At 60.7% G+C, this 45,900-nt stretch carries 51 protein-coding genes and 1 pseudogene; 38 read left to right on the top strand and 14 right to left on the bottom strand.

Annotation, left to right across the window (positions count from 1 at the left end):
* Positions 1-319 precede the first annotated feature (319 nt).
* From AC58D2_RS04955 to AC58D2_RS04940, 4 genes are all read left to right on the top strand, one after another.
* Positions 320-592, top strand: coding sequence for a DUF5676 family membrane protein (locus AC58D2_RS04955; protein ID WP_120108471.1), 273 nt, complete (start codon positions 320-322; stop codon positions 590-592).
* Between the two features lie 63 nt (positions 593-655).
* Positions 656-1,489: an RNA-binding domain-containing protein gene (locus tag AC58D2_RS04950; RefSeq protein ID WP_494227897.1), complete on the top strand. Its 834-nt coding sequence runs from the start codon at positions 656-658 to the stop codon at positions 1,487-1,489.
* Positions 1,490-1,638: 149 nt separating this feature from the next.
* Positions 1,639-3,849: a copper-transporting P-type ATPase gene (locus tag AC58D2_RS04945; protein ID WP_179945453.1), complete on the top strand. Its 2,211-nt coding sequence runs from the start codon at positions 1,639-1,641 to the stop codon at positions 3,847-3,849.
* Between the two features lie 120 nt (positions 3,850-3,969).
* On the top strand, positions 3,970-5,343 hold the full coding sequence (locus tag AC58D2_RS04940) for an APC family permease (RefSeq protein ID WP_046904117.1): 1,374 nt from the start codon (positions 3,970-3,972) through the stop codon (positions 5,341-5,343).
* A 24-nt stretch (positions 5,344-5,367) separates the two neighbouring features.
* On the opposite strand, the gene AC58D2_RS04935 is transcribed toward AC58D2_RS04940, so the two are convergent.
* Entirely contained in the window at positions 5,368-5,640 is a 273-nt protein-coding gene (locus tag AC58D2_RS04935; protein ID WP_120108476.1) for a hypothetical protein, read from the bottom strand.
* Here AC58D2_RS04935 and AC58D2_RS04930 point away from each other — a divergent pair.
* The 22 genes and pseudogenes from AC58D2_RS04930 to AC58D2_RS04825 all read left to right on the top strand — a co-directional run bounded on the left by AC58D2_RS04930 (position 5,639) and on the right by AC58D2_RS04825 (position 23,598).
* Positions 5,639-6,382 (top strand): glutaredoxin family protein, encoded by a 744-nt coding sequence (locus AC58D2_RS04930; protein WP_047822768.1) that lies wholly within the window; start codon positions 5,639-5,641, stop codon positions 6,380-6,382. The two genes, AC58D2_RS04935 and AC58D2_RS04930, sit on opposite strands and share 2 nt — an antisense overlap.
* Complete coding sequence (locus AC58D2_RS04925) at positions 6,379-6,792, top strand: ion channel (RefSeq protein WP_494227990.1); 414 nt, start codon at positions 6,379-6,381, stop codon at positions 6,790-6,792. Before AC58D2_RS04930 ends, AC58D2_RS04925 begins: the two co-directional genes overlap by 4 nt.
* The gene (locus AC58D2_RS04920) at positions 6,789-7,316 is read left to right on the top strand and encodes a DUF305 domain-containing protein (protein WP_494227991.1); all 528 of its coding nucleotides are present in this window, start codon (positions 6,789-6,791) and stop codon (positions 7,314-7,316) included. The genes AC58D2_RS04925 and AC58D2_RS04920 overlap by 4 nt, the downstream gene beginning before the upstream one ends.
* A complete protein-coding gene (locus AC58D2_RS04915; RefSeq protein WP_046904121.1) occupies positions 7,313-7,801 on the top strand; it encodes a DUF6692 family protein in 489 nt (162 codons plus the stop codon). The genes AC58D2_RS04920 and AC58D2_RS04915 overlap by 4 nt, the downstream gene beginning before the upstream one ends.
* Before the next feature lie 93 nt (positions 7,802-7,894).
* Positions 7,895-8,599 carry an NAD(P)H-binding protein gene (locus AC58D2_RS04910; protein WP_494227992.1) on the top strand — a complete coding sequence of 235 codons (705 nt, stop codon included), beginning with the start codon at positions 7,895-7,897 and terminating at the stop codon, positions 8,597-8,599.
* 71 nt (positions 8,600-8,670) lie between these two features.
* On the top strand, positions 8,671-10,023 hold the full coding sequence (locus tag AC58D2_RS04905) for an MBL fold metallo-hydrolase (RefSeq protein ID WP_497387857.1): 1,353 nt from the start codon (positions 8,671-8,673) through the stop codon (positions 10,021-10,023).
* Between the two features lie 226 nt (positions 10,024-10,249).
* Entirely contained in the window at positions 10,250-10,678 is a 429-nt protein-coding gene (locus AC58D2_RS04900; RefSeq protein ID WP_497387855.1) for a transposase, read from the top strand.
* The gene (locus AC58D2_RS04895) at positions 10,585-11,076 is read left to right on the top strand and encodes a sterol desaturase family protein (protein ID WP_497387853.1); all 492 of its coding nucleotides are present in this window, start codon (positions 10,585-10,587) and stop codon (positions 11,074-11,076) included. The genes AC58D2_RS04900 and AC58D2_RS04895 overlap by 94 nt, the downstream gene beginning before the upstream one ends.
* A gap of 214 nt (positions 11,077-11,290) precedes the next feature.
* Positions 11,291-11,749, top strand: a complete 459-nt coding sequence (locus AC58D2_RS04890) for a methyltransferase domain-containing protein (protein WP_494227961.1) — start codon at positions 11,291-11,293, stop codon at positions 11,747-11,749.
* 74 nt (positions 11,750-11,823) lie between these two features.
* Positions 11,824-12,186, top strand: a complete 363-nt coding sequence (locus tag AC58D2_RS04885) for a hypothetical protein (RefSeq protein ID WP_156170875.1) — start codon at positions 11,824-11,826, stop codon at positions 12,184-12,186.
* 354 nt (positions 12,187-12,540) lie between these two features.
* On the top strand, positions 12,541-12,927 hold the full coding sequence (locus tag AC58D2_RS04880; protein WP_088713434.1) for a single-stranded DNA-binding protein: 387 nt from the start codon (positions 12,541-12,543) through the stop codon (positions 12,925-12,927).
* 400 nt (positions 12,928-13,327) lie between these two features.
* Positions 13,328-13,549, top strand: a complete 222-nt coding sequence (locus tag AC58D2_RS04875; RefSeq protein WP_010240235.1) for a hypothetical protein — start codon at positions 13,328-13,330, stop codon at positions 13,547-13,549.
* A 511-nt stretch (positions 13,550-14,060) separates the two neighbouring features.
* A pseudogene (locus AC58D2_RS04870) lies at positions 14,061-15,776 on the top strand (conjugal transfer protein TraG); the annotation flags it as partial.
* Positions 15,777-15,987: 211 nt separating this feature from the next.
* Complete coding sequence (gene trbK-alt, locus AC58D2_RS04865) at positions 15,988-16,314, top strand: putative entry exclusion protein TrbK-alt (protein WP_054523337.1); 327 nt, start codon at positions 15,988-15,990, stop codon at positions 16,312-16,314.
* 1 nt (position 16,315) lies between these two features.
* Entirely contained in the window at positions 16,316-17,629 is a 1,314-nt protein-coding gene (gene trbL / locus AC58D2_RS04860; RefSeq protein ID WP_054523338.1) for a P-type conjugative transfer protein TrbL, read from the top strand.
* Between the two features lie 6 nt (positions 17,630-17,635).
* Positions 17,636-18,316: a conjugal transfer protein TrbF gene (trbF, locus tag AC58D2_RS04855; protein WP_010240179.1), complete on the top strand. Its 681-nt coding sequence runs from the start codon at positions 17,636-17,638 to the stop codon at positions 18,314-18,316.
* On the top strand, positions 18,316-19,317 hold the full coding sequence (gene trbG / locus AC58D2_RS04850) for a P-type conjugative transfer protein TrbG (protein ID WP_497387849.1): 1,002 nt from the start codon (positions 18,316-18,318) through the stop codon (positions 19,315-19,317). The genes trbF and trbG overlap by 1 nt, the downstream gene beginning before the upstream one ends.
* Positions 19,314-20,492, top strand: coding sequence for a TraB/TrbI/VirB10 family type IV secretion system protein (locus tag AC58D2_RS04845; RefSeq protein WP_497387847.1), 1,179 nt, complete (start codon positions 19,314-19,316; stop codon positions 20,490-20,492). Before trbG ends, AC58D2_RS04845 begins: the two co-directional genes overlap by 4 nt.
* Positions 20,489-20,725 carry a DUF2274 domain-containing protein gene (locus AC58D2_RS04840; RefSeq protein WP_497387845.1) on the top strand — a complete coding sequence of 79 codons (237 nt, stop codon included), beginning with the start codon at positions 20,489-20,491 and terminating at the stop codon, positions 20,723-20,725. Before AC58D2_RS04845 ends, AC58D2_RS04840 begins: the two co-directional genes overlap by 4 nt.
* A gap of 338 nt (positions 20,726-21,063) precedes the next feature.
* Complete coding sequence (locus AC58D2_RS04835; RefSeq protein WP_291180864.1) at positions 21,064-21,201, top strand: benenodin family lasso peptide; 138 nt, start codon at positions 21,064-21,066, stop codon at positions 21,199-21,201.
* 55 nt (positions 21,202-21,256) lie between these two features.
* Positions 21,257-21,874: a lasso peptide biosynthesis B2 protein gene (locus AC58D2_RS04830; RefSeq protein ID WP_497387844.1), complete on the top strand. Its 618-nt coding sequence runs from the start codon at positions 21,257-21,259 to the stop codon at positions 21,872-21,874.
* 128 nt (positions 21,875-22,002) lie between these two features.
* Positions 22,003-23,598, top strand: a complete 1,596-nt coding sequence (locus AC58D2_RS04825; protein ID WP_497387842.1) for an asparagine synthase-related protein — start codon at positions 22,003-22,005, stop codon at positions 23,596-23,598.
* On the opposite strand, the gene AC58D2_RS04820 is transcribed toward AC58D2_RS04825, so the two are convergent.
* The 3 genes from AC58D2_RS04820 to AC58D2_RS04810 all read right to left on the bottom strand — a co-directional run bounded on the left by AC58D2_RS04820 (position 23,563) and on the right by AC58D2_RS04810 (position 28,750).
* Positions 23,563-25,701: an Atxe2 family lasso peptide isopeptidase gene (locus AC58D2_RS04820; RefSeq protein WP_494227772.1), complete on the bottom strand. Its 2,139-nt coding sequence runs from the start codon at positions 25,699-25,701 to the stop codon at positions 23,563-23,565. The two genes, AC58D2_RS04825 and AC58D2_RS04820, sit on opposite strands and share 36 nt — an antisense overlap.
* A 5-nt stretch (positions 25,702-25,706) precedes the next feature.
* Positions 25,707-28,007, bottom strand: a complete 2,301-nt coding sequence (locus AC58D2_RS04815) for a TonB-dependent receptor plug domain-containing protein (RefSeq protein WP_494227768.1) — start codon at positions 28,005-28,007, stop codon at positions 25,707-25,709.
* A gap of 167 nt (positions 28,008-28,174) precedes the next feature.
* Positions 28,175-28,750, bottom strand: coding sequence for an RNA polymerase sigma factor (locus AC58D2_RS04810; protein WP_497387841.1), 576 nt, complete (start codon positions 28,748-28,750; stop codon positions 28,175-28,177).
* A 212-nt stretch (positions 28,751-28,962) separates the two neighbouring features.
* Here AC58D2_RS04810 and AC58D2_RS04805 point away from each other — a divergent pair, with 212 nt between their 5' ends.
* The 7 genes from AC58D2_RS04805 (at position 28,963) to arsB (ending at position 33,271) form a co-directional block, all read left to right on the top strand.
* Positions 28,963-29,373, top strand: coding sequence for a transcriptional regulator domain-containing protein (locus AC58D2_RS04805; RefSeq protein ID WP_497387839.1), 411 nt, complete (start codon positions 28,963-28,965; stop codon positions 29,371-29,373).
* Entirely contained in the window at positions 29,288-29,881 is a 594-nt protein-coding gene (locus tag AC58D2_RS04800; protein WP_497387886.1) for a DNA -binding domain-containing protein, read from the top strand. The genes AC58D2_RS04805 and AC58D2_RS04800 overlap by 86 nt, the downstream gene beginning before the upstream one ends.
* Before the next feature lie 178 nt (positions 29,882-30,059).
* Positions 30,060-30,812 carry a LuxR family transcriptional regulator gene (locus AC58D2_RS04795; protein WP_494227852.1) on the top strand — a complete coding sequence of 251 codons (753 nt, stop codon included), beginning with the start codon at positions 30,060-30,062 and terminating at the stop codon, positions 30,810-30,812.
* A gap of 53 nt (positions 30,813-30,865) precedes the next feature.
* A complete protein-coding gene (locus AC58D2_RS04790) occupies positions 30,866-31,222 on the top strand; it encodes a metalloregulator ArsR/SmtB family transcription factor (protein WP_494227853.1) in 357 nt (118 codons plus the stop codon).
* On the top strand, positions 31,222-31,692 hold the full coding sequence (locus tag AC58D2_RS04785) for an ArsI/CadI family heavy metal resistance metalloenzyme (protein WP_494227854.1): 471 nt from the start codon (positions 31,222-31,224) through the stop codon (positions 31,690-31,692). Before AC58D2_RS04790 ends, AC58D2_RS04785 begins: the two co-directional genes overlap by 1 nt.
* A gap of 29 nt (positions 31,693-31,721) precedes the next feature.
* Positions 31,722-32,201, top strand: a complete 480-nt coding sequence (locus AC58D2_RS04780; protein WP_497387884.1) for an arsenate reductase ArsC — start codon at positions 31,722-31,724, stop codon at positions 32,199-32,201.
* Positions 32,198-33,271 carry an ACR3 family arsenite efflux transporter gene (arsB, locus tag AC58D2_RS04775; RefSeq protein ID WP_494227856.1) on the top strand — a complete coding sequence of 358 codons (1,074 nt, stop codon included), beginning with the start codon at positions 32,198-32,200 and terminating at the stop codon, positions 33,269-33,271. The genes AC58D2_RS04780 and arsB overlap by 4 nt, the downstream gene beginning before the upstream one ends.
* A gap of 9 nt (positions 33,272-33,280) precedes the next feature.
* Here the strand turns inward: arsB and AC58D2_RS04770 are convergent, their stop codons facing one another.
* From AC58D2_RS04770 to AC58D2_RS04750, 5 genes are all read right to left on the bottom strand, one after another.
* Positions 33,281-33,607 carry a YnfA family protein gene (locus AC58D2_RS04770; RefSeq protein ID WP_054522830.1) on the bottom strand — a complete coding sequence of 109 codons (327 nt, stop codon included), beginning with the start codon at positions 33,605-33,607 and terminating at the stop codon, positions 33,281-33,283.
* 80 nt (positions 33,608-33,687) lie between these two features.
* On the bottom strand, positions 33,688-35,049 hold the full coding sequence (locus tag AC58D2_RS04765; RefSeq protein ID WP_497387835.1) for a dihydrolipoyl dehydrogenase family protein: 1,362 nt from the start codon (positions 35,047-35,049) through the stop codon (positions 33,688-33,690).
* 1 nt (position 35,050) lies between these two features.
* Positions 35,051-35,281 (bottom strand): GDCCVxC domain-containing (seleno)protein, encoded by a 231-nt coding sequence (locus AC58D2_RS04760; RefSeq protein ID WP_497387833.1) that lies wholly within the window; start codon positions 35,279-35,281, stop codon positions 35,051-35,053.
* Entirely contained in the window at positions 35,278-35,619 is a 342-nt protein-coding gene (locus AC58D2_RS04755; RefSeq protein WP_284054793.1) for a heavy-metal-associated domain-containing protein, read from the bottom strand. The genes AC58D2_RS04760 and AC58D2_RS04755 overlap by 4 nt, the downstream gene beginning before the upstream one ends.
* Positions 35,620-35,630: 11 nt before the next feature.
* Positions 35,631-35,993 (bottom strand): mercuric transporter MerT family protein, encoded by a 363-nt coding sequence (locus AC58D2_RS04750; protein ID WP_010240364.1) that lies wholly within the window; start codon positions 35,991-35,993, stop codon positions 35,631-35,633.
* Between the two features lie 59 nt (positions 35,994-36,052).
* Between AC58D2_RS04750 and AC58D2_RS04745 the strand changes: the two genes are divergently transcribed.
* Together AC58D2_RS04745 and AC58D2_RS04740 are read left to right on the top strand one after the other, a co-directional pair.
* Complete coding sequence (locus AC58D2_RS04745; RefSeq protein WP_010240361.1) at positions 36,053-36,475, top strand: MerR family transcriptional regulator; 423 nt, start codon at positions 36,053-36,055, stop codon at positions 36,473-36,475.
* Between the two features lie 139 nt (positions 36,476-36,614).
* Positions 36,615-37,019 carry a response regulator gene (locus AC58D2_RS04740; protein WP_010240358.1) on the top strand — a complete coding sequence of 135 codons (405 nt, stop codon included), beginning with the start codon at positions 36,615-36,617 and terminating at the stop codon, positions 37,017-37,019.
* Here AC58D2_RS04740 and AC58D2_RS04735 read toward each other — a convergent pair.
* Positions 37,012-38,091 carry a sensor histidine kinase gene (locus AC58D2_RS04735; protein WP_497387829.1) on the bottom strand — a complete coding sequence of 360 codons (1,080 nt, stop codon included), beginning with the start codon at positions 38,089-38,091 and terminating at the stop codon, positions 37,012-37,014. The genes AC58D2_RS04740 and AC58D2_RS04735 overlap by 8 nt on opposite strands.
* Before the next feature lie 23 nt (positions 38,092-38,114).
* On the opposite strand from AC58D2_RS04735, the gene AC58D2_RS04730 reads away from it, so the two are divergent.
* The 3 genes from AC58D2_RS04730 to AC58D2_RS04720 are packed head-to-tail and all read left to right on the top strand — an operon-like array spanning position 38,115 to position 40,416.
* Positions 38,115-38,951 carry an acyl-homoserine-lactone synthase gene (locus AC58D2_RS04730; RefSeq protein WP_497387827.1) on the top strand — a complete coding sequence of 279 codons (837 nt, stop codon included), beginning with the start codon at positions 38,115-38,117 and terminating at the stop codon, positions 38,949-38,951.
* The gene (locus tag AC58D2_RS04725) at positions 38,948-39,814 is read left to right on the top strand and encodes a phytanoyl-CoA dioxygenase family protein (protein WP_497387825.1); all 867 of its coding nucleotides are present in this window, start codon (positions 38,948-38,950) and stop codon (positions 39,812-39,814) included. Before AC58D2_RS04730 ends, AC58D2_RS04725 begins: the two co-directional genes overlap by 4 nt.
* Positions 39,811-40,416 carry a GntR family transcriptional regulator gene (locus AC58D2_RS04720; RefSeq protein WP_497387823.1) on the top strand — a complete coding sequence of 202 codons (606 nt, stop codon included), beginning with the start codon at positions 39,811-39,813 and terminating at the stop codon, positions 40,414-40,416. Before AC58D2_RS04725 ends, AC58D2_RS04720 begins: the two co-directional genes overlap by 4 nt.
* A gap of 14 nt (positions 40,417-40,430) precedes the next feature.
* Here AC58D2_RS04720 and AC58D2_RS04715 read toward each other — a convergent pair whose 3' ends face one another.
* The 4 genes from AC58D2_RS04715 to lnt form a co-directional block, all read right to left on the bottom strand.
* Complete coding sequence (locus AC58D2_RS04715) at positions 40,431-41,645, bottom strand: tyrosine-type recombinase/integrase (protein WP_497387821.1); 1,215 nt, start codon at positions 41,643-41,645, stop codon at positions 40,431-40,433.
* Positions 41,646-41,771: 126 nt separating this feature from the next.
* On the bottom strand, positions 41,772-42,485 hold the full coding sequence (trmB, locus tag AC58D2_RS04710; RefSeq protein WP_497387819.1) for a tRNA (guanine(46)-N(7))-methyltransferase TrmB: 714 nt from the start codon (positions 42,483-42,485) through the stop codon (positions 41,772-41,774).
* Positions 42,486-42,538: 53 nt separating this feature from the next.
* Positions 42,539-43,765 carry a methionine adenosyltransferase gene (gene metK, locus AC58D2_RS04705; RefSeq protein ID WP_497387817.1) on the bottom strand — a complete coding sequence of 409 codons (1,227 nt, stop codon included), beginning with the start codon at positions 43,763-43,765 and terminating at the stop codon, positions 42,539-42,541.
* Between the two features lie 50 nt (positions 43,766-43,815).
* A complete protein-coding gene (gene lnt / locus AC58D2_RS04700) occupies positions 43,816-45,546 on the bottom strand; it encodes an apolipoprotein N-acyltransferase (RefSeq protein ID WP_497387815.1) in 1,731 nt (576 codons plus the stop codon).
* Positions 45,547-45,900 lie beyond the last annotated feature (354 nt).

Raw genomic sequence — 45,900 nt, 5'->3', positions numbered from 1 at the left:
GTTCGGCGGGCTTTTTGGAGCTTGAGGATTTGGGCTTCATCTTCGTTCCTTCGTCACTACGACGAAGCCCAAATCCTCCTTAAATCACAACCTCAAATCTGTGCCATTGGCGCTGACGGGGGACACATCATTCTCGATATTCCTCGCGCCTGCCCCTCGATCTTGCGCATTCGGGTCAAGACATCACGGAACTTGGGGTTTTGATCATCGCTCATGCCGTTCTCTCCAGACGCCGAGTTCATTCCTGACTGCTTTTGACACAGTTGCAAAGCAGTTCGCAATACACTATACCCCCCTATAGTATACGACGGAGAGAAAGATGACCAATGCGACGACGAAAGGTTCAATCCTTGCCTGGGGCTGGGCTTTCAGCGTCTTACTGCTGATTACCTATCTGCTCTGCGTGGCCTTTGGCCTGATCGCGCCCGATACTTTCCATATGCATGAAGCATGGGCGCCTTTGCTGCCAGGCTTCGATTGGTTGACATGGCCTGGCTTCTTCGCCGGGGCTATCGACAGCTTTCTCTATGGCTGGTATATCGCGATCCTAGGGGTCCCGCTCGTCCGCTATTTCAGAAAAAGGATCGGGTGAAGAACCGGCAATGTGGATTTATCCGCTGCCGCGAATTCCGCACAGGTCGCAAAGCCTATGACAATGCACAGCTTACCCTTTTCCGGTTCGTCTTTCAGCAAAAAGACGGAATTGTTCCTGCATACGGTTATCGGGCCAGTGCTGGGCATCTTAATCCTTCATCCGCTCACCGCGCTCGTTTATGGGTCTGGAGGGGCAGCAGCGGCGAGCGTGCCATTTGCTGAGCAGTTGGGCTCGGCGGTCGATCGACTGAGCGCGGCATTTGAAATCGAAATGCTGCCCATGAGCCTGGCTTTCGCGGTGATCGGCGGCGCAATCGGCCTGACGTTTGGTCTTTATCATCTGCGGCTCATGGCAGATCGCCAGATAATCCGCTCTCTGGAGCATCAATTGGCCGAAGAGCTGCCGCTGCTCATCGCCCGAGGCGAGGGCGCACAGCTGGAATTCAAATCGTCGCTGCGTTGGGATACGCGTGAACAGCGCGCAAATCGAAGCCTTCAACAGGTCGTGTTCAAAACGATTGCCGGATTTCTCAACAATGATGGCGGCACGCTGCTCATCGGCGTCGACGATAGCGGGGGCATCGTAGGAATCGAGGCCGATCTGAAGACTCTCAAGCACCCCAATAAGGACGGGTTCGAGCGCGTGCTGATGGACGCGATACGATCAGCACTCGGCGGTAACGCCTGCGCCCTGATCCATTGTTACTTTCACGATCTCGATGGCCGAACTGTTTGCCGCGTGATCGCACAAAAGAGCCTCGAACCGATCTATTTTCTCGACAATGGAGTGGCGCGCTTCTTGCTCCGCGCCGGCAGCAGTACACGGGAATTGGATGCGCGCGAAGCGCACACTCACCTTTCGCAGCGCGGAAAAGAATATGCACGGCAGGCATGAGATGATCCTCTGCCATAAATCGGCAAGTCGGGTTGATCTCGTTTCCCGTTTCACGCTGTCACTTTCAGCGGGGTACGCCGCCTGTCAGCTCGGTTCGGCCTTGTCGGCGGAACACTGGCACACCTTTGGCCAGATCCAGGGAGACTATGATGGACCATTCTAATTGCAGCCATAGCGGCCACGGCGAAGCCGTTGCTGGCGATGATGGCCGCTACGATCTCGTTCCCGCTGGTTATGACGGACCGGTTTATACCTGCCCCATGCACCCGCAGGTCCGGCAGCCAAAGATGGGGTCGTGCCCGATCTGCGGCATGGGTCTCGAACTCGAATCCGCGGCCATGGTCGATGACGGACCGAACCCGGAGCTCGTCGACTTTACAAGGCGTTTCTGGGTCGGCGCCATCCTCACCTTGCCGCTGCTTGTTCTCACGATGGGCCCCTATGTGGGCTGGCCGGGCGTGCGCGAAATATTTGGCGAGCGGGCCACCCTATGGATTGAACTGGTGCTCGGTACACCGGTCGTGTTGTGGAGCGGATGGCCGTTTCTCGAACGGGGCTGGAATTCGTTCCGCACCTGGAACCTCAACATGTTCTCGCTCATCGGCATGGGCGTTCTCGCCGCATGGATTTTCAGTGTCGTCGCCGTCCTGGCACCGGACATCTTCCCGGATGGCTTTCGCGATCCAGAGGGACATGTCGGCGTCTATTTCGAAGCCGCGGCCGTTATCGTTACGCTTGTGCTCCTCGGCCAAGTCATGGAGCTGCGCGCGCGTGAAGGCACCGGTAAGGCCATTCGCGCTCTCCTTGATCTTGCAGCCAAAACCGCCCGCGTCATCAGGGCAGACGGCACTGAAGAAGAAATCCCCCTTGAGCACGTGGCTGTTGGCGACCAATTGCGGGTCCGCCCAGGCGACAAGGTGCCCGTTGACGGTGTAGTGCTCAAAGGCCGCTCGTCTATCGACGAAAGCATGATCACCGGTGAACCAGTCCCGGTCGAAAAGGTCGAGGGCGACGCCGTGACCGGGGCAACGATCAACGGAACAGGCAGCCTGGTGATCGAAGCGAAACGTGTCGGATCAGACACCATGCTCGCGCAGATCGTGGAAATGGTTGCGGCCGCACAGCGCTCGCGCGCGCCGATCCAGAAGTACGCCGACAAGGTGGCCGGCATGTTCGTCCCCGCGGTTATCGGTATAGCCGTGCTCGCCTTCATCGCCTGGGCGATCTGGGGCCCCGCACCAGCGCTTGCCTATGCCCTCATTGCTGCAGTTGCGGTACTGATCATCGCCTGCCCCTGCGCTCTCGGCCTGGCGACGCCGATGTCGATCATGACCGCGACAGGAAGAGGGGCGCAGGCGGGCGTTCTGATCAAGAACGCCGAAGCGCTCGAGCGCTTCGAGAAAATCGATACGCTGATCGTCGACAAGACGGGTACGCTGACCGAGGGGCGCCCAAGGCTCGTCGCGGTTATGCCCGAAGAGGGCCACGATGAAATCGAGGTGTTGAGCCTGGCGGCGTCGCTCGAGCGCGGGTCGGAGCACCCGCTCGCAGAAGCGATCGTGCGCGGCGCCGAAGAACGCGGCGTCGCGATGGAAACCGCCAGCGAGTTCGAGGCCGTAACCGGTAAAGGCGTCATGGGCACGGTTTCCGGTAAACGCGTCGCGCTGGGTAACCTTGCGCTCCTGTCAGACCTCGGTTTGGAAGGTGCCACGCTCAGCGAAAAGGCCAATGCGCGCCGCGACGAAGGCGAAACCGTCATGTTCGTGATCGTGGCAGGCAAGATTGCTGGCCTCATCAGCGTTGCCGACCCGGTCAAGGAAACCACTCCTGCGGCGATCAAGGACCTGCACAAGCTCGGCCTTACGATCATTATGGCGACCGGCGACAATGAGCGGACGGCGCAGGCGGTTGCCGCCCGCCTTGGTATCGACGACATTCGCGCAGGCGTTCTTCCCGCGGACAAGGCGCGGCTCATCCGTGAATTGCAGGAAGGCGGTGCCAAGGTGGCCATGGCCGGCGACGGGGTTAACGACGCTCCGGCGCTTGCCCAGGCAGATGTCGGCATTGCGATGGGAACCGGCGCGGATGTCGCGATCGAAAGTGCGGGGATTACGCTCGTTAGAGGCAATCTCGACGGGATCGTCCGGGCCCGCAAGCTTGCCCGGGCTACGATGCGCAATATTCGGCAAAATCTGTTTTTTGCGCTGATTTACAACGCCTCGGGCGTGCCCGTCGCGGCCGGTGTTCTTTATCCTTTCTTCGGCATCCTGATTGGCCCAATGTTCGCAGCCTTTGCGATGAGTGCGTCCTCCATATCGGTAGTCCTGAACTCGCTCAGACTTCGTAGTGCGAAGCTGTGAACATTCGACAATCGAACAAATCGCCATCCCTGATCCATGCCTCAATGCCTCCGCATTGCGGCAGGGCCGGTCGCCTGTGGAAGATGGCAGCGCGACGCAAGCCATAGAAAGGTAAACCGCATGGATAACCATTCGGCGCACGAAGATAATCTGAACAAGAGCAGCATCACCCTGCTTGGCGGCGTTGCCATGGGGACTGGCGTCATGATCGGTGCGGGCATTTTTGCGCTCACCGGTCAGATCGCGGAGCTTGCCGGCCCTCTCTTCCCCCTCTCCTTCGTCGCAGGCGCGCTCATCACCGCGCTCGCATCATACAGCTACATCAAGATGTCGAATGCCTGGCCATCGTCGGGTGGCATCGCGATGATCCTGCAAAAGGCCTATGGTCCGGGTGTCGTCGCGGCCTCCGCATCAGTGCTGATGGCCATGTCGATGGTTATCAATGAGAGCCTGGTGGCGCGAACCTTCGCGACCTATGCGCTGCGTCCGTTTGGGCTCGAAGAAAACGCATTGCTGATATCGGGCTTGGCACTGGGACTCATCGTTTTCGCCTATCTGGTCAACGCCGCGGGCAATAGATCGGTAAGCGGGTTTTCGCTCGTTATGTCGGCGATAAAGGTTGGCGGGATAGCGGTGTTCGCAGTTGCGGCGATCTGGGCCAGCGGACTGTTCGCAGGCGCCTTTACCGAGCCTGCTTCCTTGTCGAACGGCGAAGCATTGCTCGCTTCGGTGGCCTTCTCGATCCTTGCATTCAAGGGGTTTACAACCATCACCAACAGTGGCGGAGAAATCGTCGATCCGCACAAGAATGTCGGTCGCACAATCATGATCTCGATTGCCGTGTGCATCGTGGTTTATCTGCTCGTCGCCTTGGCTGTTGGCTCCAGTCTCAGCATCGGCGAGATCGTTCAGGCGCGTGACTATTCCCTGGCCGCGGCAGCGCGCCCCGCATTGGGAGATCTCGGGTTCTATTTCACCGTAGCGATTGCCATCTCGGCGACTACGTCGGGGGTCATTGCGAGCGTGTTCGCCGTCTCGCGGATGCTGACAATGCTGACCGAGATGAAGATGATCCCCCACAGCCATTTCGGAATGAAGGGCGGCATCCGTAGCCACATGCTGGTCTATACGGTCGTCATAGCCGGCACACTGGCGGTCCTGTTCGACCTTTCCCGCATCGCCTCGCTCGGCGCCTTCTTCTACCTTGTCATGGACATGCTCGTCCATTGGGGCGTGTTTCGCAGTCTTCGCAAAGAGATCGGCGCCCGCGCTTCCGTCCTGCTCACCGCGCTGGCGGCCGACGCCGTTGTGCTCGCCGCATTTACGGCCGCCAAACTCAAGAGCGATCCGGCCGTGGTTTCCTATGCGGTGATCGGAATCGCGGCCGTGTTCGTGGCGGAATGGATATTTCTGTCCGGCCAGCGCAGGGAGACGAACACAGATTCTATTGAAAACAAGGTCGAGAGCGGAAGCGGCGATCACGACCGTCCTTGAGCGCAACATTGGCTGTTTGGCAGCTCAGATAAATATTTTTGAGGCGGCGCCGTAATTTCGCGCCGCCCCGCCCGTCTTTATTCCTTCGGCTGCAATCGGAATACCGGAAGTTTGTCCATCTTGTCCGTACCAGGCCGCGCGATCGACCGGCAGAAAGAGATTCGCGGGAGGAATGTCGGCGATTGCGACAAACATCGTTTCTCTTTCGAAGAACGATGAAATGAAAACGCGAAACGAACATTGGAATTGAACAAGCAGCCCCAGGCTGTGCGTGTGAACAAGGGGCTGTAAAGGCATGAAAACTGCGAGTGTTTACCGGATGGTGATGGAGGATCATGTCTGTCCCTATGGCATCAAAACGGTCGATCTTCTCAAGCGGCAAGGCTTCGAGGTCGACGATCATCACCTGACCAGCAGGGAGGAAACCGACGCGTTCAAGGACAAGCACGACGTCGAGACCACGCCGCAGACCTTTATGGAAGGCAAGCGCATTGGCGGCTATGACGATGTCCGCGAGTTCTTCGGCAAAAGCCGCTCGCAGCCCGAGGAAGGCGAAACCAGCTATCAGCCGGTCATTGCGATTTTCGCGGTCGCGCTGCTGCTCGCGCTCGGGCTGAGCTGGGCGTTTTTTGACGACCTCTTCACCGTTCGGGCCGCGGAGTGGTTCGTCAGCCTCTCGATGACCTTGCTCGCCGTCCAGAAGCTTCAGGACGTGCGCAGTTTCTCGACCATGTTCCTCAACTACGATCTACTCGCACGGCGCTGGGTGCCCTATGGCTTCGTCTATCCGTTCGGCGAAGCCGCTGCCGGCATTCTCATGACCGCGGGCGCACTGACCTGGCTTTCTGCCCCGCTGGCATTATTCATCGGCACCGTCGGCGCTGTCAGCGTCTTCAAGGCTGTCTACATCGACAAGCGTGAGCTCAAATGCGCTTGCGTCGGAGGTAGCAGCAACGTCCCGCTCGGTTTCGTCTCGCTGACAGAGAACCTGTTCATGATGGGGATGGGGCTCTGGATGGGTCTCAAGGTCTTTACATGATCCTCGGTTTAATCCTGGCGACCTCGCTGTTCCTGATATCGGTGGGCTCGCACCTCGTCATACTGAATGCGGGCCATACGCTGCTCGAGCAAAACTGCAGCCTTCTGCACAAGCTGGGCATCGCGCTGCTCGTTCTTTTCTCGCATCTGACCGTAGCGGCGTTCTTCGCCGCCGGCTTCTGGATCGGCGAGGAGATGGGTCTGGGCGGCTTCCGGCAGGCCGGCGCGATGACCGCGATGGACTATTTCTATTTTTCTCTGATCAACGTGACGACGCTTGGTTTGGCGGACATTTTCCCAACAGAGCACCTGCGGGTTCTCGCCGGCGTCGAGGCCCTCACCGGCTTCGCTCTCATCAGCTGCTCGGCGCAGCTATTCTGGACCATGATGCATAAAGGAGAAGAAGCATGACCGAAAAGACGACCCACTCGGACAAGGGAGGGGGCGGCAGCTACTGGCGGTTCATGGCCATGGTGTCGACCTCGACCGTGATCATGTTCTTCTTGATGTATGCCAACACCTTCACGATTGACGATGTTTTCTGGAGCGAAACGCGCTTCTGGATGATGTTCGTCATGGGCGCGATGATGATGATCGTCATGCTGCTCTTCATGTGGGGCATGTACAAGGACCCGACCAAGAACTTCATCATTCTGGGCGTCGGCGCCTTTGTGTTCGCGCTCACACTATGGCTGGTGCGCAGCCAGACCACCGTCGACGATACCGAATATATGGCAGCGATGATCCCGCACCACTCAATCGCGATCATGACCAGCGAACGCGCGAGCCTGAAAGATCCTCGCGTGCGCGAACTCGCGCAGGCCATCATCGTCGCGCAGCGCCGCGAAATCGCCGAGATGAAATATCTCATAGACGATATCGAGCAGAACGGTCCGCGGACCGAAGAACGCCTCCCCGAGGAGATGCAGCAATGAAAAAGATAGCTTTCACGGCGCTCATCGCGCTTCCGCTCGCCGCCTGCAATTCGAACACCGCTCCGGGCAACGACCGCGAAGCCCAGCTCGACCCGCCCGCTACTGCCGCGCCGATCGAGGCCGCGGCCAGTGCTTTGGCTAATGTCAGCCCGGGCCTGATGCTTCCCGAGACAATGAATGACGCCGATATCGCGGCACTAGGTGCCGGGCAGGCCTGCCAGTTCCGCCTGACCGAAGTGGCCTTTCCCTCGTTTGTCTATGACGGCGACGGGGGCGGTGCGATCAAGATCAATGGCAAATTGATCCCCGTCACCGCCGATGGCCCCGGCAGCTATTCGAATGGCGAGCTTCGGATCAGGACCCGTGTACTGGATGATGAAGGCGATGCGGGTCTGCAAATGCAGGAGATGATCGTCGTCGGACCCCGGATGAAGGACGAGTTCGGGTTCTGGGGATATACCACCTGTCCGGCAGGCGGAGCCTGATACTGGCAGGGCGCATGGGCGGGCCGTTGGCTACCCCGTGCGCCCGCAGCTCCTCCGTTCGTCGCCCTCACCAGTCTTAACAGGAACAAGCAGATGACCGATACGAGGCCCATCGCTGTCTTCGGTGCAGGCGGGAAGACCGGCACCGAGCTATTGCGGCGTGCCCTTGCGCGGGACATACCGATCCGCGCCTTCGAACACACCGTGCCCGGGCCAGACGAGCGGGTGGGCGACTTCGAATATATCGAATGCGATGTGCTGTCGGATGATTTCGCGGGCGATCTCGATGGCTGCCGCGCGGTTATCTCGACGCTCGGTGTCGCTTTCGGTCCGGGCAATGCGATCGATCCACCGCCGCTCTATTCCGATGGCACGCGCAACCTGCTCGGGGCGATGGCACAAGCGAAGATCGACCGCATTGCCGTGATCTCCGCTGCCTTCGTCGAACATCAGTCGAGCGTTCCGGCGTGGTTTGAGCTCACCGCCAAGCCTGCATTGTTCAATATACTCGAGCAGATGCGCGCCATGGAAGCGATGCTCAGCGACGACCAAGGCATCAAATGGACGGCCGCACGACCGGGCTGGCTCCTGGATGAGCCTTACACCGGCGATGCCGTCATTTCGGACGAACGCTTGGCAGAAGGCTGTTTCCGATGCCGTCATGCAGATCTCGCGGCAAGCCTCCTCGACTTCGTGTGCGAAGACATCTGGATCAACGCAAAACCTGCCATCGGCAGGCCCGAAGCCGAACAGTTCGAAAGTCCTGCCGCCATCAAGGCCGAACTCGGTATCGATTAAACGTCGTATCATTTTTCGACTTGTGACGGACCCGCACGTTACAAGTTTTGAGCAACAGACAAGGAAGTCGTATGTTTCTGGAGAAGATCAAAACCCCCGGTCTCTCGCACCTCTCGTATATCATCGGCTCGGGCGGGCAGGCGGCGGTCATCGATCCGCGCCGGGACTGCGAGGTCTATGTCGAAAAGGCCCGGGCCGAAGGGCTGGAGATCACGCATATCTTCGAAACCCATCGCAATGAGGATCTGCTCAGCGGCTCGCCGATTTTGGCCGATTTGACAGGAGCCACGGTCTATCACGGGCCCAACGCGGCAGGCGAGATCGTTTTTGCCAATACCGCACGCGAGGGCGATTGTTTCGAGCTGGGTCAATTGCGGATCGAGGTGCTTGAAACACCTGGACACACCGACGATCATCTCGCTTTCGTCATCCATGACAGCGAATATTGCGAGGGACCGGTCGGCGTCTTTACCGGCGATGCGCTGTTCGTCGGCGATGTCGGGCGCACCGACTTCTATCCCGAGCGCAAGGAAGAAGTCGCGGGCCTTTTGTTCGATTCCCTGCAGAAACTTTGCGGCCTCGGCGATCAGGCGATTATCTACCCGGCGCATGGTGCGGGCTCGGTCTGCGGGTCGGGAATGGCGGACCGGGAATTCTCGACAATCGGCCACGAGCGACGCAACAACCCGCGACTGCGCATCTCCGACCGCGACGAGTTCATCAAGGCGAAGGTGGCAGAACACCACTACCAGCCGCCCTATTTCCGGCTGATGGAGCGGCTCAACCTCGAAGGGTCCGATGCCGCGCCGCGGATTATGCGGCCAAGGCGTCTGGGGCTGGAAGACCTTAGCAAGAGCGGCGCTGATCACCTGGTCGATGTGCGCGAGCCGCTCGCCTACGCTGCCGGCCATCTGCCGGGTGCCATGTGCCTTCCGGTGGGAATGATACCGGCCTTTGCCGGATGGTTCCTCGGTGAAGGCGACAGGATCGCGCTCGTCGCTTCCCAGGAAGACCAGCTAGCCCACGCCACGGCCCATCTGGTGCGCATCGGTCTCGATAATGTTGTCGGCGGCTATGTCGGCGTGGTTCCGGCCGCTGCTCAGGGCAAAGCGATGCGCAACATTCCCATGATCGGCACCGAGGAAATCGCGCGCAGGCTCAATCAGGACAGCCGTGAATGGACTTTGCTCGACGTGCGCGACGCGGACGAACGACAGGAAGCAAGCATCGACGGCTCAGAACATATCTATGTTGGCGAGCTCAACACGCGATGGAAAGAGCTCGACCGCAACCGACACTACACGCTGATGTGCGCGAGCGGCATGCGGGCGAGCGTTGCCGCAGGCTGGCTGGCGAGCCAGGGCTTCAAGCGCCTCGACATCTATCTCGGCTCCATGGGCGCTTGGAAGCAGCAAAGCTCGTAGACGATCACCGCGTTCATGTTTCTTTCAATCCCATATTTCCCCGAAGCTCCGCTGCCGGCGAGCCGTGATCTTCCAAAGTCTCAGGCTTGGCACGCACAGGGTGCATTGGTCGTAATACAGTCGATTGTCGGCCGAGACCGGCTCAGGCTAGGGTCCGGACCCATAAACGGGATTCACAGCAGCATCGAGATGTGATTCACCTGCCTCCAGCGAGGAGGTGTGGTGGATGGCGGATTTCTTCTGGTTTTCGGATGATCAGTGGGCGCGGATCGAGCCGCTCTTGCCGAACGATACGCGCGGGATGCCAAGGGTCGATGACCGGCGCGTGCTTTCCGGGATTGTTCAGGCTCTGAAGAGCGGTGGTCGCTGGGGCGATTGCCCGGAACATGTCTACGGTCCGAAGAAGACGCTCTACAACCGCTTCCGGCGCTGGGCCGAACGCGGCGTGTGGGAACGGATCTTCGCCCAGCTCGCCGGGGTCGATGGCGTCCCTGAAAGGCTCTTCATCGACAGCAGCTGCATCAAGGTCCACCGCACCGCCGGCGGCGCAAAAGGGGGGCCTTGGCTCATGGTATCGGCATCACCAAAGGCGGACGCAACACCAAGCTCCATGCCGTCTGCGACGAGAAGGGCCGCCCGCACATCCTCCTGCTGACGCCGGGCAACACGCACGATGCCAAGGTCGCTATCCCCACCGACGTCGCCGTTGTCGGGACGTTTGCGGTCGTGATCCAGCTGCAACTTCAGCACTCCAATGTCGATATGCGGATCGGGCTGCTCAGATATCTCTGGGCCGTTGCACCGGTGCACCGCCACCATCACCTCGCCTCCGAAACCGAGGGCAATGTCAATTTCGGCCTCTTTTTCACCATTTGGGACCTGCTTCTTGGCACGGGCAAGTTTGTCTCGAGCGCGCATATAAGATCCGGAACCGTCGGCCTCGCTGGTGTGGAATCTTATCCCGAGACGTATCTGGCTCAGCTAACCGAACCGTTTAGAACGCGGCAGCCCTCACCCGAGACTGGCCCGGTACGAAACGAAGGGCAAGCGTGATGGCCGAGCAGACAAACTACACGCCGCCTGCGGGTTACAGCTTCCTGACGCCACTTTACGACATTGGTGTCCGGCTCACGACCCGCGAGGCCAAATGGCGCAAGACACTTGTCGGGCTCATCGCGCCGAACGACAACGATGTTCTACTCGATGTCGGAGCCGGAACGGGCAGTCTCTCGCTGCTCATAGCGCCGGCGATGCGGCGATCACCTATTTGGGGATCGATCCGGACGGCGATGCTATCGAGATCGCTCGCGCGAAAGCGCGGCGCGCGGGCATAGACGTCGAATTCAGGCGCGCGATGATGTCCGCAGATGCGGTCGCGGACTGGCCTACACCGAGTATCGCAACGCTTTGCCTTGTTCTCCATCAGGTGCGCCTCGACGAGAAGATGCGGCTTCTAAGCGAGATCCATTCCGTGCTCGAACCGGGCGGTCGCCTGTTCGTTGCGGACTATGGAGAGCAAACCTCGTGGATCATGCGTAAGCTTTTCAGGGCAACGATTCAGCAGCTGGATGGAATTGCAGATACGCAGCCGAATGCGGATGGGGTGCTCATCCCGTTGATGTCCAGAGCCGGTTTCGTCGAGGTCCGGGAGCTCAGAAAATTCAACACAGTCACCGGTTCGATATCGATAATCAGCGCGATGAAGCGAGCGGAAGAACCTTGTTAATCAAACAGGATTTTGGGCGCAGCAATGCGCGGTGACGGCAAGATGGGGCCTGCGCCCGCTTTCATTGCGCCGGCGTGACCGGAAGTGAAATGGGCAAGAAATTGAGATTGTTTTTGATTTTGCTGGCTTGGTCTGGCGCCATTGGCGGCATGATCGATGGATTGATTACGCTATATGCAGCGTGGGAGATCGCAAAGGATGCAAATATTGGCATCGGGGTTACCGTTGAAACCCACATCTCCATGCATTTGCCAATTCTGTATTTCCTCAAGGAGGTTGGCTACGCGCTTGCACCGAATGCGCTCATCGATTGGATCTTTGCCCTTCCGGCTCTCCTGTATTTCCCCTTTCGCGTGCTTGTGAATTTGCTCTTCGGTTGGATCATGTTGACATGGGCGAACCGTCTGGAGGTTGCCGAAGGGGATCTTGCGGCGTGACTCTTCGAGCTCTGCGAGTACCTCTGTTGATGGAAACATGCCTGTGTCTCGAAGATCGCCCCGCGTAGACGAAAGGGCCGAAGGATAGACCGGCTCATCAACCGCCCTTCATGCCCGACCGTAAGCCAATCCGGCTTTCCTGAGCGAACCTGTCTGAACCAGGTCAGCTGAGGAACCGCAACCCGTTCCTTTCCGGCCGTGTTGCCCGCCTTGCGGGCGGCCCGCACCACCCGTCATGAACCGGTTTCCCTTGGCCCTGCCGGGCCCGCGGTGCAGTCCTCCCATGCCCTGCTTCTCATCGACGTTCGCAAGCCGGAAATGGTTTCCGGTTCGCAAGCTGAAGGAGAATTTATCATGACCAATCTCGTTATCCTCACCGGCCGCATTGCCCGCGATCCGGAAACCCGCGAAACCAAGGGCGGAACCAGCGTTACCGGGATCACTGTCGTCACCGATCGTCCTGCACGCGACAAGGACGGCAAGACCTACAAGGACGAGAACGGCTACACCGCCAAGGACAGCGAATTCCACCGTGTGACCTGCTTCAACGGCCTCGCCAAGACCGTCGGTCAGTACTGCTCGAAAGGCCAGCTGGTCTCAGTTCAGGGCCGCATCCATTATACCCAGTGGGAAGACCAGGACGGTGTGACGCGGTATGGTTCGGAGATCCTTGCCGACAAGGTCGATTTCCTCTCGCGGGCCAATGGCGGCGACAACCAGGACGCTCCTCCGATCGACTGATCCGGCGCCATCGAACCAGCCAAAGGAGGCTCTGCCGGAAACGGCAGGGCCTCTTTCGCTGTACACACGTCCTTTCGCTCGGTCTTTTCTCCGGGGAATAGCCAGGCGCTGCCCGGAGGGCCCGACCCCTTATGGCAGCGATCATCTGAAACGGTCGTTTGAGGTGGACTGGATTGGCCTGGCTTACCGCATTTCCAGCATGATGGTCCCGCGCCGCCCGCATCAAGGACGGCAGGGGGCCCACCATTTTGCCCGCCGCCGGATTGCATCCGGCACCGGACAAAACCGTTTCCCCCTGCGCCGCTTCGCGGTCGCCCTGTCAGGCGATCCTGTGACCCGGTCTGCCCGGGCCCATCGGCCAACCTCCTGTCGTCTCGCGACAGATTTCAGGAGGATTATCATGACCTATTTCACGAAATGCACACTGCCTTCGCGCAATTATTTCGAGGCTCTGGAAACAGCTGAGCAACGGGCCTTGCACAGCTTCTTCGACCAGCATGTTATCGAGGATGACGAACTCGGATATCGCGCGGTCGACGAAGGCGACTACAACGCGTTGCCCCCGCATCTTGCGATCCGGGTCGTTCATACCGTCCATGGCGGAATGCTCGACGAATTCTGAGACATTCGGCAGGGCAGGGGCCAGCAGCGGTTCCTGCCCTTTTCTCGTGTTTCCGTAGCTGAGCGCTAGGGTCAAGATGTCGATCCAGAAGAAACCGGCGTTTCTCCGAATATCAGCCTGGCCCACGGGCCTTCGGGATATGTCGAGCGGGGCTGGGGACGCACTCTGTCCCGCGCATCTGGCGATGCGCTCCTGAGGGTGCGGCATTATGCGTTCCGGGGCCCCGCACGCACTTGCGAACCGGCAGCGGGTCGGGCGAGCGGGAAGCTACGGCCGCGACAGGCCCCGCTTGCCTTGCTTCCCACAGGCCCTTGGCCGCTGCCTCTATCGCAGGTGCGGCATCTTTTTCGGACCTTTCGGCATTGCAGCCGAAAGCCTGCCGGGCGGCGCAGGAGCGTCGGGCCCTGCACGGATGCCGCCCTTCCTCGATCCTGCCGAGCTCATGATCGGTAGGGGCGACAAATCCGAACGCAGCATCGTGTCGCTCCCCCCATTGCCAGGGCATGCGCCATCACCCTGGCGCGCCCGAGAGATCAGGAACAGCGCGACCTATGGCTCGGCGCGCTGGGCGACCCGTTCCGAAATTTCACGCGCTGGCCTTCTGTCGGGCAAGGGCGTCATTATCGGCCAGCACGCCAATCTCTATCTTCGCCACGACGGGCCCGAACATGTGCTCTGCTTCGCGCCGACGCGCAGCGGCAAAGGTGTCGGGCTTGTCGTCCCGACGCTCCTGACCTGGCCGCATTCGGCGATCGTGCACGATATTAAGGGCGAGAACTGGGAGCTGACCGCTGGTTTCCGCTCCAGCTTCAGCCGCACGCTTCTGTTCGATCCGACCAATGAGGCATCGGCAGCCTACAACCCGCTGATGGAAGTGCGGCGCGGCATCAACGAGGTGCGCGACGTGCAGAACATTGCCGACGTGCTGGTCGACCCGGAAGGCTCGCTCGAACGGCGCAACCACTGGGAAAAGACCAGCCATGCGCTTCTCGTCGGGGCCATTCTGCATGTGCTTTATGCCGAGCCTGACAAGACGCTCGCCGGGGTGGCGAACTTCCTCTCCGATCCGCGCCGATCGATCGAGGCGACATTGACCGCCATGATGCACACGCCGCATCTGGGGGAAGACGGCATCCATCCGGTTGTCGCGAGCGCGGCGAGAGAATTGCTCAACAAGTCGGAGAACGAACGCTCGGGCGTGCTCTCGACCGCCATGTCGTTCCTTGGGCTGTACCGCGATCCGGTGATCGCCAGGGTCACCCGGCATTGCGAATGGCGTATCGCGGACCTGGTGGCACAGGGCCGACCGGTCACACTCTATCTCGTCGTCCCGCCCTCCGACATCAGCCGCACCAAGCCGCTCATCCGGCTCATCCTCAACCAGCTCGGAAGACGCCTGACCGAGGACCTGCAGGAGGGTGCCGATCGCGAGCGGCTTCTCCTTATGCTCGACGAGTTTCCGGCCTTGGGCCGACTCGACTTTTTCGAAAGCGCGCTCGCCTTCATGGCGGGCTACGGCATCAAAGCCTTTCTGATCGCGCAGTCGTTGAACCAGATCGAGAAAGCCTACGGGCAGAACAATGCCATCCTCGACAATTGCCATGTGCGGGTGTGCTTCGCGACCAATGACGAGCGCACTGCCAAGCGCGTTTCGGAATCACTCGGGACCGCGACCGAAACCCGGGCGATGCGCAATTATGCCGGACACCGCCTCTCGCCCTGGCTTGGTCACCTGATGGTCTCGCGCTCGGAGACGGCGCGCGCTCTTCTGACCCAGGGCGAAATCATGCAGCTTCCCGATACCGACGAAATCGTGATGCTCGCAGGCGTGCATCCGATCCGTGCCAGGAAAGCGCGCTACTACCACGACCCCCGGCTCAGCAAACGGGTAGAGCGTCCACCAACGGTCCAAAAGGGCGAGTTTGCGGCGGATGAGAGCGAATGGCACGGGAGACTTGTGACCGCGCCTGCGCAATCCGCGAAATTGCTGACCGGGTCTGAAGAGTACGAGGTCGATGATCGCCAGTCCGATGGCGGGATCCGCCAATCGCCTGAATTGCCGGAATACGAGAATGGGGCGCCGCCGCCCATGGCAATTCCCAACGAATTTGAGTTTGACGACCGTACCGACGAGGATCAGGCAAACCGCAATCGCAGAATGGCCGAGCGGATGCAGGCCAATGCGCGGCGCGCTGCGCTCGATCCTGGCGACGGTATCGAGCTATGAGCAAGAGCAACCGTATCAAGCATACCTTCCGCCTGCCGCCAGCCCTTTCCCGGCAGCTTGCAGACTATGCGGGTCGCAAGCGCGTTTCCCAGGCTTCGGTGGTAGAGGCGGCCATCGGCTCTTTTCTCTCTCCCGATGGATCGGAACGCATGGAAGCGGCCTTCTCGCTATTCGTCCGCGCTATCTGCCCGGCGGATCGGACTGATCCGCGATGGACACCAAGCTCCTCGCGCGCATCGGTGCCGTTGTGTTCGTCGGTCTCGCCATCGCGACGACGATCGTCCAGCTGCGCGAGGAGCCCGCGCCGGTGCGGCAAGCCGACCGGCGCATATGGGTGCCCGACGGCGATCCGCTCCCGGCACAGCTGAGGGTTTGCGCTGAAATGGGCGAACTGGCGCTGTCCTCGCCCGATTGCCGCGCCGCCTGGGCCGAGAAGCGCCGCCGCTTCTTCGCCGTCGATCACCCCGAGGCTTATTCCGGGATCGGCGACAGGGCGCTGCCTGAGTCCTTTTCCCGCGAAGCGAGAGGAGAGAACTGACATGGGCGGCACCGGTGTTGTCGATCGCTTCCTCGCGATCTTCTCGCAATATATCGACAGCGGCTTCGGGCTGCTTTCGGGCGAGGTCGCCTTCATCGCGACCACGCTGATCGTGATCGATGTCACGCTCGCCGCCCTTTTCTGGAGCTGGGGCGCGAACGACGACATCATCGCCCGGCTCGTCAAGAAGACGCTCTTCGTCGGCATCTTTGCCTACATCATCGGCAACTGGAGCGCGCTCGCCAACATCGTGTTCAACAGCTTTGCCGGGCTAGGCCTGAAGGCGAGCGGCTCGGGGCTCGGCGCGAGCGATCTGTTGCAGCCGGGAAGGGTAGCGCAGGTCGGCATCGATGCCGCCTGGCCGCTCCTCGAATCGATTGCCGATTTGATGGGCTATGTCGGCTTCTTCGAGAATTTTCTGCAGATCACTATCCTGCTGGTCGCCTGGGCGATTGTCATCATCGCCTTCTTCATTCTCTCCATCCAACTGTTCGTTACCCTCATCGAGTTCAAGCTGACGACCTTGGCGGGGTTCGTCCTCATTCCCTTTGGCCTGTTCGGCAAGACAGCTTTCCTCGCCGAACGCGTGCTCGGCAATGTGGTCTCGTCGGGGATCAAGGTGCTCGTTCTCGCCGTCATCATCGGCATCGGCTCGACGCTCTTCGCCGAGTTCACCGGCGCCATCCCCGGCGAGCCCACAATCGAGGATGCGCTGGCCATCGTGCTCGCCAGCCTCACCCTGCTTGGTCTGGGCATTTTCGGGCCGGGGATCGCCAATGGCATTGTCGCGGGCGGTCCGCAGCTCGGTGCCGGCGCTGCGGCAGGCACCGCGCTTCTTGCAGGCGGTGCTGCGGTTGGCGGCGTGGCCGGTGCCAAACTTGCAGGCGGCGCGGTCGCCAGTGCTGCCTCTTCCGTCGCGCGAGGCACCTCTCGCGCTGCCGGAGGTGCGACCATGGCCTATGCAACCGGTTCGGCGGGCAAGAGCGGCGGCGCCGCGGTTGCAAGCGGAATGGCGGGTGTTGGCCGCGCAGCAGGCGGTGCCGCCATGTCGCCGCTGCGCAAGGCGGCAGATAGCGCCAGGAGCAATTTCCGCGACGGTGCGCGTGCGTCGGTCGGGAATATGGGTGGCCGCATCGTGCCCGCTCCCGGTGCTTCGTCACCGGATCCGGAACAGACGAACGGCCCCCCGGCCTGGGCGCGGTCCATGAAGCACAGGCAGAGCCTGGGGCACTCGGCCTCGCTTGCCGCGCACACCGTGCGCTCCGGTGATGGCCACGGTGCAGGCGCTTCCATCGACACCAAAGAGAAGGATTAGCCTCCAATGTTCAAACGGCCTTCGATCCGGTACGCAAAAACGCCTCAAGCAGAGACGCCCTACCAGCGCGCGGCGCAGGTCTGGGACGAACGCATCGGTTCCGCGCGCGTCCAGGCAAAGAGCTGGCGCTACGCCTTTTTCGGCGCCCTCGGCCTGTCGGCAGCGCTGACGGGCGGGCTCGTGTGGCAGAATGCGCGCGGCACCATCGTGCCCTGGGTGGTCGAGGTCGACAGGCTGGGCGAGGCCCGCACCGTAGCTCCCGCCGCTGCGGATTACGAGCCGACCGATCCGCAGATCGCCTTTCACCTCGCCCGGTTTATCGAGCATGTCCGCGCTATCCCCGACGATCCAATTGTGGTGCGCGAGAACTGGCTCAGAGCCTACCAGTTCGCCAGCGACAAGGGTGCCTTGGCGCTCAACGATTATGCGCGGGCCAACGACCCGTTCGCGGCAATCGGCCGCGAACAGGTGGCGGTCGATGTCACCAGCGTGATTCGTGCCTCCCCGCGCAGCTTCCGCGTGGCCTGGGTCGAGCGGCGCTACCGTGACGGCGCGCTCGCCGAAACCACTCGCTGGACCGCTATCCTCGGCGTTGCCGTCCAGCCTCCCAGAACGCCCGACGCGCTCACCAGCAATCCGCTCGGGATCTTCGTCACCTCGATCAACTGGTCAAAGGAGCTTGGCTGATGACCCATTTACTTCAACTCTCCCGTCCGCCGCTGCTCGCAGCCGGCGTTCTGCTCCTTGCCGGATCGCCGGCAGCAGCGACGCCTGCGCCGCAGGCCCAGGCCGCATCGCGTGCGATCACCGCCTCCGACCTCGCCGATGCTTCCCGCCTTGTTCAGGCCATTGCATATGCCACCACCCCCTCGCGGCAGGCCTCCCCCACTGCCGCGCGCCGCTCCCCTGCCTCTGACCCCGCCCCTGATCCTCAGAGCCATGTGGGAGCGGCGAACGAGGCCGCCAGGATCGAACCGGACAATGCAGGGTTCGACAATGCCATCCAGCGCTTTGCCTATCGCGAAGGTGCATTGTTCCAGGTCTACGCCAAGCCCGGGCAGGTGACCGACATCGCCTTGCAAGAGGGCGAAACACTGGTCGGCCCCGGGCCGGTTGCTGCAGGTGATACCGTGCGCTGGATGATCGGCGACACGCTGAGCGGCTCGGGAGCGACGCAGCGGGTTCATATCCTCATCAAACCGACACGGCCCGATATCGCCACCAATCTGGTCATCAACACCGACCGCCGCACCTATCATATCGAACTGCGCGCCAACCCGAACATCTATATGGCCTCGGTCAGCTGGTCCTATCCGGTGGACGAACTGATCGCGTTGCGCCGCGAAGAAGAGCGAGCGGCGCGAGCCGTACCAGTCGCCGACGGGTTCACGCTTGAGGCGCTCAATTTCGATTACCGCATTTCCGGCGACAAGCCCGACTGGCGACCCGTCCGCGTCTTCGACGACGGACAGCGGACCCTGGTCGAGTTTCCACCCGATATCGCCCGGGGCGAAATGCCGCCATTCTTTGTGGTGGGCGCGGATGGCGCAGCCGAGCTGGTCAACTACCGGGTCACCGGGCGCTTTCTCATCGTCGACCGCCTCTTCCACAAGGCCGAACTGCGCCTCGGTGCCGGTCGCAGACAGGTCCGCGTGAAGATTGAAAACCGCAAGCGGGGGCGGTCGTGAAGGAGGAAGGCAAGACCGAGCCGCCACCCGATGCCGAAAGCATCGTTCAATTGCGCGGAGAAGGACCGCGCGTGGTAAGGCTGTCGCGCAAGGCTATCGGCATTGCCAGCGCCGCGGGTCTGACCGTGCTTGGCGGTATATTGCTCTACGCCCTGCAGCCGCCTTCGCAGGACGGCGGCGAAGAGCTGGTCAACACCGAGGGGATTGCTGTGGCAGACGGACTTGCCACTGCCCCGGCAGACTATTCCCAGGTTCCGAGGTTGGGGCCGCCGCTGCCGGGCGATCTCGGTCAACCGATCCTCGAGGCGCAGGATCGCGGGGCAGTTGTCGCGCTTCCACCGGTCGGCGCCCCGCCCCCGACACCGTCACAGCGGGCGGCGCCGAGCCCCGAGGATATAGCGCGCGAACGCTTAGAACAGGAACGCGAGGCGGCGCGCGGCAGTCGCCTGTTTTTCGGCGGCGGGACACCCGCCGCCAATTCCGGCCCGGCAGCTTCGAGTGCTGAGCCGCAACCCCCAGCACCAGTTCAGCCATCCGTCTCGACCGCGCGGCCGAGTTTTCTTCAGCGGCCTGCCGACACGCGGACAGCGTCTTTGCAGCGGCTTGAGGCGGTGCCATCTGGCGCGCTGCTTCAGGCCGGGTCGATCATTCCGGCAGCGCTGATTACCGGTATCCGATCGGACCAGCCCGGCCTGGTGACTGCGCAGGTGACCGAGAACGTCTATGACAGCCTGACCGGGCGGCACCTTCTGATCCCGCAAGGTGCGCGCCTGATCGGTGAATACGAGTCCGATGTCGGATTCGGCCAACGTCGGTTGCTGCTGGCCTGGACCAGGCTCATCCTGCCCGATGGTCGCTCGATCGTGCTCGATCGCCAGCCAGCTGCCGATCCCTCGGGCTATGCCGGGCTGGAGGACGGCGTCGATTACCATTGGGGCGGTGTCGTCAAGGCGGCGCTCGTTTCCACTTTGCTCGGGATTGGCGGCGAACTCGGCGCAGGCGGAGATGATGATCTGCTGCGCGCTGTTCGCCGCGGTACCCAGGACAGCATCAATCGCGCGGGCGAGCAGGTCGTTGCACGCGAGCTCGACATCCGCCCGACGCTGACGATCCGTCCCGGCTTTCCCGTACGCGTTCTGGTGACGCGCGATATTGTGCTGGAGGGTGGTGCATGACCCGACTCAAGCTCTCCGATGTCACCGATGGCAAGCCCGTCAAGTTGACGGTCGAGATTCCTGCGCGGCTCCATCGCCGACTCGTCGAAAATGGGGTCGTGCTCAATGGCGGCGTTTCAGAGGGTGCACCCGAGCCCGCAGCTCTGATCCCACCAATGATCGAGCGCTTCGTCGCTAGTGACCGGGATTTTGCCAAGGCACGTAGAAGGACGCCCACAATATCCAACCAATAATTGCCGACAGTGTCCGGACTTTCTCTGATTCTTCTCGGCAACAACTTAATGCAAATAGTGCCAATAGGTAGAACTGCGCTGTATCATCAGGCATGATTGGCCTTATCGTGAAGTAGGGAACTCAGGTTCCTCGCGACCGGGTTGCGATGCGCATGTCCAGGCGCTCCAGCTAAAGGCATCGCTGCACTTGCCAACGGGTGCTTCCATCGCCCGGTCGTACTTCGCGATCCCCGGCTCTATGTGTTTATAAATACATTATAAGCTGGCCGGCTCTGTTGGCTTACTTCAAATTCGATGTTGCGACCTTTGGAGTCGCAGTCGAACCAGAGGAGTGACCAATGAAGAATCTCGAAACACGTGAAAGCGAGATGATCGATCTCGGAAAGGCGTCGGTCGAAACAAAGGGAGCGGGCATCGTCTTCGCAGACGATAGCGGTGGTCAGCGCAATGCGGTGGCCGGAACGCTCGAAGACTGACCTGGATCGGGGCGCGCGTCGGTGACCCGCGCCCCGATACCCTCGGCTGCGCCCGATGATCGATCCCGACAATGCGACAATCGCCTGGTGTAACACTGGCGACCATTTCGTCTTTCTCGATCTGCAGCGAGACCGATATTTTCGTCTTCCTCTCGAGGCCGAAAAAGCTTGGCCGCAGGAATGGACCGCGAGCAAAGCACTCGATTGGTATCAGCCGCCAGACTTCCCTCGCCCGAATAATTGGCGCTTTCCAAAATTATCATCTCCGGCGCGCCACACAGGCGAGTTCCGTCTGTCGAAAGTGGCCAAGGCGATATGGGTGCAGAAGCGCGTCGAGCGACGGCTTTCCCACTCCCCTTTTCTCTCCGTTCTGCATGATGTCCGACGAGCACAAATCCGCGTCGAAAACGACATCGAAGAGTTGAGCGACACGGGCAAAGATATGGTCAGGGCCTTCGAGTATTCAAAGCTCTTGCGCACCGCGGCGGATCGATGCCTCGCCCGTTCGATCGCCCTCGCAGGTTGTCTCGCGGCAACGGGCGATCATTGCCAGGTCGTTCTCGGCGTAACATCTTTGCCGTTCAGTGCGCATTGCTGGGCCCAAAAAGGCGATGTCGTGCTCAACGACACGCACGAGGAGGTCCTGCGCTACACGCCGATCCTCGTCATATAATGCGCGTGCGTTTCGCCCTCGCGCTGCCTCGAACCCAAAGCACTGCAGGAGTGTTTGCGGATGCGGCGTCTCCCGAAGCGATCCTGACAAATCGCCCAACACTTTGGATAGACGAGTGCACACCCACAGTGACGCTGGCTAACCATGGCCGCGTGCTCGGCGCGCTGTTCGACAAATCAACCGGATGCACAAGCCTCGAACCCCGGCTGCGCGTGCCGCAGCAATCCAGTGCCCAGGATGTCGCGGAGTTTCTGATCAAGCAATATTGGGGAGCTTATGTGGCTATCCTCCATGAGCCAGGTGATGGAGCTGCGGCAATCTTTGTCGATCCGTCGGGGTTTTTACCGGTCTATCGTTACGAGGGTCGTGACCAAGTCATTCTCACGACCGATCCAGCATTGTTTTCGCTGCACCCTTCCTACACCGATATTGGTGCTCATTTACTGCGTCCCGAACTTCGCCAGGCGAGTACATGCCTTATCGATGTGGACGAAATTCCCCCGGGTTCGATAAGTCCGTTGCGGCCGACGGGGGCTGCGCCGCTCCGGCTCTGGAAGGCTGCCGACCACTTCCCAGTTTCGGTTCCGCATTTCGAAGACGCTGCCGCGGCGCTGCGCGAAGTATCTCGAGGTGTCATGAAAAGCTGGTCGGGCGTTTTCGGTCAGACGGTTGTGGCAGCGTCAGGTGGGGTCGATTCCTCGCTGATTTGCGCAGCGCTGTCCGAAGCCGATGCGACCTTCGATTGTGTCACGGTGGGGACTGTAGATCGCAGCGGGGATGAGCGGCCCTACGCCAGAGCAGTTGCGGAAAAACTGGGCGTGCAATGTCTCTTCCGTACGTTCGATCCCGCTCGCTTTGATCCTGACGGTTCCGCTTCGGAAAACATGCCCAGGCCAGCGCGTCGGGCATTTCCCAAAACGCTCGATCAAGCGCTCGAAAGCGCGCGGGAGGAAACCCGCGCGGCGGTGGTGATGGACGGCAATTTCGGAGACAACCTCTTCTGTCTCCTCCATTCTGCTGCGCCTGTGGCCGACCATGTGCGCACAGAAGGTTTGAAGGCCGGTTCGTTTGCAACATTACTTGATATGTGCCGCGTCACCGATTGCAGCATCGCTACCATGGTCGCAGCGACGGTCGGCCGCCTTCGCAATCGCGAGGGCGGCGATCCCTGGCCGCCCGATATCCGGCTTCTAAATCCTGATCTGGTGCCTGCCGACCCGAAGCCCCTGGCGGTTTGGCCTCAATGCGGATCTGGCCGCCGGTCGGGAAGCCACGATCATCTACGGCTCTTGATGCATGCACAGAACCATGTGCACGGTGTCACGGGAGGCCTGCACCGGTTCTCCCCACTCGCCAGTCAGCCGCTTGTCGAATTCTGTCTCTCTGTTCCCACCTGGCTCTGGGCCACGGGCGGTCGGAATCGTGCAGTCGCCAGAGCGGCGTACTCGGACATTCTGCCTCCCGCTATCGTTGCTCGGACCTCCAAGGCCGGTCCTGACAGCTATATCCGGAGCGCCTTTGTAGCTCACCGTAGCCGAATCCGCGGCCGGTTGCTCGATGGTCTGCTTGCCGCGCACGATCTTCTCGATAGGCCCGCATTGGAAGTCGCCTTGCAGGTCGACGAGTCCAAAGACGACTTCCTGATAGATCGCGTCTTCGACCTTCTCGAGGCCGAAAACTGGGCACGCCTATGGCACGAGCGTGGGAGTATCAGAACAGCGTAGCTCGCTTCGCATCGGTGCCCCTTCCATGGCTAGCCAGCGCTCATACTGAGCATCCTTTCCCGGCGTACAGTTCCGCTCGTTGTTGAGCCAGAATCCGAACCATTCGAGATTACGTTCGTAAATCGCACGCCGATGCGCAGGCTGCCATTTGTAATGCGTTTCGTCCGGGAAGACCCTCAGCTCTATCGCCTTGTCGCGGTTCGTGAAGGCTTCAACGACATCGAGCGCGCCTTCGTATTCGCTGTCTGCCGCTTGGATCAGGATTGGAGTGTCTATTGCGCGGGCGTTTTCCAGCAGCGAGATCGGTTGCCAGAATCCTTCGTCGTCGCTTTCGAAATAGCGATAGCCCATAGCGCGAAAATAGTCCGCGAAACGTGGTCCCGCAGCGAGTGGCTGAGCGGTCATGTCCTGGCAGCAGGTTCCGAACGTAGCGACCTTGAACAGGTCGGAATTGATGAGCGCGAACTGGACGGTCGCACCGGCATCGCTGAAACCGTCGATCCCCAGGCGGTCGGGATCGACGGCGCCGGTAGCGATTGCCATGTCGATCGCCTCTTCGAGGGTGGCAAAGACATGCCGTCGATCTTCCCACGGATCGGCAAGAAGCGTGCGTGTCTCGATCTCGTTGCGCGCCTTGGAGGCCGCCGGGAGAAGGCCGGGGCGCTGGAAGCTCAGTACTGCGAAGCCGTGCGCGGCTAGGGGATATATCGGGACCTCGTCGCCCGTACCTCCCCGAAGGAAACCATGACTGGAATATTGCACCACAACCATGGGGTGCTGTTGCCCTTCTTCTCGCCCGGGCGGAAGGACGAGGTCGGCAAAGCTCTCGATTCCATAGGCATTGCGGAAGCGTAACCTTCGCACTTCTCCAAAGTCCTTGTTTCGCAGTCTGGCGTTGGGATCATAAATCACCCGTTCGGTTCCGCTGCGCGTGTCGATAGCGACGAGGCGGCGGGGTTGAGTGGATGCTTCCTGGCCACAGACCAGTTCATGTCTCAGGGTCACGCAGCCAATCAGCAAACCCTCGAAACCGAATATGCGGCGGGGAGCGCGGTCGTCCGCCTCCCACCGCAGCAAAGCAGTTTCGCCACGTGCCCACCCGGTTCTTTGCTGCAAGATCAATGCGCCGCCGTCACTCGACCACCACATATCCTGAACGCCGTTACACACTGAGCTTTCGCAGATCCTGCGTTGCCCGTCTGGACCGACCACCACCACGTGGGTCGGGCTGACAATGCGGTCGGAGAAATCGGGTTCGAGCCACGCAGAGCGGCCTCCGGGCCCCGGTCGGTAAGCCCGTGCATTGGCAGGCGCCTGAGGAGGCAGGTCGGGTGCCAGCAGGTCTCTTTCAGTTTTGCTCGCGGACCTGCGCGATCCATCAAGCAGGCTGACGAACGTATACGCATAAGCGAGCGGCCCGGTCGCGATCGGATGGTCCGCGAACTGCGGCGAAAACCGCCCGTCGAAGAGATAGCCGCTTCGACCTTCTTCGCCGATATCGCTCATCGCTTCCCGCAGGCCTGGACGAGTGGTGACGACCAAGCCGTGTCCGTCCTCGGTCCAAGCAAAGTCGTCGACGTCGTCGGCCATTGCCGTGACCTGGGTGGGAAGTTTTTCACCAGAGGGATCGACGATCCAAACCTGGTTTGTCGGGCCTTCGCGGCGGAGATAGGCGATGCGATTTCCCGAAGGCGACCACCGAGGCGGATTGGCTACATCCCACCCTGCGCGCACCACCGAAAAATCACGCAGTGCGAAATCCGCGTGCAGGTAGGCGCCGCCGCGAGCAACCTCCAGCACCTCCCCGGAATCCGAGGCGGAAACGACAAGCAGCTGCTGGCAATAGGCATTGGTTCGCGGATTGGCCCGCTTGACCACGAATGCAATTCGGTCTCCGCCTGGCGAGATACCCACTGAGCGCGCATTGTTTTCAGCGATCGCCGGTCCAATGTCCGCTACCGAGGCCAAATCATCGATGCCGACTCGTCGATCTGTCCCATCGAGACTGCCTAGTTGCGTAAAGTCTGCGCATGGATCCGTGTCTGTTGTTTCTAGAATCGGGGAGGGTACAATCGGTTGAACCGCCGCTGCCAAAGCAAGCACTACTGTCACCAATGCCTCCGGATACCGAATGCGATGAAACGACCGATCGGCGAATAATTGGTTGAATCATACGGCGTATCGTAGGGGCCGAGCTGACCGATCTCTCGAGGCTCTTCATTGAAAAGATTCTGCGCAGTCAGCGATATTTCGAGACCAGGGTCCCGGCCTTCTCCACGAACGAGGGTATACGATACGCCGATATCGACAGTTGCAGTTGCTGCGAGTCGGCGGATTTCATCGAAGCGGCGGTCTTCGAGCCCCCCGGTGTAGTTGATGGCAAGGTTGGCGGTCAGCGGGCCTGTTACGAACCGCGCTGTGCTGCGCATCCGCAGTTTGGCGGGGTTGAAGATTGTCCCTGCAAGCTGAGTTGCCGGAAGCTCTGCGGTGATCCGCTGTTCACTGTCGATCCAGCTGCCGGCGATCTCGAGACCGAGCGACCGTCCCTGCCCTAGAGCCTGATCCCAACTTAGCCGAGCGTCGATACCCTTGAGCGCCCACGCCGCCACATTGGTATTCCGGTTGTCTGCCACAGCGACAACTCTGGCAGGATCGTAGGGTGCTCCGGTAAAATTGGCGAGGCCGAACTGCGCACCTCCAATAAGTGCCGCCAAACTCGCAGGATCCGGCATAAAGTCGATCAGGCTGGCATATCCCGGGTCGCTGAATGCAGCCAGGATGGACCCTGAAATCGGGCCGGTTACGCGATCGGTATACCGGATATCGTACCAAGATGCTGAGAAAGTGAGTTCTGGCAGCGCGGGGGGACGCAGCTCGAGGCCTGCGGTCCAGCTGCGGGCGCGCTCGGGGCCGACATCGGGATTGCCCCCCGCAACCAATAGTATTGTATCCGATCCATTGCCCGCCCCGACTATCGAAGCAGGGAGCAGGACTGTCTCATAAAAGATATACTGCTGATACAGGGTCGGTGCCTTGAACGAGCGCGACCAGCTGCCGCTCAGTGTCAAACCATCGACTGGCGAATAGATGACGCCAACTCGGGGAGTGGCGAGCTGGTCGAGTCCCGGATAATCCTCGTACCTTACAGCAGCGGAAATTGTGAATTCGTCCAGACCGGGACGCGCGTTTCGCCGGGCTACGAACGGAAGATATAGTTCCGCATACCCGAAGCGCGCTCGGCGCGTGATATCGAAGGCGGAATCGTAATTCGCGTCTTTACGAGCATAGTCGAGCCGGTTGTTTCGGAAGCCGGCTCCAATTGCGAGGCGGGCATCCCCTCCCGGCAGGTCGAACAGCGGACCTTCGGCCCCCGCCTCCAGCGTCGCGATTTCATTGAAGTATCGGCCTTGCGCAAGATTGGGTTCTGCGCCTTGCCTGACGATTGTCGTTCTGAAACGGCTCTGGTCACGCCCGTACACTCCCGAAATCTTGACCTGCCAGTCCCCCGCCAGATCGATCTCCATGGACGGTGAGATCGCGTAGCCCTCGAGGCGAGGATCACGCGAGATGCGGAAGACGGGTGCCCCGTTCGTGTCGCTCGAGTTCCGCCGCGAGTAGAAGCCGTCGACGGCGATGCGGACAGCGGGCGATATCTCCTGATGGGCCGCAAGGGTCACGGCATGACGCTGCATCTTCGGATAGAGACTTACCTGGGGATCCAGCGATTGCGTGTAACTTCGCTGATCAGCCGTAATATCGGAATTGTTCGCGAAGTCGTAGGCGAGCATGACACCGCCTCCATCCCAGATCCTGCCACCGACCAGATCGAATTGCTGACGGAAATAGCCACCATCGGTGCTGGCGCCGAGCTGACCGGAGGTCGTCAATCCCTCGAAATCACGACGCAGAACCACGTTGATTACACCCCCGACGGCGTCCGAACCGTACAGGGCCGACGCACCATCAGGCAAAACTTCGACCCGGTCCACGGCAGCGAGCGGGATGGCGGAAATGTCGACTCCCTGGTAGGCCGAATTATAGGGAACACGGTGTCCGTTGATTAGCGTCAGGGTCGCATCGGGTCCCAGGCCGCGCAGGTCCGGGCTTGACGCAGAATTCACATTATCGTTCCCGAGGCCGGCTCCCGAACCCACGCCAGGATTCTGTCCTCCCGCAAAATTCTGGGGCAATGTTCGGATAGCTTCGCCGAGGTCGATCTGACCGGCCTCGACGATGGCCTCGCGGTCAAGGGCAATTACTTCTCCTACGACGCGCGCTCCCCGAATACGCGTGCCGGTCACGACGATCGCATTCTCCTCGTCTTCGTCTTCTACAACTTCTGTTTGAGCCGGACTTGCGTCGGCCTCGCCCGTCGTTTGAGCACAAAGCGGCTGCGCGGTCGAAGCCATTGCGGTTCCTGCGAACAAAGCCGCAGCAACTCTCGATTTTCTCATTTTAATCGCCTCCCAATTCGAATCCGGCGGGCCTTTTTGGCTTCGCCCCTGGGAGTTTGACGCACGAGAAAGCTGACACCTTAGTTTCAAAAGAAATCAGACTGAAGTGAAGGTTCGGTGCCTCAATCACGCCCGCGTGCCAAAGCGAGCCGAAGATGAGCTAGTGCCTTCATCATGTGATAATCGACGGTTGGCAGTGCAATGCCGAGTTCGCGATGAATTTGCCGATAGGACTTCTTCTCGAAGCGGTTCATGGTAAAGATGCGGGCGGTCTTTGTCGGCAATTCACCAAGCGCCGCTTCGAACGCTGCCATGGTCTCCTGAGTGTGCAGAGCGTCCTCTTGCGAGGCCCTCGCGGGAACGACTATATCATCGAGCAGGGGTTGCGTCCGAACCCGGCATTTCTTCCGCCGCGCTTCGTCGACAACAAGATGGTAGGCTATTCTCCTCAGAAATCCCGCGGGATTTTCGAGACACGGTAGTTGCGGACTGGTTGCCGCGCGCAGGAAAACCTCTTGCGCAAGGTCGACCGCACGCTGCGGACCTGTTCGGCGCGCAAGATAGGCGACCAGTCCAGCACATTGCTCGCGATAAAGAGTTTCCAATATTCGAGCGGTAAGAGTGGGATCGTGCTGCGGGCAACAACAGCCGGATCCTCGAACAGGATGTGGCCGGTTTTCGGCATTCGGATGGGACATGCAGCGATCTAGGAGGCGTCCGAGACCCTGTGACCGCTATCGCGACCAGGGCACGGGTTCCAGGTCTGTGCCGCCGTCTGGAGCAAGCCTTGCCCCTTGACCGGTTGCGGCCGCCGGGCCTTCCATGGACCGGCGTGCATGATGTCTGGCGGAGCTTGTCCACGCGGATGGTGCCAGCATTTCTTTCCGCGCAAGCATGATCCTGCCGAATTATGATTCCGGTGGCAACCCGCTTGTTTTGTGCAATTTTCCTACCTCCTGCCCAGAAATGGGGAGGTGCCTTCCCATCTCTTGGAATGTCGGATAGCGCGCGAGGGCCATACCACCACCCTCCTGAAGGGAGGTGCTCCATGGCTCGACCATCCGGCGGCGAGACCCTGTTCGGCGCACTCGATCTTTGCGATTTCGCGCAGGAATTCCTGCGCCGAAACAACGCATATCGACGCGCATTCGATCGGACTTCGCAAAGCGGCATTAGCAATACGCGAACTGCAGCTTCTCGCCGCATGGCGAGGACATGGGGCCTCGAATTTCCCGATCGATCCCAAGCTCTCGTCGAAAGAGGCCCCTGCTATCTGGCGCGCCGAAGACAACCCACAGGTCGTCGTACTGGCTGCCGCTGACTGCGATGCTATTCTCGGCAGTGCGACTGTCGTTGCCGAGGAAGCAGATGACCAAGAGCGCCATCTTGTCCTGAACGAGCGATTCCAACGCTACCGGCTAAAGGTCGTCAAACCCCTTCGAGGAGAAAGGGCCTCCTACCTTCTTTCAGCCGATGAGGCGCTTGAGATACGATTGACCGCATTGCAGTTCTTCAACTCGCGACCATCCGGCCAGACACTCAACACTGTTGCTTCGCCGCTACGGCCGACACCCTATCAATCGCACCGGTTCCTTCTGATGCTGAAGCTACTCGATGCTCTTGACGAAGCAGCAGGCAAAGCCCCAACCACTCGTGAACTCGCGAGTATCCTCGGATTGTCTCAGACCGATCTGCGTGCGATCGACTGGAAGACTTCATCCGCGCGCCGCCAAACGCAGCGTCTCGTCGTAGAAGCTCGCCGGATGGTGGCCTCAGGATATCGTGATCTACTTAACGCGCGAGGACGGCGCGCTTCCCAAACGCCTTGAATGCACTATGGTTTTAATCGACCGCTGGGGCGTTTGCCGGGGTGGTCCTGTAAACTGACCCACAGGGTCGCAACTGCAACAGCGAGAGCGGATGGAATGGAACCCTCCGGTCCCGCATCGGGCAGGCGATCGGACTGCGGCGTGTTGGATGGCGCCCTGCCGATCGGATGGCGGGTCTATGCATTCTCACCTAGCCGAGCAATTCGCATCGGAACTCATCAACGTGCGCTCGGATGCCGAGCTCGACGGAGCGCTGGGGCAAGTTTCCCGGCGTCTGGGCTTTGATCACTTTGCGCTCAGCCTGGAGACGAGGACGGTATCTCGGGACAATCCGGGTTTGCTCCTGCATGATTATCCCGACGAATGGGCCAAGGTTTACGTCGCCTTCGATCTCGCTGGCCAAGATCCGGTGCGCAGAGCCTGCGACAAAACTGTAATCGGGTTCGCCTGGGACTGGATCGACGACCTTGTTCCACTGACACGCGGCGATCGGCAGATGCTGGCAGTGGGTCGCGAGTGCGGCATCGGGAACGGTTATACCGTTCCCCGGCATCTCCCGGGTGTTGGACGCGGTACCTGCACTTTCGCCGTGAGGCCCGAGAAGAAATTACCGCGGAGGCTTTTCGCCTTGGCTGAAATGGTCGGAACGCTAGCCCTGAGCTGTGCTATAGGTTTGAGTGGCCAGTGTCCACAAAAGCCGGTGCCTGCTTTGAGCGACCGGCAGCGTGAATGTCTCTTGTGGGTCGCGCGGGGCAAAACGGCGGCCGAGGTCGCACTGATCTTAGGGATCAGCTCGGAGACAGTTCTCCAGCATCTCAAGATGGCCCGCGAGCGCTATCAGGTACATTGCAAGCAATCGCTCGTGGTTTCGGCACTGTTCGATGGACTGATAGGTTTCGGCGATATCATCCGTTGGCGCGATACGGCTTGACCAGGCTTGCTTCATTCCATATTTCGATATTTATCGAATCATTGGAGTGAGCGATGGAAGCCGGCCGCGTCATTCGTGCCCTTTCTGCCCTGGCACAGGAGCATCGCCTCGCTGCGTTCCGCCTGCTGGTGCAGGCAGGGGAGCAGGGAGTTGCCGCCGGCGTGCTGGCCGAAAAGCTCGACGTTCCGCCCTCTTCAATGAGCTTTCACCTTGCCCAGCTTTCCAATGCGGGGTTGGTGACGCAGCGACGCGAAAGCCGCTCGATCATCTATTCGGCGGACTATACCGCGATGAATGGCCTGATGGGCTACCTCACCGAAAACTGCTGCGACGGCCTATCCTGCTCTGACGACACGCCTTGTTCCGAGGCCGCTGCCTACCTTCCTTCTCCTCAACGAAAGAGCGCCTGATGAAACGCTTCCATGTGCATGTCGGCGTGACCGACATCGACAAGTCCGTTGCCTTTTATTCGAGCCTGTTCGGTGCCGAGCCATCCGTGGTTAAAGCCGACTATGCCAAGTGGATGCTCGATGACCCACGCATCAACTTCGCGATCTCGATGCGCGAGGAGGCGGTCAAGGGGATCGAGCATGTCGGCTTGCAGGTCGAAGACAAGGCGGAACTCGAAGAGGTCTATGGCCGCCTCAAGGCTGCTGACCGTCCGGTCCTGGAAGAAGGCGCGACGACCTGCTGCTACGCGCAATCGGAAAAGAGCTGGATCGCCGATCCCGATGGCGTGGTGTGGGAAGCCTTCCTGACAGAAGGCGAGAGCACGACCTACGGCGGTAGTCCTGACCTCCACCAGCTCGCTTCCGCCAATGCCGCATCGAGCGCCTGCTGCACACCGCAGCTGGCTCCTGCCAAGACTTCCTGCTGCTGAGGCAATCCATGTCAGGCGAATCATTGAACGTGCTGTTCCTGTGTACGGGCAATTCCGCTCGCTCGATCCTGGGCGAAGCCATCCTCAACCATGACGGCGAAGGCCGGTTCAAGGCCTACAGTGCCGGAAGCAATCCGACCGGCAAGGTAAACCCCTGGGCGATCCATACACTCAAGAGACTGGGTTATCCGGCAGAGGGCTATTCCTCGAAGAGCTGGAGCGAGTTTGCCGATGGACCGGAGTTCGACCTGATCTTTACCGTGTGCGACAGCGCGGCGGCGGAATCCTGCCCAGTCTGGCCCGGTCGTCCGACGTCGGCGCACTGGGGTATTCCCGATCCGGCGGCGGCTGGGGGTAGTGATGCGGAGAAAGCAGCGGCCTTCCTCGATGCCTTCCGCATGCTCAAGCGTTGTATCGACCTGATGCTGGCGCTCCCGATTGCGAGCCTTGAACAGCTCGCCTTGCGCGAAAAGCTCCAAGCCATTGGGCATCAGGAAGACGGTCAATGACCGCCGCCACAGCTGACATGGACGCCAGCGCGGCGGGCCTAGGCCTGTTCGAGAAATGGCTCTCGGTCTGGGTCGGAGCGGCAATCCTCGCCGGGATAGCGCTTGGAAATATCGCGCCAGAGCTGTTCGCCTCGCTTGCTGCCATCGAATATGCCTCGGTCAATCTCGTCGTCGCAGTGCTGATCTGGGCGATGATCTTCCCGATGATGGTCGCGGTCGATTTCGGCGCGGTGCGCCGTGTTGGCGACCAGCCAAAGGGCCTCATCATCACGCTGGTGGTCAACTGGCTAATCAAGCCCTTCACGATGGCTGCACTCGGCGTGCTGTTCTTCGAGGTCGTCTTTGCGGACCTGATCGCACCTGCCGATGCACAGCAGTATATCGCCGGGCTTATCCTGCTGGGTGCGGCTCCTTGCACCGCGATGGTGTTCGTGTGGTCGCAGCTCACCAAGGGCGACCCGGCCTATACGCTGGTGCAGGTCGCGGCGAACGATCTGATCATGATCGTTGCCTTCGCGCCCATTGTTGCGCTGCTGCTCGGCGTTACCGACATTGCGGTACCCTGGGAGACGCTGCTGCTCTCGGTCGCGCTCTATGTGGTCGTGCCGCTGGCAGCGGGAGCCTTTGTACGGCATCGACTGCTGGGGACGCATGGCGGCAGTGAAGCGGCGGTATCCGAGTTCACCGGACGCATAAAACCGCTCTCCATTCTTGGTCTTCTGCTAACGGTGGTCCTTTTGTTCGGATTCCAGGCGGAAACTATCGTTGCCCGCCCACTGCTGATCGCACTCATCGCCGCGCCAATCATTGTACAGAGTTACGGAATCTTTTTCATCGCGTATGGTGCCGCCAAGGCCTGGAAAGTTCCGCATACAGTTGCCGCGCCCTGTGCGCTGATCGGAACGTCCAACTTTTTCGAGCTGGCCGTCGCTGTAGCCATCGGTCTGTTTGGCATTGGCAGCGGTGCGGCATTGACGACGGTTGTGGGCGTACTTGTAGAAGTGCCTGTCATGTTGTCGCTGGTAGCGATTGCCAATCGCACGCGTGGGATATTTCCTTCGGCCCCATAAGGATCTGCCTCATACCGGTCTGGGGGCGAGCAAGATAACGCCGGCGCCTACGAGGCAGATCGCCACGCCCAGAGTGTCCCACCGATCGGGCTTCACGCCTTCTGCGATCCAAAGCCACAATAACGCGGATAGGATGTAGACCCCGCCGTAGGCAGCGTAGGTCCGACCTGCATGCTCCGCATCGACGAGCGTAAGCAAATAGGCAAAAAGGACAAGTGAGGCCACGCCCGGAACAAGCCACCAAGCCGACTTGTCCATACGCAACCACGCCCAGAAAGCGAAACAGCCCGCAATTTCAGCAATTGCGGCACCGAGATATGCGAGGAAGGTCATCATCTGACCTCTATCGAGATTTCGACTGTCGATCGCAATCCGGATTACCCGGTGATGGCTTTACTGGACCAAGCGAGGCGCATCTATGATAGCATGGAGCCAAGATCGGAGCCAACGCTCGGATATACCGACACCATTTTCTTGAGATCGCTTGTTGTCAGTCCAAGTCGAATGGCCAAACCGAAGAAATTGATGATCTCGCCATACTCCGGTCCGAGCAAATGAGCTCCCAGGATAGTGTCGCTTTCGTTATCGATTATAACCTTGGTTGCAGCGCAGCTTTCGCCAACGCGAAGGTTGGAATACCAGTCGCCGGTGTCATTTTCGACGACGCGGATATCATGTCCGGCCTCTCGTGCTTCCTCTTCGAGCATGCCAACACGGGTTAGCTCTGGTACAGTAAACACAGCGCTCGGTACGCCTGCATAATCCGGCTTGGTGCGATTGCCCTTGAGCATATTGGACGCAGCTACCTTACCCTCGAAAACCGCGACAGGCGTAAGCGGGGCGCCCCGCGTATCTGCAGCATCTCCGGCAGCGTAGATTTTCGGGTTGGACGTGCTTTGCAGGTAGGCGTTGACCTCAACGCCCTTGTCACCTGCCTCGACATTGGCTGCGGCCAGGTCAAGCCGGTCAATTGCCGGGACGCGGCCCGCGCCGTGGACGACGAGATCGGCCCGCAAATCTCTCGTTTTGTTGTCAGTTTCTACCGTGACAAGAAAACCCGTCCCGTCCTTCTCGATCGCTTTGAGTGACGTGCGCCGTCGCAGTTGGACGCCGACTTCCTCGCCCCGCGCAACGAGTCTTTCGACAAGATCGGCATCGAAACCCTTGAGCGGTCTCTCGCCACGGTCGATGATGCACACCTTGCTGCCCGCGCGTGCAGCGATATGGCCAAACTCGAACGAGATGAAGCCGCCGCCGATGAACAGGATGCGTTCGGGCAGCGCATCGAGCCGCATGAACTCGGTGCTGTCGGTAAGGTGTTCGGAACCGGGAACATCTATCGTCCGCGGCTTGGCACCCGTTGCGATCAGGAAATGGTTTGCCTGAAACTGCCCCAGGCCGTCGATTTCGACGGTATCTTCGCCGACGAAGCGCGCTTTCCCGTGAAGGGTAGTGACGCCGTTGCTCTCCAGACCGTTTTCGATCCGACCGGGCATTTTGTCGGTGAACGTCTGCGTGAAGGCGACCAGATCGGGCCAGTTGATGGCGATGTCGTTCGGTTCGATGCCCTTGCCGTGCATGAGCCGCGCTGCGTCGATGATTTCCGCCCCGCGGCGGAGCATTTTCTTCGGATCGCAGCCGCGCAGGGCGCAGGTGCCGCCATAAGGCAGTTCGTCGACCACCGCGACCGACCAACCGGCTGAGGCGCATTTGTTGGCGGCATTTACGGCCGCCATACCAACACCCAGCACTATAAGATCGAAGTTTCGCGTACTCATCTCACCGCCCTCCGCAACATGTGGCGCCCTTGCGATCGGCACGCGTTTCCTGGATCGGCGGGCAGGGGATGGTGCCGAATGAGCAGAAGACACAGCAATCGCCCGCATTGGGGCGGAGTTTCACACCGCAACCATGGCAATCGTAGAAAAACCAGCAGGCATCCGTCGGCATCGTTTCGATCCTTTTATGCCCGCAAGTAGGGCATGTGATCTCGGACTTCAGTTCGATCATAGCGCGCTCGCCGCAAGGGTCGCCGGATAACCGGCGTCGGTCGACGCCGCTGCGATGGCAGTGGTGGTCGTTTGTGCAGGGTCAAACCGGGCGATGGCGGTTTTCGCCTCGTAATCGATCGTGACGTCTTCCACGCCCGCAACGCCCTCCATTGCGCGCCGCACTGTGATCGGGCAGGTCGCGCAGGTCATATTCTCGACCGCAAAGCTCGCCGTTTGCAGAATGGCCGGATTTTGTTGAACCCGTTCGTCGGAGTTTTGCGGCAACAGGGTCGCTGCTCCGATTCCCGCTCCGGCCAGCCCCAATACCGCAACTGCGGCGATCATCGTCTTCTTCATCTTTCGAACTCCTAGTAGAATTGCGGCGCCCACCACTCGACCGTGGACGAGGCAGCGACCAATACGGTCGCCAGCCACAGGGAGCTTTTGACGAGCAGGTTTGCTCCGGGCCGCGCGCAATATGTTCCGTCTTCGCAAGGTTCGGCTTGCCGAAAATAGACGTGCCGGAATCCAAGGGCCAAAAAGACAACCGCAATGGCGATAAATACCCATTTGTACGGTTCGAGCGCAGTGAGATTGCCGATCCACGCGCCGCTGATGCCAAGGCTCAGCAATAACAGCGGGGCAATACAGCAGGACGAGGCGAGTATCGCGCCGAGCGTCCCGCCGCTCGCCCATAAGCGCTGCGCGTTCTTGTGCATTTGATCGACCATGGAAACCAATGTACTCCCTGTAGTAACTACAGGTTCAAGCACTAATTGGCATATGGCTCATGACAGCATCGCAAGTGATCAAACGGGGAGAACTGGCCAGACGGTCGGGCTGCAACCTTGAGACAATCCGCTACTACGAGAACATCGGTCTGCTTCAGCCTCCCGAGCGTACGGCAAGCGGGCACAGGCTCTATCCACCCGGCGACCAGGCGCGGCTCGGCTTTATCTTGCGCGGCCGCGATCTGGGTTTTTCGATCGAGGAGCTCAAAAGCCTGCTCAGCCTCGTTGATTCGCACCCCTACAGCTGCGGCGAGGTTCGGGATCTGACCAATAACCATCTGGCCAGCGTGCGAGCTAAAATTGCTGATTTGACTAGGTTGGAGCGCACGCTAGCCGATGTATCAGCCCGCTGCGAAGGCGGTGATGTTCCGGAATGCCCCATCATAGATACGCTCTTTGGTCGTGGTCCTGGCGCCCGATAGTGACGCAATGCCGTCGGAACGGGTGCGCGTCTTGAAGCTATTTCGATCGAAGCCGGATGCGACGAGGCGAGGGAACGAATATGCGCCCTGTCCGTCCCCTCACTACAGAGCCTTGTCATTTAACTTTTGATAGCCTTCCATGCCGACCACCATTCTGATTGTCGAAGACGAATTCCTCATAGCTGTCGAAATGGAGGCGGTGGTTCACGATCTCGGTCATGAATCCGCAGGCATAGCCGACGACATGCAATCGGCATTGGCAAAGGCTTCAGACGCGATCGATGTGGCGCTCGTCGATGTCAATCTGGCCGATGGAGCCACTGGTCCGAGGATCGGCGAGAAGCTTGCTGCGGATTTCGGGATCGAGGTTATTTTCGTAACCGCCAATCCCGCACAACTCGGCGAAGGGGTGAGCGGAACGCTGGGCGCGCTGGAAAAACCGGTCGATCTTAGCATTCTCAAGCAGGTTCTCGACTATGTCATTGCGGTCCGGAAGGGCGAAAAAATCGATCCGCCAGCCCGTCTTAGGCTCTTCTTTAACTAGGCTCCTGCAACCTGCTTTTTCGGACATCCATGACGAGTTCAACGCCATCGTCATGCCAGGTTCTCTCGTAATTGCCTCCTAGCTGTTGCTTCACGGCCAACTCGATGAGGCGACTTCCGAAACCCGTTTGAGGCTCACTCGCCTTGTCGATGTGAGCTCCGTGTTCCCTCCAGCGGAAGCGGACTATCTCGTCCTCGGTTGAAAGGTCCAGCGAAATCCTTCCCTCGGGATTGGACAGAGCTCCGTACTTCATCGCGTTGGTGGCCAGCTCGTGGAACACCAATGCGACCGGCGTGGCGGCGCGGCTTTCGACCGCGATATCGGGGCCGGAAATAGCAATCCTTCCTTCGGAAAAGGCAGGATAGGTCTCGAAGATCGTCGCAAGCAGCGTGGCGAGGGTCACTTCCTTGCCCTCGGGCTGGGACTTTTCGCTGTGCGGCCGGACGAATTCGTGCGCGCGCCCCAGCGCGGAAATCCGGCCTAGCAAGTCGCGCGACGCTTCACCGAACGCTTCATTTGCGCGCGCTGTCAGGCTGATCAAACCGGAAACAATCGCGAAGATGTTCTTGATGCGATGGCTGAGCTCCTGGCTCAGGATTTCGTTTTGGAGGGCGGTGCGCTTCTGCTCGTCGGTATCCGTGCAAGTGCCGATCCAGCGCTGGATCTCACCCTGCTCGTTGAGGATCGGCAGCGCACGACCGATCATCCAGCGATAATCACCGCTGTGATGCCGCAGGCGATATTCAACCTCGTACGGTTCGCCGGTAGCGAGGCTGTGGTTCCATTTCTTCCATGCGTCGGCCTGGTCATCCTCATGGAACATCCCGGCCCATCCTTCGCCGTCGGTTGATCCGACAGGGACACCCGTGAATTCATACCAGCGCGCATTGTAATAATCGTGGGAGCCGTCGGGAAGAGTCGACCAAACCACCTGCGGCATGGTGTCGGCGAGCGCATGGAAAGCAGCTCCGGCGGATTGCAGCGCATGCTCTGTAGCCAGGGGCAAGACATCCGGCGCCGAGGAGGATTCGCGGCTGCCAAGCTGGAAATTCGTGATGACTTTTGCATTCATAGCCAGCTTGTGACCTTCTCGGGATGAACAGAATCGGACCGATAGGATACCTGTCGTATCTTGTTGATTTTCAAACGCTGAAGCTCATCGCACAGGTGGGGCGGTCAGTAAACTCGCCCTGTAGAGCACCAGACGGGTCCCTCCCCAGTTCTTGGTATGTCGCTGCCTATCCGGATTTGATGAGATGCAAGCAGTCATCAAAATCACAGGTAATCTTCATGCAGCAAAGCAGCGGTATAAAAAGCACCGGTATAAATGGCGCTAGCCTGGTCGATCCGGCACTTCGCGCCATGTTCGAGGCGCGCAAGCGCGTGTTCGTGGATCTTCTTGGCTGGGACGTTCCGGTGCTCGACGGGACCTTTGAAATCGACCAGTTCGATACGCCCTCGGCCGCCTATCTCGTCCTTACCGGCGAAAATTGCGAGCATCGCGCATCGGCCCGGCTCCTGCGTTCTGACGGACCTCATATCTTGCGCGATCTTTTTCCGCAGCTGTGCACCGGACCTGTTCCGCAGGATGAGGCATTTCGCGAGATTACCCGTTTCTGTATCGATCCGACGTTGCCGCGCGCTGATCGCCGGGGTGTCCGCAATCAGCTCGTCTCCGCACTCGCCGATTTCGCAATATCGGAAGGGATCTCTGGTTATTCGGCGGTCGCCCCGGTGCCCTGGTTCCGGCAGATCGCCCAGTTCGGCTGGCGCTGCCAGCAGCTGGGACCGTGCGTTCCTATCGATGGCCAGCAGCTTGTCGCTCTTCGCATCGACATCGATCAGGATACACGCGCGCAACTCGCCAACGCAGGGATCTACTGCCGCAATCCTCAGCCGGAAGCCTATGGTGGTATGGAGCTGGCAGCATGACTGCGCCGAGCGAGGCGTATTGGCTCGATCAGCTGCAAGAGGATGGCTATTGCATCATTCCGCAGCTTGTCGCCGAGCAACAGATCGCCGCACTCGATGCCGACCTGGAAGGCGCATTTGCGCAGGCGCCACTCGGCAAGGGAGACTTCTATGGGCATCGGACCAAACGGTTTGGAAGCCTCCTTCGCCGCTCGCAGGTCGCGGGCGATCTGGTCCTGCAGCCGCTAGTCCTATCGCTCGCCCGCGCAATTCTCGGCAGCGCCTGCGACCGGATACAGCTCAATGTCGCCCAGGCGATCGCGATCCATCCCGGCGAGATAGAACAGTTTCCGCATTGCGATCAGGATATGTGGGCAGGCCGCAAGGGCGATCACGAATATCTTCTCAACGTCATCTGGCCGCTGACCGAGTTCACCGAAGAAAACGGCGCAACGCGCATATATCCCGGTACGCACAAGCAAGCGATCGAAAGCCTTGATCAGCTCAATGATCCGATAGTGGCCGAGTGCGGACCCGGAGATGCGATCTGCTTTCTCGGCTCGACCGTCCATGGAGCGGGACCAAACCAGACCGAGGATGTCCGCCGCGGTGTCGTGATCGGCTACAGCCTCGGCTGGCTCAAACCGTACGAGAATCTCTGGCTCGCATACCCGCCCGCAGTAGCAAAAGAGTTCTCGCCTGAACTCGCCGAGCTCGCCGGTTATGTCCAGCACCGCCCGAACCTCGGTAATTTTGAGGGGCAATGCCCGTCGGTTTTGCTGAGCGACAAGGTGCCCGAATTCCCCCAAGCAACCGATAGTCTGCGCCCCGACCAGAAAGAAGCGGTTCGTGAGTTCGCCGAGACGCGCCGCGCTCGGCTATGAGTCCCGCTCACGTCCTCGAGCCTACGTACAGGCGGCTGAAAAATGCATTGTTGGAAGGGCGCTTCCGGGCCGGTATGAAGCTTGAGGCTATGCGACTGGCTGACGATTTCGGAGTGAGCATGACGCCGGTCAGAGACAGCCTGAACCAGCTTGTCGGTGAAGGGCTGGTCGACCTCACGCCCGGCGAAGGATTTCGCGTACCGCTGCTTACCGAACAGGCCTTGCGCGACATCCTGCAAGTCAACGCGCTGCTTTTGGAGCACACTTCCGACACCGACCGCAAATCACTGGAAATCGACGAAGGATCCAACGTCACTCAGGGTGCTTATGCCGACCGATTGGCGCACGTCTTCAGAGACATCGCGGCAAACTCAGGCAATCGGTTTCGCGTACATTTGGTCGAACGCATTAGCGACAGACTCCACCCGATACGTGAACTCGAGCCGGAGATTTGGCCTGGGGCGTCGCATGCCCTTGAGCAAATTGAGCGAACAGCTCAGCAGGGGTTCGATGGCTCAAACCGAGCGGTACGCGCATATCATCAACACATTGAGGCTCTGGTACCCGCTCTGGTCGGACGTTTGAACCAGCAGACCGCCTAGCCCTCGCCAATGAGTTAGGTCGTCTCTCCACTCTCGGACAGAACCGTCGCGAGGTGGTCATTCCAGGCATCGAGTGCCTCGCGCTTCTCATCCTTCCAGTCGTGGCGCTGGTAGATGCCGGCGACTCCGGCGCGAGATCCGCCCACATGGTTGAGAACGGCTTCGGTGACTTCAAACCGAACGCCAAGCCGCTGGAAGTTCGTTGCGAGGGTTCGTCGTAGATCATGAAGGCGCCAGGCTTCGAGCGGCTCTTCGCAACGTTCCTCGATCAGGCTGTCGAGCTTCACCTTCCCTTTGGCGTATCCCGTAAAGCCCGCCCCGCTAGCTGTCGCGAAAACACGGCCCTTACGCGGCCACCTCTCGCCGCGAGCCTCCCGGTCGAGCTCGGCGATTGCAAGATCGTTGAGGGGAATGGAGTTAGGTTCTCCGTTCTTGGTTCGAGATCCGGGCAGGGTCCATAATCTTTCGCTGCGACTGAGCTCCTGCCAGTGCATCCCGGAGACTTCTTCACGGCGCTGTCCGGTTACGATCAGAAGCCTGACAATTGGACCAAAGCAGCGATGACATTCCGGCGCCGCATTCCAGATATGGCGGAGTTCGCCATCCTTGAGCCAGCGCTCTCGTGGCTTGACCGGAGGCGGCGTTTCCATGCCCTCCATCGGATTGCGATCGATATCTCCGCGACTGACGGCCCAGCGAAACAGGCGGCGCATAACGGCAAAGACATTTCGCCGGTTTGCCACCTGCTTGGGCGGCATCTGATCGAGAACCGAAACGACGTCGATCTTCGTAATCGCTGGCAGCGCCTTCATTCCGAATGTGGGCTTGAGGTAGAGGCGAATGGATCGCTCCACGAGGCGACGCCATCCCTCGCGTTTGCAGGAGCGAGTGAAGAGGTCAGCGTAATTCGAGAAGGCGAGGTCGACAGCTTCCCGGCGGCGCTGCTTTTCCGCATCAACCGGATCAATGCCCTGCGCAACAATCACCAACAATCGCTCAGCTTCCAAGCGTGCAGTAGTCGGTGTCCAAGGCGATCCATGTGATCCGATCGTGAAACGACGGGTCTTCGCTTCTCGTCCGCCCATTCGGAACTGGATTATGTAACTGATTGATCCAGCAGTTGTAATCTTGACGCCAAAGCCCTTGAGATCGGTGTCCCAAAGATAGTTTTCCTTTGGTCCAACCGGGAGCGAATCGACCGTGCGCTTGCTGATTTTTCCTGTTGCCATGCGATACCTCGTGGCCTTTTCTGGCAATCACCGGGTAATCACGCAAGCGGAAAAAGGGGCGAATTGGAGGCAATTCTGGCGTAAGTGTTTTGCGCTAAGTCGTTGTTTTTACAACATCAGCGTAGTCTAGCGTCGCCTGAATCGAAAGTACCACACCTCGTGACCCTGCGCGCGCGCCTTCGCTTCGTAGCGCGTTTCGGGCCAGCCGCCCGGGCGGACGAGGAAATCGCGCGCGCTGCCGGCGAGCCATTCAAACTGGTGGCGGTGGCGGCGCATCATCATCAGCGCGTGGGCCAGATAGACCGGATGGTCGGTGCCAAAGCGAAACTCGCCGCCGGGTTTCAGCTTGGTCGCGATCAGGTCGAGCGGCCCGTCGTTCATCATCCGCCGCTTGGCATGGCGCGCCTTCGGCCACGGGTCGGGGTGGAGCAGATAGGCGAAGGACAGCGCGCCGTCGGGGATGCGCCGCAGCACCTCCAGCGCGTCGCCGTGATGGATGCGAACATTGCCGATCGGCGGGTGCTCCCCGTGATCGCCGGCGACATGAACGAGCGCCTGCGCGACGCCGTTGACGAAGGGCTCGGCGCCGATGAAGCCGTGATCGGGCAGCATGTCGGCGCGCGCCGCCATATGCTCGCCGCCGCCGAAGCCGATCTCGAAATGCAGCGCACAGGGCTGTCCGAACAATCGTTCCGCCGTCACCGGCCCGTCGGCGGGCACGGCGATCCGCGGCAGCAGCGTGTCGATCAACTCCTGCTGGCCGGCGCGCAGCGGTTTGCCCTTGGCGCGGCCATAGAGGCGGTTGAGAGTGGTCGGATCGCCCGACTTGAAAGCGGTCATGCCGCGCGCCCTAGCGACGATGCACCGGGGCGGCAAGCGCCCCGGTCATCCCGTCATTTTCCGAATGCGGCCTTCAGCTTGTCGGTGAGGTCGGTGCGCTCCCACGGAAAGGCCTCTCCCGTCGCCTGACGTCCGAAGTGGCCATAGGCCGCGGTCTGGCGATAGATCGGCTTGTTGAGGCCGAGATGGGTGCGGATGCCCTTGGGCGTCAGGCGGACGAGCTGCGGCAGCAGCTGCTCGAGCGCGGCCTCGGTCACGCCTTCGGCGGCGGTGCCGTGCAGGTCGACATAGACCGACAGCGGTTCGGCGACGCCGATCGCATAGGACAGCTGGATCGTGCAGCGGCGCGCCAGGCCGGCGGCGACGATATTCTTGGCAAGGTAGCGGGTCACATAGGCCGCCGAACGGTCGACCTTGGTCGGGTCCTTGCCGCTGAATGCGCCGCCGCCGTGCGGGCTGGCGCCGCCATAGGTGTCGACGATGATCTTGCGGCCCGTAAGCCCGGCATCGCCGTCGGGGCCGCCGATCTCGAATCGCCCCGTCGGGTTGATGTGATAGACCGTGTTGTCGGACAGCAGTTCGGCGGGCAGGATGTCGGCGATCACGCCCTTCACATAGCTGCGCAGCTCTTCATATTTCGCCTGATCGCCTTCGCCGCCGTGGAAATAATAGCCCGGCGCATGCTGGGTCGACACGACGATCGCGGTCGCCTCGACCGGGCGTTCGTTGGCGTAGCGCAGCGTGACCTGGCTCTTTGCGTCGGGTTCGAGGAAGGGCGCCTTGCCCGATTTGCGATCCTCGGCCATGCGCTGGAGGATCTTGTGGCTGTAATCGAGCGTCGCGGGCATCAGGTCGGGGGTCTCGTCGGCGGCATAGCCGAACATGATCCCCTGGTCGCCCGCGCCTTCGTCCTTCCCCTCATTCTCGTCCACGCCCTGGGCGATATGCGCCGACTGGGCATGAAGGTTGTTTTCAAGGCGCAGCGTTTCCCAATGGAAGCCGTCCTGTTCGTATCCGATTTCCTTCACCGTCCGGCGCACGACCCGTTCGATTTCCTCGAGCGCCCCGTCGGCCCACTCGCCATTTTCATAGACGCCCTTGCAGCGGATCTCGCCCGCCAGCACGACGAGCTGGGTGGTGGTCAGCGTTTCACAGGCGACGCGCGCTTCGGGGTCTTTCGACAGGAACAGGTCGACGATCGCGTCGGAAATCTGGTCCGACACCTTGTCGGGATGCCCTTCGGACACGCTCTCGGAGGTGAAGAGGAAGCTGTTGCGCATGGGAGGCCTTCTGAATCGAATATAAAGGAAACTTTATGTGCGTGCCGCTGTTACCGCCCGCGACGCCGAAACGCAATGGCGACCAGGAGCAACAGCAGCGCAAAGCCGACGGGAAGCACATTGCCGTACCGCGCGAACGGCGTCGGGGCGTGCGCGCGCGGCAACACCGTGTCGATGCGTCCGGCGCGGTGCATCGGGATCGATTCGAGCACGCGTCCGTCGGCGTCGATCACCGCGCTGATCCCGGTCGGGGTCGCACGCACGATCGGCAGCCCTTCCTCGATCGCGCGCAGTCGCGCCTGCGCCAGATGCTGCGGCGGCCCCCACGCGCCGAACCACGCATCGTTCGACGGGTTGAAGATGAAGTCGGGGCGGTGTGCGCGGTCGACGACCTGGCCCGAAAAGATGATTTCGTAGCAGACTTGCAGGCCCGCCTTGCCAAAGGCGCCGAGATCGATCGTGCGCGGCCCCGGTCCCGGCCAGAAGTCGATATCGCCGGGCGCCAGCCGCGACAGGCCAAGCACCGAGAGCAGCGGCCGCATCGGAAGATATTCGCCATAGGGAACCAGGTGCGACTTGTCGTAGCGCGGGCCGAGCGAGCCGTCGGAATGCACCGTCATCACCGCGTTGCGCGCGCCGACCGCTTCGCCCGCCCGGTCGATCTCCAGCTTCAGCGCGCCGAGCAGCATCACGTCGCCGGGGTTCATCAGGCTGGTCAGCCGCCCGCGCGCCTCGGCGGGCGAGCGGTCGTAATAATAAGCGGGATAGCCGGTTTCGAGATAATCGGGGATCGCCGCCTCGGGCCACAGGATCAGGCGAGGGGTATCGTCCTTCGGTGCGGTCAGCCGCGCGAGCTTGGCGAAATTGGCGTCGGCCTTGCCGCCCTCCCACTTGTCCTCCTGCCCGATATTGGGCTGGACGAGGGTGATGGGGGTCGTTCGCGCATGGGCAGGCTGGGCAGGAGCGATAGCGCCGCCAATCATATTGAGTTGCAGCAATGGAAAAGCGACGAGCATGATCACTGCTATCATCCCGCCAAGGATGACGGTCGGAAACGTCCCATCTTTGAACGACGGCCCGAGCGCACCGTGCCACGCGGGCAACCGCCGGAGCACTGCTGACAACAAAAACCCTGTGAGCAGGATGACAATCGCCGACATGCCATAGGTCCCGAGTAGGCGTGTTGGCGCGAGTATCGACATGATCGGCACAAATATTGCGCTGAGCGGATTCCACGAAAAGCCGGTGAACGCCCAGCTCCGCAACCATTCGGTCAGCGTCCAGAGCGCGGCAAAGGCGAGGATGAAGGACAGCGTGATCCTCCCCGGGACGGGGAGGGGGACCGCCGAAGGCGGTGGAGGGGGGTCTCGGTCGGGCGCTGCGCCGGGCTCCGCCTCCCCTCCGTTCCGGGCAGGAGCGGGAAGGATCCGCCAGGCCCCCCACGCCGCGAGCGCCGGATAGACCCCCAGATAGAGCGACAGCAGCAGCACCGCGACCCAGCCGAGCCAGGCGGGCATCGCCGCCTGATAGGTGAAAGCGGTCGCGATCCAGCCCAGCCCGAGCGCGAAATGGCCGATCCCGAAGGCCCAGCCGACGCCGAGCGCGCGCCAGCCGCGCGGGCTTCGCGCGACGAGCAGCATCCAGCCCGCGAGCGCGAGCAGGGTCAACGGCCACAGGTTCAGCGGCGCGAAGCCGGTTGCCGAAACGAGCCCGAGCAGCAGTGCCAGGCTCTTGGGCCAGCGGTCGGCAAGGGCGGCGATGCGATGGAAAGGGGCGATCACACGGGCTGCTTTAGCCGCGCGAAGGGGCGGCGACAATGATGGCGTTCGTTTCGGGTTATGAAGGGCGGTTGCCGGTTGGCTGTACAAATTTCGTTCGACCCCGACCGACGGAGGAGATGCCCGGATATGTCCGGGTGTGGTCATAGGGAAAGAGAAAGCCCCTCCCCTTCAGGGGAGGGGTTGGGGTGGGGTCCCGCGGCCTTGCGCAAGGCCGCGGGACCCCACCCCAACCCCTCCCCTGAAGGGGAGGGGCTTTCTCTTTCCCTATGACCACACCCGGACATATCCGGGCATCTCCTCCGTCGGTCGGGGTCGAACGAAATTTGTACAGCCAACCGGCAACCGCCCTTCATA

The organism is Sphingopyxis sp. CR5 (assembly GCF_059693785.1).
The sequence above is the reverse complement of the archived record's forward strand: the minus strand, read 5'-3'. Positions and strand labels throughout refer to the sequence as shown.

Bases quoted from the DNA above. Each gene is read 5' to 3' on its own strand.
- AC58D2_RS04955 (WP_120108471.1), top strand. From the start codon at position 320: ATGACCAATGCGACGACGAAAGGTTCAATCCTTGCCTGGGGCTGGGCT.
- AC58D2_RS04950 (WP_494227897.1), top strand. From the start codon at position 656: ATGCACAGCTTACCCTTTTCCGGTTCGTCTTTCAGCAAAAAGACGGAA.
- AC58D2_RS04945 (WP_179945453.1), top strand. From the start codon at position 1,639: ATGGACCATTCTAATTGCAGCCATAGCGGCCACGGCGAAGCCGTTGCT.
- AC58D2_RS04940 (WP_046904117.1), top strand. From the start codon at position 3,970: ATGGATAACCATTCGGCGCACGAAGATAATCTGAACAAGAGCAGCATC.
- AC58D2_RS04930 (WP_047822768.1), top strand. From the start codon at position 5,639: ATGAAAACTGCGAGTGTTTACCGGATGGTGATGGAGGATCATGTCTGT.
- AC58D2_RS04935 (WP_120108476.1), bottom strand. From the start codon at position 5,640: ATGCCTTTACAGCCCCTTGTTCACACGCACAGCCTGGGGCTGCTTGTT.
- AC58D2_RS04925 (WP_494227990.1), top strand. From the start codon at position 6,379: ATGATCCTCGGTTTAATCCTGGCGACCTCGCTGTTCCTGATATCGGTG.
- AC58D2_RS04920 (WP_494227991.1), top strand. From the start codon at position 6,789: ATGACCGAAAAGACGACCCACTCGGACAAGGGAGGGGGCGGCAGCTAC.
- AC58D2_RS04915 (WP_046904121.1), top strand. From the start codon at position 7,313: ATGAAAAAGATAGCTTTCACGGCGCTCATCGCGCTTCCGCTCGCCGCC.
- AC58D2_RS04910 (WP_494227992.1), top strand. From the start codon at position 7,895: ATGACCGATACGAGGCCCATCGCTGTCTTCGGTGCAGGCGGGAAGACC.
- AC58D2_RS04905 (WP_497387857.1), top strand. From the start codon at position 8,671: ATGTTTCTGGAGAAGATCAAAACCCCCGGTCTCTCGCACCTCTCGTAT.
- AC58D2_RS04900 (WP_497387855.1), top strand. From the start codon at position 10,250: ATGGCGGATTTCTTCTGGTTTTCGGATGATCAGTGGGCGCGGATCGAG.
- AC58D2_RS04880 (WP_088713434.1), top strand. From the start codon at position 12,541: ATGACCAATCTCGTTATCCTCACCGGCCGCATTGCCCGCGATCCGGAA.
- AC58D2_RS04875 (WP_010240235.1), top strand. From the start codon at position 13,328: ATGACCTATTTCACGAAATGCACACTGCCTTCGCGCAATTATTTCGAG.
- trbK-alt (WP_054523337.1), top strand. From the start codon at position 15,988: ATGGACACCAAGCTCCTCGCGCGCATCGGTGCCGTTGTGTTCGTCGGT.
- trbL (WP_054523338.1), top strand. From the start codon at position 16,316: ATGGGCGGCACCGGTGTTGTCGATCGCTTCCTCGCGATCTTCTCGCAA.
- trbF (WP_010240179.1), top strand. From the start codon at position 17,636: ATGTTCAAACGGCCTTCGATCCGGTACGCAAAAACGCCTCAAGCAGAG.
- trbG (WP_497387849.1), top strand. From the start codon at position 18,316: ATGACCCATTTACTTCAACTCTCCCGTCCGCCGCTGCTCGCAGCCGGC.
- AC58D2_RS04840 (WP_497387845.1), top strand. From the start codon at position 20,489: ATGACCCGACTCAAGCTCTCCGATGTCACCGATGGCAAGCCCGTCAAG.
- AC58D2_RS04835 (WP_291180864.1), top strand. From the start codon at position 21,064: ATGAAGAATCTCGAAACACGTGAAAGCGAGATGATCGATCTCGGAAAG.
- AC58D2_RS04830 (WP_497387844.1), top strand. From the start codon at position 21,257: ATGATCGATCCCGACAATGCGACAATCGCCTGGTGTAACACTGGCGAC.
- AC58D2_RS04815 (WP_494227768.1), bottom strand. From the start codon at position 28,007: ATGGCTTCGACCGCGCAGCCGCTTTGTGCTCAAACGACGGGCGAGGCC.
- AC58D2_RS04810 (WP_497387841.1), bottom strand. From the start codon at position 28,750: ATGTCCCATCCGAATGCCGAAAACCGGCCACATCCTGTTCGAGGATCC.
- AC58D2_RS04805 (WP_497387839.1), top strand. From the start codon at position 28,963: ATGATTCCGGTGGCAACCCGCTTGTTTTGTGCAATTTTCCTACCTCCT.
- AC58D2_RS04795 (WP_494227852.1), top strand. From the start codon at position 30,060: ATGCATTCTCACCTAGCCGAGCAATTCGCATCGGAACTCATCAACGTG.
- AC58D2_RS04790 (WP_494227853.1), top strand. From the start codon at position 30,866: ATGGAAGCCGGCCGCGTCATTCGTGCCCTTTCTGCCCTGGCACAGGAG.
- AC58D2_RS04785 (WP_494227854.1), top strand. From the start codon at position 31,222: ATGAAACGCTTCCATGTGCATGTCGGCGTGACCGACATCGACAAGTCC.
- arsB (WP_494227856.1), top strand. From the start codon at position 32,198: ATGACCGCCGCCACAGCTGACATGGACGCCAGCGCGGCGGGCCTAGGC.
- AC58D2_RS04770 (WP_054522830.1), bottom strand. From the start codon at position 33,607: ATGATGACCTTCCTCGCATATCTCGGTGCCGCAATTGCTGAAATTGCG.
- AC58D2_RS04765 (WP_497387835.1), bottom strand. From the start codon at position 35,049: ATGAGTACGCGAAACTTCGATCTTATAGTGCTGGGTGTTGGTATGGCG.
- AC58D2_RS04760 (WP_497387833.1), bottom strand. From the start codon at position 35,281: ATGATCGAACTGAAGTCCGAGATCACATGCCCTACTTGCGGGCATAAA.
- AC58D2_RS04755 (WP_284054793.1), bottom strand. From the start codon at position 35,619: ATGAAGAAGACGATGATCGCCGCAGTTGCGGTATTGGGGCTGGCCGGA.
- AC58D2_RS04750 (WP_010240364.1), bottom strand. From the start codon at position 35,993: ATGGTCGATCAAATGCACAAGAACGCGCAGCGCTTATGGGCGAGCGGC.
- AC58D2_RS04745 (WP_010240361.1), top strand. From the start codon at position 36,053: ATGACAGCATCGCAAGTGATCAAACGGGGAGAACTGGCCAGACGGTCG.
- AC58D2_RS04740 (WP_010240358.1), top strand. From the start codon at position 36,615: ATGCCGACCACCATTCTGATTGTCGAAGACGAATTCCTCATAGCTGTC.
- AC58D2_RS04735 (WP_497387829.1), bottom strand. From the start codon at position 38,091: ATGAATGCAAAAGTCATCACGAATTTCCAGCTTGGCAGCCGCGAATCC.
- AC58D2_RS04730 (WP_497387827.1), top strand. From the start codon at position 38,115: ATGAACAGAATCGGACCGATAGGATACCTGTCGTATCTTGTTGATTTT.
- AC58D2_RS04725 (WP_497387825.1), top strand. From the start codon at position 38,948: ATGACTGCGCCGAGCGAGGCGTATTGGCTCGATCAGCTGCAAGAGGAT.
- AC58D2_RS04720 (WP_497387823.1), top strand. From the start codon at position 39,811: ATGAGTCCCGCTCACGTCCTCGAGCCTACGTACAGGCGGCTGAAAAAT.
- AC58D2_RS04715 (WP_497387821.1), bottom strand. From the start codon at position 41,645: ATGGCAACAGGAAAAATCAGCAAGCGCACGGTCGATTCGCTCCCGGTT.
- trmB (WP_497387819.1), bottom strand. From the start codon at position 42,485: ATGACCGCTTTCAAGTCGGGCGATCCGACCACTCTCAACCGCCTCTAT.
- metK (WP_497387817.1), bottom strand. From the start codon at position 43,765: ATGCGCAACAGCTTCCTCTTCACCTCCGAGAGCGTGTCCGAAGGGCAT.